A 55,593-nucleotide genomic window follows, 5' to 3' on the forward strand; every position below is an offset into this window, starting at 1 on the left:
GCCGTGGCCGCCGCCCTGATCCTCTGGCGCGCGCAGGGCGATCTCGCCGAAATCCTGGAAGTCGTGATGCATGGCTCGCGCGCTGGCCAGCGTAATCTCGGCATCGGTCGCGCCGGTGAAGAACAGGAACTGGTCGATCTGGTGCGAGGCTATATCCGTCAGGATGCCGCCATTTCGTGAAGGGTCAAAGAACCAGTCGGGCCGCGTCGCGCGGTTCAGCCGGTGCGGGCCCAGACCCACAGTCTGGATCACCCGGCCCACTGCGCCTTCGGCGACCAGCTCTGCCGCGCGGGTCACGCAAGGCACCTCGAACCGTTCCGAGAAATCCACCGACCAGATGCGCCCCGTAGCGGCCACGCAAGTCTTGATCGCGTCGAGCTGCGCCATCGTGGTGCAGCCGGGCTTGTCGGACATCACGTCCGCCCCCGCCTCCATCGCGCGGATCGCCAGCGACGCCCGGTCCGACGGGATCGCGGAAATGATCACCAGATCGGGCTGTGCGTCCAGCACCGCCTCGACCGACGGCAGGCGCGGCGCGTCGGGGAAGCGTTTCTCGAAACCCGCCAGCGTCTCGGGCGTGCCGTGGGTCCACCAGCCAACGCACTCCGCGTCCTGATCCAGCATATTTCCGAGCATCCCGTAGGCGTGGCGGTGGTCGATCCCCAAGACGCCGATTTTCAGCCTAGACATGTGGCACTTTCATCCGGCGCCCCTCGAGCGAGCTTTCCATCAGCGCCTCGATCAACGCGTGCACCTTGAGAGCCTCGCGGCCTGTGAGCCGCGGCGGGCGGTCTTCGTCCAGACTTGCGGCGAAATCCTCGATCACGCCCTGATGCCAGGCATGGGTGAAGGCCATCGGGTTGGCCCCGCCCCCGGTCGAGGCCAGGGCGCCGTGGGTCTCCCGCCCGCCATCGCGCCAGTGGATGTCGAGCTGTGCCCGCGCCAACTGGGCCGAGCCCTTGGTGCCGTGCAGCGTGATGCTTTCCGCGCCGCCCGGAAAGCTTGCGGTCGACGCTGTCAGCGTGCCGACCGCGCCGGAGGCAAAGTCGAGCCCCGCAGCCACGACATCTTCCGCCTCCATTTCGTGGAGCTTTGACGTGCGCGCCATGGCCTGCACCTGCGTCACCGGCCCCGTGACCGACAGGGCCAGATCGAGCGTATGGATCGCCTGAGTGATCAGAACACCGCCACCATCCTGCGCAATCGTGCCGCGGCCCGGTTGGTCGTAATATTCCTGCCCGCGCCACCAGGGCACGGTGATCTCGACATGGCCGATCTCGCCCAAAGCGCCGTCGGCGACCAGCGCCGTCAATCGTTCTGACACATCACGGAAGCGGTGCTGGAAGACCAGCCCAAGCGGCACGGACGCCCCTTCGCATTGCGCGACGATGGCACGCGCGGCAGCGAGGCTACGCTCGATCGGTTTTTCCATCAGGATCGGTTTGCGCGCCTGCACAAGCGCCGTGACGATCTCGGTCCGGGCGTTGGGTGGCGTGGCGAGGATGACGAAGTCGATCTCCGGGTCGGCGGCGATCTCTGGCAGGGTCGCGGCGCTCAGCCCGTGGGCCGACGCGTATTCGGTCGCGCGTTCGGGCCGTCGTGCGCAGATCGTCGTCAGTTCGACCGTTTCCGATGCCGCCAGCGCAAGGCGGTGCGTGTCCGCCACCATGCCAACCCCGATCAATGCCGCGCGTTTCATCCGCAAATCCCCCCGCAGCTACAGTTGCGGCAAGCGGGGACACGGGTCAACGCCAGAAGGCCCCGGCCCCGCATGAAATGCGGTCGAAACATGGGCTGAGGTCTCGATCTGGGATCAGGTCAGGGATGGCGGCGCCGCCAAGACGTGGCGTGTCGCTGGCACAGGGTTTTACCCCCGCATCCTGTGGACCCGGGCTCGCGCCCCGGCCGCTTCATCGCGCGATCAGATCGGATGCCCCGCATGTGCAGGATCCAGTCGTAACCACTGATTTGAGCTCAGGCGGCGTTTTACCCCGGAGCCGCTAACAGCGCGTTAACCCTGCGTGCGGTGCTCCGCCGCGCGGGTGCGCGCCCAGATCAACAGGCCAGAGCCGATGATAATCGCGGCCCCCAGCAGCGTCATCGCATCGGGGATGTGGCCCCAGATCGCGTAGCTCCAGAGCGTCAGGAAGATCAGGAAGGAATAGGTGTAAGGCATCAGCGTGTTCGCGGGCGCGAAACGGTGCGCGCGGGTCAGCACCTCATGCCCCGCCCAGCCCCAAAAACCCAACGCGATCATGATCAGCCAGTCCGTCAGGTTGGCCGGGTTGGTCCAGCTCCAGATCGCAAAAGGCAGCAGCGCGAAGGTTCCGAAAGCGCCCATGTAGAATTGCATCGTCTCGACCGCGACCACGCCCGACAGCTTGCGCGTCAGGATCGAATAGAGCGCCAGCGCCACCGCATTGTGCAGCGACAGCAGCATCGCCCAGTGGAACTCCGACCCGAACGGCCGCATCACCACCAGCACGCCGACGAAGCCCACCGCGATGCCCGCCATGCGCCACGGGCCGACCCGCTCGCCCAGCAGGGGCCATCCCAAAAGACACACCAAGATGGGCGAGGTGAACATAATCGACGCCGTCACCGTCAGTGGCAGGTACAACAGCGCGATGAAATTCAGCGCGGTCGAGGCCGCCAGAAGGTAGGCGCGCAGCAGCACCAGGACCGGACGCTCGGTCTTGAACCGCTCCAGATCCAGCCCGCCCCGTGCCACCAGCGCAGTCGAAATGAAGAAGTGCAAAAAGTAGCGCATGAAGGCCAGCTGCAGCGCAGGCAGCCCCGCCAATACCAGCCACTTCACCGAGGTGTCGATGAAGGAAAAGCACAGCCACGCCGCCAGCATCATCGCGATCCCGAGCGACGCCCGGTCCTCGAGCGCGTGAACGGCGACGCGCGACACTAGGGCGTCATCAACTTGGCGTAGTAGTCCACCATCTGGCCCACCATCTCGTCACCATGGCCGGAATCCCGCGCGCCGGTCAGACCTTCGAGCGCCGAGCGCGACATGACGCTGGTCGCGCCCGCATCGCTCGCCATCTGCGCGTAGTAGCCCACGTCCTTGGCCGCGTTCTTGATCGCGAAGGCCAGCTGGGTCGGGTCCCCATCGACCCCGTAGGCCTTGACGAAATCCATCATGCCGGAATGGAGCGGCCCCGCGCTCATCACCTCGTAGAGCTGCGCGCGCGAGACACCTTGCACGTCGGCCATCGCAAACGCCTCGGCCATCGCGTTGGCCACCGTCATGCCGAAGAAGTTGTTGATTAGCTTGATCGTATGGCCCGAGCCCAGCGCGCCCAGGTGGAAGACATTCTCGCCCAGATCATCAAGCAGCGGCTTGACCTTGGCGAACGCCGCCTCGTCCCCCGCGCACATGATGTTGAGCGCACCATCAAGGGCGTGGGACGGCGTGCGGCCCAGTGGCGCGTCGAGGTACTGTCCGCCCGCGGCAGCCACCTCGCCCCCCAGCGCGCGCGTCGAGGCGGGCAGCGACGTGCCGAAATCCAGCACAACCGCGCCGGGCCGCAGCCCCGCGATCACACCGTCGGCCCCACGCATCCGACCTTCGACCTGATCGGAGGTGCCCATGCACAGCATCACAACATCGCAGGTCTCGGCAACGGCGCGCGCACTGTCCGCCTCGACCGCCCCGCGCCCGATCGCGCGGTCCAGCGCGGTGCGGTCGCGATTGCCCAGCACGACCAGCTCGTGCCCTTTGTCCTGCAACCGCGACACCATCGCGCCGCCCATCAGGCCAAGGCCGATAAATCCCACTTTCGTCATGCGCTCACTCCAAGTCTTGTCTTTACCAATGCCGCGCCCAGGCGGCCGATCTCGTCACTGCACTTCGCCCCGGCCCCGTTGCCGCCCGCGCAGATCGCGATGCGATCCGCGACCCAGCCGATCTCCGGCAGGCGGTCCTTGGTCCAGGTCGTCACGCAGGCATCCATCGTCACCCCGCGTATGTCGAGGTCGGGCATCACCTCAAGCACCATCTTGTGCAGGTGGCCGCGTACCTCGGCATTGCCGCCGCCCTGGAACCAGTCCCGGATCGCATCGCCCCCCACCAGTGGGGCATCTTCCGGGTCCCCGCCGAGTTTGAGGTAGATCTTGCCGTCCGGATACCGGATCGGCGGCAGCAGGTAGGGGTCCTCTGGCGTGTCGTAGACCAGCGTCGGCATCGTGGCGAGGCGCGCGGCCTCCTGCTCTGACACCTCGAACAGCGCGACCGTGCGGGCATAGACATCCATCTGTGGCGCGCGGCCCAGCACGTTGTCGGAGTTGTAGCCGCAGGCGATCAGCACCTGATCAAAACGGTGGGTACCGTCGGTGGTGGCCACCTCGACCATCGCGCCGCGCGGCTCGAGCCCCGTGACTTGCCGCTCCAGCAGCTTCGCGCCATGGCGCGTCGCGGCCTTTGTCTGCGCCGCCACCAAGCGGCGCGGGCTGATATGGCCCGCCCGCGTCGGCTCGTAATACCCGGTGAAATCGCCAAGGCTGAAATAGGGGAACCGCTGCGCCAGCGCCTCCGGGCCCAGCTGCTCGCAGGGCACGTCATATTCTGCCCGGCCCTGCTCCATCCGCGCCATGAACGCTGCCCCGCCCGCCATCATCGCGCCGGTCTCGGTGTAGAAGGCGATGCCGCTCTCCGCCTCGATCTCCGCATAGCGATCAATCGCGGCGGTGGAGACGCCCACCCAATAAGGATCAAGCGCGTTCTTGCGCGTGATCCGCCCCTCGTCCCAATGGGATGCGAAGACGCCGGTATGGCTGCGCTTGGCCGCGGGCTCCCCCGGACCGATCAGCGTCACATCCACACCAGCCTTTGCCAGATGCCGGGCCGCCGCCGACCCCCACAGGCCGCGACCGATGACGGCAACGCTCACTCGGCCACCTCGAAGCTGCGGGCGCGCAGCTTCTTCTGGATCTCATAGATGGTGAAATTATCCGTCGGCAGCGGTGCCGGGATGCGCGCGCCAAGGCTCTCGACCCGAGGCTCCAGCGTGGGCGCGCCGCAAAGCATCCGTTCGTTATACTCCTCGATCCCGTTCCAGCGCGTCATCGAGCCCATCAGCGGGAAAGCATCGGCGGCCATCATCTCGTAGAACAGCAAGCGCCGGTCCCGGTCCGAGCGGTTCAGGGCCGAGCCATGCACGATCCGCCCGTGATGGATCGAAATGCTGCCCGCAGGCCCGGTCAGCGGCACCGCGTCGGCCATATCAAACCCGCAAGCGGCAAGGTCCATCGCGCCTGCGAAAACCCCGTCCACATGGTGGTCGTGAATAGGCTCCAGATGCGAGCCGGGGAAGACCATCAGCGGGCCATTCTCCATCTCCATATCATCGAGCAGTACGGCGATCGCCAGAACGTCATCATTGCTGTGGGGGTAGAAGGCGAAGTCCTGATGCCACTCCACCGCCGCGCCAAAGCCCGCGGATTTCATGTTCAGCTTCGAGGTATGCAGCCGCAAATCCGGCCCGATCAGATCGCGCGCAGGCGCAAGGATATGGTCGGAATACATCAGCTCCCGCATCACCGCATTGTGGGTGTGGGGCAGCTTGATGCGCCGCAACCGGGGGGCGTCGGGGCTGTGGGTGTCCTCCAGATCAATCTCGTCGGTGCTTTCGGTCAGCCCGCGCGCCTGCTCGTGGTACTTGGCGACCTCGGCGTGCAGCTTGGCGAGGATATCTGCCGGGATGCGCCCGGGCAGAACCAGATGGCCCTGCTCGCGGTATTGCGATTTCTGGTCGGGGGTCAGCACCTCAAGGGTCATGGTCGCAAATCCTCCAGAAGCGGCAGGAAGTCTTCGGGCTCCACCTCCAGCCCGGTATAAGCGGCGAAGCTGCGGATCGCCATGTGGCGGAACAGATCGAAGCCGGTGAAGATCTGCAGGCCCGCCGCGCTGGCGGCCTGCAGAAAGGCCGTATCCGTCGGCGTGTAGACCGCATCAAACGCCCATCCCTGCCGGTCGAGCAGCGACAGATCGAACGCCGCGCCGGGATATTCCGCCATGCCCAATGGCGTCGCGTTCACCAAGCCATCGGCGAGGCGCATCGCCTCGGCCAAGGCGTCAGACGGGATGGCGCGGGCGGGTGGGCCGAGGCTGAAAGCGAGGTCCTCCGCCCGCACGCGGTCCGTATCATAGATCGCGATATCGCGCGCGCCGCGTTTGACCAGCGCCGCCCCAAGCGCGCGCGCCACGCCCCCCGCACCCGCCATGACCACCGACCCGATCTCGTCCACCGGCTCCATCGCCGCCAGAAACCCGGTATAATCCGTGTTGAACCCCGTCACATATTCGCCAAAGACCAGCGTGTTGCACGCGCCCAGATGCTCCACCTCCGGGTGCATCCCGTCCTCGGCATAGCGCGCGGCGTTGGTCTTGAAGGGATGGGTCACCGTCACCCCGGTCCAGCCGCGATTGCGCAGCCCGTGGACCGTGGCATCGAAATCGAACTCGGATTTCTCCGCCGTGTCGATCAGGTAGAACTCCAACCCCATCCCATGCTCGTCGCACAGGATCTGCAGCGCCGCGGGCAGCCGCGTCCGCGAAATGTGCGCCCCGATTAGCCCTGCAATCAAGCTCACGCGGCAACCCTCCTTGGGGCAACGGCTGCCTCAAGCGCCAAAGTCGCTTCAAGCGACTTGCGCCCGTCCTCGGCGCTGACCAGCGGTGCAGCCCCCGCGCAGACATCGGCGAAATGCGCCAACTGCGCCACGAGCGGGATGTTGGGCGTAAAGCTCTCGCGCCGCACCCCGGGCTGTTGCGACCAGTCCGCCGCCCCCGACCAGACGGTGAGCGACGGAAAGGCAATCGCGCCCTCGGTGCCGCAGATGCGCAGGTAATCCTCGCCCGTCGTGGCGATGTTGGGGTTCTCCCCGGTGCCCGCCTCGAACCCGAAGGGCGAGGCGCAGGTGTCCGCAAAACTCACCGTTGCCGACACGCCCCCCGCAAAGCCCAGGATCGCCGCACCGCTTTCGACCCGCGCTGCGCCCCGCTGCGCGTTCGAGCCAAAGCCCGCCACCTCGACCACCTCGCCAAACAGATGCCGCAGCAGGTCCACCTCATGCACGAGGTTGATCATCACCGGCGAGCCGTCGGGTCCCGCGCGCCACGGCACCTCGAAATACGGATCGGGCTTCTTCATCGCCCAGATCATCGAGGCCAGCACCGGCGCGCCCACAACGCCTGCGTCGAGCAAGTCCTTCAGCCGCGCCACGGCTGCATGATGGCGACGATGATGACCCACCAAGGTCCGCACGCCCGCGCGATCCGCCGCGCGGATGATCCGGTCCGCGGCCTCCAGCGAATGGGCCACGGGCTTCTCGATCAGCATATGCCAGCCGCGCGCCGCCGCGGCCTCCGCATGATCGGCATGAAGATGCGAGGGCGTGGCGATCAGAACCCCATCCGCCGCCAGATCCACGTCCTCGATCGTTGCAAAATGTGGCACATGATCCTGCGACAGGCTCGGGTCCACCACGGCAACCACCTCGATCCCCGGCATCTCCAGCGCATGGGCCAGATGCCGCGCGCCGATCAGACCTATCCCCGCGATCACCAGCCTCACATCACGGCCCCGATCTGCCACGGCACGAATTCATAGTCACCTAACCCCTGCGCCTCGGATTTCGACGCCTCGCCGGAGGCCACCGCCAGGATCATCCGGTAAATCTCGCGCCCCTTCTCTTCCAGCGACACGCCGCCCGTCAGCATGTCGCCCGCGTTGATATCCATGTCGTCGGTCATGCGGTTGTACATCTCGGTGTTGGTCGAGACCTTGATCGTCGGCGCGGGTTTGGACCCGAAGGCCGAGCCCCGCCCGGTCGTGAACACCACCACCTGACAGCCGCCCGCGATCTGGCCTGTGACGCTGGCAGGGTCGTAGCCGGGGCTGTCCATGAAGGTGAAGCCTTTCGCGGTCACGGGCTCGGCGTATTTGTAGACCCCGGTCAAAGGCGAGGTGCCGCCCTTGGCCGCTGCGCCCAGCGACTTTTCAAGGATCGTCGTCAGCCCGCCCTTCTTGTTGCCGGGCGACGGGTTGTTGTCCATCGAGCCGCGGTTGCGCTCGGTGTAATCCTTCCACCACTCGATCAGCCCGATCAGCCGCTGGCCCACCTCGGGCGAGACCGCGCGGCGGGTCAGCAGATGCTCCGCGCCGTAGATTTCCGGCGTCTCGGCCAGCACGCCCGTGCCGCCCTGCGCGGCCAACAGATCGCAGGCGTAGCCCAGGGCCGGGTTCGCCGTGACCCCCGACCACGCATCCGAGCCGCCGCATTGCAAAGCCACCTTCAGCTCCGACGCCGGGCATTCTGTGCGCCGCGCCTGATTGGCAATCGGCAGCATCGCTTCGACCTTTTTGATGCCCATCTCGATGGTCTTCGCCAGCCCCGCGACCCCTTGGATATTCATCACCTGAAAGGTGTCGGACTGCTTCAAGCCATACGCCTCCAGCAGCCAGTCGATCTGGTTCATCTCGCAGCCCAGCCCCACCATCAGCACGCCCGCGTGGTTGGGATGGCGCGCGTAGCCCCACATCACCCGCTGCAGCGCCTCGAACCCGTCGCCACTGTCGGCCATGCCGCATCCGGTGCAATGCACGAAAGCGCAAACGCCGTCGACATTTGGGTAGTCCGCCAGCCGCTCCGGCGTGAAGTGATCCGCGATACGCCGCGCCGCGGTGGCCGAGCAGTTCACGGAAGTGACGATGGCGATATAGTTGCGCGTCCCGACGCTGCCGTTGTCACGCCGGTAGCCCATGAACGTGTCGCCGGTCGCGGGGGTCACGGGCCGCTGATCCGTGCCGAACTCGTAATTCTGCGCGGTTGGAACGAAGTCGCAATTATGGGTGTGAACATGATCGCCCGGGGCAATGTCGCCGGAGGCGACGCCGATCATCTGGGCGTATTTGCGCACCTGCTCGCCCGCCGCCATGGCGCGGGTGGCGATCTTGTGGCCCGAGGGGATCAGCCCGGTGGTGGCCAGGCCCTCGACCGCGCTGCCCGCCTTCAAGGCGCGGGTGGCGGTGACGACATTGTCGTCGGGATCAAGGCGGATCGTGTCTTTCATGTCCGTACTCTCATGCGCAATAGGGCGCGTCCGATTGCCAGCGGTGGATGTCGATATGCGAGGTTTCAGCCAAGCGCGCCCGCGCCTCTTCCCACATAGCACGCCAGGCGCGCCAATCGTGTAGTTCTGTCTCTGGGCGCGCGCGCGAACGGGCGACGAAATCCGGAAAATGCGACCGGCCCGTGGGCTGGCCCGTCTTGTTGAACCGCAGATCAAACGACCAGCGGATGCCGTCAGAGCGGTTGGGCAGTGACGCGTGGGGCACGAGCGGGTGGAAGATTACCGCCCCGCCAGAAGGCACCGGCAGCGGCACCGCGCCATCCTCGTCGATGAACGCGTCGGCAATCGCCGTCTGGGTCTTGGGGCAGTGCGGCAGCATCTCCGGCGTGCCTGAGAAGGGCTGTACTTTAAGGCAACCATTTTCCACCGTCGCATCCGTCACCGCCAGCCAGACGGTGATCATGTCGGTCTCGTCGGCTTCTTCCAGCGCCACGGCGCGGTCCTGATGCCAGTCGGTCGCGGTGATATGCGCGCGCACCTCGCCCGCGCGCAGATCAGGCGTGGGCGGCTTGATGCGCACATGCTGGATCGGATTGGCGGTGATCTCGCCGCCCAGCAGGTCCTCGGCCAGATCGAGCAGTCGCGTGTGCGTCGCCATCTCGAACACCGCGGGGCCGAAATGCATCGGTGTGTCCGCCGCGATCCGGTCGCCCGGCAGCGAGATGTCGAGCGGCTGGAACCAGTCGAACCCCGCGCGGTAGGCGGCGATCAGTTTCTCCTCGAACCCCGCGCCCTTGATGCCCCAGCCCTCGCAAAGCCCGTCCAGCAGCCCCGCATATTCCGTCCGAACCCGGTCAAGCGTGTCCTGCGGGACCACGTCCGGGACGACCAGATAGCCGTCCCGATGAAACGCCGATATCTGCGCGGCGCTCAGCATCTACTTCAACAGGATCGTCACGATGGGCGGCCAGATCAGCAGCACCGACAACGCGCAGAGCTGGATGCAGATGAATGGCAGGAAGCCCTTGAAGATATCCGTCAGAGAGATGTGCGCCGGGGCCACCGACTTGAGGTAGAAGGCCGCCGGGCCGAAGGGTGGTGACAGGAACGACACCTGCATGTTCATACAAAACACCACCCCGAACCAGATCGCGATGTAGCGCGGCTCGAGCTGGCCGAGAAAGCCGATCTCCTCGATCGGCAGGCGCTGCACGATGGGCAGGAAGACGGGGATGATCAAAAGCACGATACCGACCCAGTCCATGAAGGCGCCCATGAACAACAGGATCAGCATCATGATCAGGATGATGCCCATGGTCGGCAAGTCGGTGCCGAGGATCAGGTTCGCCACATAGGTCGGCCCGCCCGCGATCGTGTAGGCGCCCGCCAGCGCGGTTGCGCCGATGGTCACCCAGATGATCGTGCCGGTGGATTTCAGCGTGCGCATCAGGCTGTCCCAGACCAGATCAAAGCTCGCTTCGCCCCGGAAGATGGCGATCAGCAGCACGCTGATGGCACCCATGCCAGCGGCCTCGGTGATGCCGGTGATCCCGCCATAGATCGAGCCCAGCACGACCCCGATCACCACGATAGGCGGCACAAGGCCCTTGCCCAGCGCCCAGCCGCGGGCGGTGGTCTCGCGGCCGAAGACGAAGAAGATCAGCGCCAGTGAGATCGCAACCAGCCCCGCGAACCACGGCACATCGGCGGGCGTGCCCCAGAAGATCGGCTCGACCCCCTCGATGACGTCGTTCTGGCCGGTGACCGTGAAGAACAGCGCGCGCAGGCACAAGGCCGTGCTGAAGCCCGCTACGAGTACCGCCATGAAACCACCGAAGAGCTTTGCCTTCTCGGCCCCCACCGGCTCGCCCGGCTGCAGCTCTGGCAGCGGCGCGTCCTCTGGATGCAACCGCGTGCGGATGATGATGTAGATGATGATGAACGAGGCCAGCATGAAGCCCGGCAGGAAGGCCGCCGTGAACAGCGCCTTGATCGAGGTCTCGGTGATCAGCCCATAGATGATCAGCACGATCGAGGGCGGGATCATCGTCCCCAGCGACCCGGACGCACAGATCGTGCCGATGGCCAGGTTCTGATTGTAGCCCAGCCGCAGCATCTGCGGCAGCGCGATCAGGCCCAAAAGGACCACCTCGCCGCCGATGATGCCCGACATGGCGGCCATGATTACCGCCATGATCGAGGTGACGATGGCGATGCCCCCGCGGGTGCGGTTCAGCCAGATGTTGAGCGAGGAATACATGTCCTTGGCGATGCCGGAGCGTTCCAGCAAAGCCGCCATGAAGATGAACAAGGGTATTGATATGAGCACGTAACTCGTCATCACGTCGCCGTATATGCGTTGCGACAGAATGTTGAGCGGGCCGGAGCCCGGCCGGCCGGTCAGAATCCCCTCCCCCCACAGGGTCGGGTCCATGAGCAGCGCGGGCTCGAATTTCATCAACAGCACCACCACGGCCATGAAGGCAGAGGCGAAGCCAAGCGGCATACCAATGGCCAGCAGGACCACGAGGCCCAGCATCAGCACCAGTGAGATCGTTCCGACGTCCATCAGTTGTCGTCCTTCTTGGCTTTGGTCTGGGAGCCCTGAATGGCCCCGCGGGTGACGTCCAGATCGCCGGTGCCCTCTGCGCCGACAGCGGCGCGCAGGCGGGCGATCTCGTCCTCGTCGATGTCGTCGGCGGCGGTGTGGATCACCGGCTCGGCGTTCCAGTCGGCGATCAGGTTGACCACCGCCTGCACGGCCACAAGCGCCACGATGAACAGCACCGCGGGCTTCACGGTGGCCGGAATGGGCGGATCAAAGGCGGTACCGAAGGTTTCCCAGCGGTAGAACTTGCTGAACGCCTCGCCGTAGCCGCCATAGATCAGGAAGAAGGCAAACGCGATGATCAGCAGCGTGGAGATGCAGTCGAACAGCTTCTGCATCCACCACGGGCAGACGTCGTAGAGCAGGAAAATGCGGATATGGCTGCGCTGCTGCATGGCATAGAGCCCCGCGGTCAGGAAGATGAAGCCCGCGATCCACAGCGACAGCTCGTTGGCCCAGAGCGTCGGCGCCTCGAACACGTAGCGCAAGAGCACCTCGTAGAGCATCACCAGCACCAAAAGCACGATCAGCATCATGGTGATACGTCCGATGAAGACCGACAGGCGGTCGGCGGTGCCCCAGGCCTCGAACTCCATGGGGGCGCGTCGCACGGTCATCACGCCGAGGACCAGAAAGACCGGCAGCAGCACCAGCGCCAGCCAGTCGATCGCGTCGGCATAGCCGCCGAAGAGCCCGCCCATGTTGGGGGTCACGTCATTACGCAGGAAGATGCCCGCCAGGTTGTCGCGCGCGGACTGGTTTTCCGGCGGCGCCCAGTCGAGCGTGAAGGCCGGGATGTGCCATGTCACCCAGCCCGCGCAGATCACGAAGGCCAGCGGCACCAGCCATTCGATCGCGGTTCCGTGTTTGAGCTCTTGATCCTGCATACTCTCCCTCCCCTTGGTGTGGCGTCACGCGGCCACGGCGTAGTGTTCGATGAAGTCGCGGTCCGGCTCGACGCCGATCCCCGGTGCTGTCGGTATCGCGACGCGGCCGCCATTGGCCTTGACCTGGCCCTGGATATCCAGCGGCTCGGCCAGCAGATCGTCGCGGAATTTGTTATCGGTGGTGTCAAATTCCAGCATCGGCTCCCACGGGTGTAGCCCGCCCGGCATGGGCGGCATGGCCGCCAGCAGTTGCAGGTTGGTGGCGACCGCGATGGCGGAGCCCCAGACATGGTTCACCACAGGCGTGAAATGCGCATGACACAGCGCCAGCACCCGCAGGTATTCCGACACGCCCCCCAGCGCGCAGACCTCGGGCTGGGCGATGTCGAGCCCGCGGTTCTCGAGGATTGCCCGCCAGCCCCAGCGGCCGAACTCGGCCTCGCCGCCGGAGATGTTGGTCTTCAGGCCCGCGCGCAACTCGCGGTAGCCATCGTGGTCTTCGGGCGCGACGGGCTCTTCGAACCAATAGGCCTCAAGCTCGTCCAGCGCGCGACCCACGTAGAAGGCGTCCGACGTCGTGTAGCAGTGGTTCGCATCCACCATGAATTTGAACTCCGCGCCCACCCCGTCGCGGACGGCCTGACACAGCACCACGTCCTTGCGCGGGCCGAGGCCGGTTTTCATCTTGGTCGCCGTGAAGCCTGCGTCGCGAATCGCGGCGGCCTCGTCGGCAAAGAGCGCGGCCAGCGAGGGCGCGTCCATGTCGGGGCGCAGCATCATGCCGTAGCCGTAGACCGGCACATCCGCGCGGTGCGCGCCGCCGATCAGCTTGTGCAGCGGCATGTCCGCCACCTTGCCCGCAATGTCCCACAGCGCGATATCGACGCCGGAGAGGGACTGCATCGGCATCCCCTTCTGGCCGTGGTCGCGCATCAGGTTGTAGACCTTGTGCCAGATCACGTCGCGGTCGAGCGGGTCCAGCCCAAGGATCATCGGCGCGATGACGCCTTCGACGATACCCTTGTTGGCCAACGCAATGGCGCCGGGCCCAAAACATTCACCCCAGCCCGTCACGCCCTCATCGGTCGAGACCTCGACCAGATGCGCGGTGCGCTTGGCGTAGTATTGCTGCGAATAGCCCAAGACCTCGGGCATGTCGTATTGCAACACATGGCTGGTGATCGCGGTGATCTTCATTCTGCGCCCGTCCAGATGCAAAACGGGGCCATGGCGCATGGCCACGGCCCCGTCGATGAGCCTTCCCGTGGGAGGCTTACTCTTTCACGATACCCAGCTGCTTGAGGTAGGCGATGTGGCTGTCCACAAGCGCTTTGGCCTCGGGGGTCGTGGCGAACTCGGGCCAGGTGGCCTGCGCTGCGGCACGGAACTCGGCCAGATCCTCAGGCGCCCACTGCGAGATGGTCACGCCATCGGCGGTCAGCTTGGCCACGGCCTCTGCGTTGCGCTTCTCGAAGATCAGGGCGGATTTCAGAGCGATGTCGGAGACGGCGGTCTCCATGATCGCGCGGTGATGCGCGGGCATCGCGTCCCAGACGGCCTTGTTGCAGGCCAGGTGGTCGGACGGCATCGAGTGGAAACCCGGGTAGTTGGCGAACTTCGCGATGTCGTAGAGGCCGAGCCCGACGTTGTTGGAGATGTTCGAGGCGTCAGCACCGTCGATGATGCCGGTCTCCAGCGCGGTGAAGATCTCGGTGAAGTCCATCACGATGGGCGAGGCGCCGAGCTTTTCGAAGATCTTGGTTTCCATGCCCGGAGGCGAGCGGAATTTCCAGTCCTTCAGATCGTCAATGCCAGCGATCGGCTTGGTGGAGGCGAAGCTTTCCTGGCCGTAGACGATCCAGCCCACAAGCTGCATGTCATACTGGTTGTAGAGCGCCTGAGCCGCGTCGCGGCCACCGCCATAGTACAGCCAGCTGAGCTGCTGTGCGGGGGTCTCGTAGCCACCCATGATGTCGCCCACGAACTGGAAGGCGGGGTTCTTGCCGGTCTGGTAGCCGCCGCCTGTGGCGTCGCAATCCAGAATGCCGGAGGCTGCCGCGTCAAATGTCTCGACAGATTTGACGACGGAGGCCGAGTAGAACATCTCGATGTCGATCTCGCCGTTGGACATCAGCTCGATGTTTTCCATCAGCTCGGTCAGCAAGCCGCCGGACGTGGTTTCGGGGGCGTAGTGGGTTTGGATGCGCAGCTTGGTGGTGGCGTGGCCGTCGGCGATCGCGCCCGTGGCCAGCACAGCCAAAGCCGCAGCCGAACAAGCGGCCGTTTTCAGAAATTTCATGGTGTCCTCCCAGACGATTTTATTTCTTTGTGACTGCGAGCATCCGGGCGTCGCCCGTTAGCGCTCGCAGGCGTAATAGGACCGTAGCAACCGAATCTGGACCTGCCAATCAAAATCTAAAATTTCACAAAATTTCAAAATTTCCTCGCTTTTTCAGAAATTCCTCCACATGCTTACGGGTGAGGATGTGCCATGCCAAGACGCGAAACCCCTGATATTTATGACGATCTGCGCGCCCGCCTGATCGAGGGCGGCTTTGCGCCCGGCCGCAAGCTCAAGCCCGCAGAGCTGCAACAGGACTATGGCTGCTCGACCAATACGGTGCGCGACGTGCTGTTGCGCCTTGCCGCCGAAGGGCTGGCCGAGTTTCGCGACCAGCGGGGATTCCGGATGCCCGAACGCTCCGCGCAAAAGCAGCACGAGGTCGCGCAGATGCGCATCCTGCTGGAGCAGGAAGGCGCCTGCCTGTCACTGCAGTATGGCGGCATCGACTGGGAAGGACGGCTGACCGCCGTGCATCACAAGCTCCTGCATCTCGAGAAGCGCATCCGCCACCACGAGAACCCCGACAGTCTCGTCGCGCACTGGCTGGAGGCCGAGGAGGAGTTTCACCAGACGCTGATCTCGGCCTGCGCGTCCGACACGCTGATCGGGCTGCACCGCCAGATCTACGCGCAGTTTCGCCAGCAGCACGTCGCGGTGGACCGGGCGTTTGCCTTTATCACCGAGAACATCGCCCAGCATCAGGCCATCGTCGACGCCGCGCTCGAGGGCGACCCGGGCAAGGTCCGCAGCCGCATCCACGCCCATCTCGAGCGCAACCTGTCGCCGCAGCATCCCAAGGTCGCGGAACTCGCCCGCCGAGGGTAGGCTGACAGGCTGCGCCATCCCGTATTTTTGGAACAAAGAAAGAGCCATCTGGCCCCTATGTTATGGGCCCGGCGCGTTGAGGTCGTCTTCGAGATAGACCTCGATGATCTCCTTGAAGCTGCTCTCCGCCTTGAAGCCCAGCGCCTTGGCGCGCTCCGGTGCGAAGTCGCGCGGCCAGCCTTCGACGATCTTCTCGATCACCGGGTCGGGCTGGCGTTTGATCAGTTTGACCGGATCGTTGCCCGCGACCTCGCGCAGCGCCTCGATCTGTTCGGCCACGGTGCAGCTGATGCCCGGCAGGTTGAGCGCGCGGCGGCCGCCGAGCGTTTCTGTGTCGAGGGTCGCGGCATGGGTCAGGAAGCCCGTGGCGGAGCGTGGGCTGGCATGCCAGTGGCGCACGGTGTCTGCGACCGGCAGGATCGCCTCCTGCCCATTCAAGGGCTCGCGGATGATGCCGGAAAAGAAGCCCGAGGCGGCGGCATTCGGCGCGCCGGGACGCACGCAGATCGTGGGCAGGCGGATCGAGATGCCATCGATATAGCCCTTGCGCGAGAAGTCCGAGATCATCGTCTCGCAGATCAGCTTCTGCGCGCCGTAGCTGGTCTGCGGGGCCTGCAGGAACGTGTCGCTGATCTTGTCGGGGTACGGCCCGCCGAACACCGCGATGGACGAGGTGAAAACCAAGCGCGGGCAGTAGTCGGGATCGGCCTCGTGCTCTGCGCGCAGGGCCTCCAGCAGCGCCCATGTGGGGTGCATGTTGACCGCCCAGCCCTTGGAGAAATTCGCCTCCGCCTCGCCCGAGACGATCGAGGCGAGGTGGAAGATCACATCCGGCCTGGTGCGCGCGAGCCGCGCGGCGGTGCCCGCATCGGCGATGGAGCCCACGATCTGGTTGACGCCCGGCAACGGCTGGGGCGGGAAAGCGATATCGTGCAGCGTCAATTCGACCGGCTCGCCGCCAAGTCCGTGAACCGACAGGTGCAAGGCCAGCTTCTGGCCGACCATCCCGCCGCCGCCGAGGACGAGCGCCCTCATGCGCTCAGACCGTTGCGCGCGAGTAGCTCGAGATAGAGCCCGGAGTGGTCTTTATCCGCGCCGCCCATATTATTGGAAAACTCCGCGAAACGGTCGCGGGTCATCTGCGCGGTGGGCAGGGTCAGGCCAAGCTGGCCGCTTTCATTGAGCAGGTTGTCGAGGTCTTTCAGCTGGAATTTGGTGAGCCCGCCGGGCTCGAAATTGCCCTCCGTCATGCGCTCGCCATGCTGCTGCAGGATGGTGCTGTCGGCGAAGCCGCCCTTGAGCGCCGCGCGCACGGCAGCCGCGTCGGCGCCGCCTTGTTTGACGAGCAGCATCGCCTCGGCCACGGCGGCGATGGTGACGGCGACGATGGCCTGATTGGCGAGCTTGGAGAGCTGGCCCGCGCCCGACGGGCCAACATGGACCGGGCGGCCCATTGCTTCGAAGACAGGTTTCGCGCGGGCGAAGGCATCCGCGTCCCCGCCCACCATGATGGCGAGGCTTGCGGCCTCCGCCCCCTTGGTGCCGCCCGAGACCGGCGCGTCAAGATGGGCGAAGCCGAGCGCGCCCAGATGGGCCGATTGCGCGCGGGCTTCTTCGGGCTTGGCCGAGGACATGTCGATCCATAGGGCGCCGTCCTTCATGGCCGATGTCACAGCTTCGTCCATGACAAGGCCGCCCACCACCACGCCGTCCGCCAGCATGGTAATAATCACATCCGCACCCGCGATGGCCTCCGCCACCGTGTCGTGAACGGTGGCGCCGTGATCTGCCAGCGGCTCTGCCTTGGCGCGGGAGCGGTTCCAGACCGACAGATCGAAACCCGCCTTGCGCAGATTGCGCGCCATCGGCGCGCCCATCAGCCCGGTGCCGAGCAGCGCGATTTTCGTGTTTGCCATGGGGTCCCCGTTCCTCGTCTTCATGCTGTTTGCGCAAACACTAGGGGAAGCGCCGGGCGGTGAAAAGCATTGAAGCCCGACTAAATTGACCTTAGGCAAGGGGCGTGTCGCGAGGCTGCGCGCGACGGATACAACGAAAATATCGGGGGGATTACCTTGGCGCATCAAAGACTTGCCGGAAAACGTGCATTGGTAAGTGCGGCGGCTCAGGGCATCGGGCGCGCCTCGGCGCTGGCGATGGCCGATGAGGGCGCGCAGGTCTTTGCGACCGATGTGAACGCGGACGCCCTGGCCGAGCTGGAGCACCCCGGCATCGAGACCTTCGAGATGGACGTGCGCGACGCGGATGCAGTGGCCGAGGGCGTGGCGCGGTCAAAGCCGGACGTGTTGTTCAACTGCGCGGGCTACGTGCACGCGGGCTCAATCCTGGACGCCTCGGACGACGAGTGGGACTTCGCCTTCGATCTGAACGTGCGTTCAATGATGCGGATGATGAAGGCGGCCCTGCCCGGCATGCTGGAGCGCGGCGGTGGCTCGATCATCAACATGTCGAGCGCGTGCTCTTCGGTCATCGGCGCGCCGAACCGCTTCATCTACGGCACCACCAAGGCCGCCGTGATCGGCATGACGAAATCGGTGGCGGTGGACTACATCACGCAAGGGATTCGCTGCAATTGCATCTGCCCCGGCACGGTGGAGAGCCCCAGCTGGCACGACCGGGTGCGCGAGCTGGGCGAGAGCCTTGGCAGCTACGAGGCCGCGCTGGAGCAGTTCGTGTCCCGCCAGCCCATGGGGCGCGTCGCCAAGGCGGAAGAGATCGCGGCGCTGGTGGTGTATCTCGCCGGTGACGAGAGCGCCTTTACGACCGGGCAGGCCCATGTGATCGATGGCGGGTGGTCCGGTTAAGGCGGGTTTTTGAGTATTTTTGCCAAAACGAAGCATGAAAGCGCCCTTGCTTGGGATCGGGGCGCGTTAACCTTAATGGAAGATTGAGATGGCCGATAAGTCGAAGCTGAGATCGCAAAAGTGGTTCAACAACCCTGACAATCAGGAAATGACGGCGCTCTACCTGGAGCGCTACCTGAACTACGGCCTGACCCGCGAAGAGCTTCAGTCCGGCAAGCCGATCATCGGCATCGCCCAGACCGGATCGGACCTGTCGCCCTGCAACCGGCATCATATCGAGCTGACCAAGCGGGTGCGCGACGGGGTGATCGCGGCGGGCGGCACGGTGATCGAGATCCCCGTGCACCCGATCCAGGAGACCGGCAAGCGACCCACGGCGATGCTGGACCGCAACCTGGCCTATCTGTCGCTGGTGGAGACGCTGTTTGGCTACCCGATTGACGGCGTGGTGCTGAACATCGGCTGCGACAAGACCACCCCTGCCCTGCTGATGGCGGCGGCAACGGTGAACATTCCCGCCATTGCGCTGAGCGTCGGGCCGATGTTGAACGGCTGGTTCAAGGGCGAGCGTACCGGCTCTGGCACCATCGTGTGGAAAGCGCGCGAGATGCAGGCGGCGGGCGAGATTGACGATGACGGGTTCATGGATCTGGTCGCCTCCTCGACCCCGTCGGTCGGCTATTGCAACACGATGGGCACGGCGACGACGATGAACTCGCTGGCCGAGGCGTTGGGGATGCAGCTGCCCGGCTCGGCCGCGATCCCGGCGCCCTACCGCGAGCGCGGCCAGATCAGCTACGAGACCGGCAAGCGCATCGTGGGCATGGTCGAAGAGGATCTGCGCCCCTCCGACATCATGACCCGCGAGGCGTTCGAGAATGCCATCGTGATCAACTCCGCCATCGGCGGGTCGACCAACGCGCCGATCCACCTCAACGGCGTGGCAAAGCACCTCGATGTGGCGCTCGGCAATGACGACTGGCAGGCGCTCGGCCATCGCGTGCCGCTACTGGTGAACCTGCAACCGGCGGGCAAGTATCTGGGCGAGGATTACCACCGCGCCGGCGGCGTGCCCGCGGTAATCGGCGAGCTGATCAAAGCCAACCTGCTGCCGCACCCGGACGTGGTGACCGCCAATGGCAAGACGATGCGCGAGAATTGCGAAGGCATGCTGACGGGCAATTCGGATGTGATCTATTCCATCGACGCGCCGATTCTGAAGGATGCGGGCTTCATCAACCTCAAGGGCAACCTGTTCGATTCAGCAATCATGAAGACCAGCGTGATCTCCAAGGAATTTCGCGACCGGTACCTGTCGAACCCGGACGACCCCGACGCCTTCGAGGGGCGCGCGATTGTCTTCGACGGGCCGGAGGATTTCCACCACCGCATCGACGACGAAAGCCTCGGCATCGACGCGCATTGCATCATGATCATGCGCGGCGCGGGGCCGAAGGGCTACCCGGGCGGGGCGGAGGTCGTGAACATGCGCCCGCCGTCTTACCTGCTGAAGAAGGGCATTCATGCCCTGCCCTGCGTGGGCGACGGGCGGCAGTCGGGCACATCTGGCTCGCCGTCGATCCTGAACGCCTCGCCCGAGGCCGCCGATGGGGGCGGGCTGGCGCTGGTGCAGACCGGCGACCGGGTGCGGATCGATCTTCGCAAATGCACCGCCGATATGCTGGTGGATGATGCCGAGCTGAAGGCACGGGCTGAAAAACTGGTAAACGGCTCCATTGAGGTGCCGGACAGCCAGACGCCGTGGCAAGAGATCTTCCGCCAGCTGGTGCGGCCCTTCAGCGAGGGCATGACACTCGACGGGGCGGCAAAATACCAAGACATCTCGCGCAAATACATGCCGCGCGACAATCATTAGGGAGTTTTGACATGAAACTGGTTCGCTACGGAGACAAGGGCGCGGAGAAGCCCGGCATGATCGACGCCGACGGCCAGCTGCGCGACCTCAGCGGTCATGTGGCCGATATCGACGGCGCACATCTGGGCGACGCCGTGCTGCATTCCCTGGCCGGGATCGATCCGACCCACCTGCCCGCGGTCGGGGGCAACCCGCGGCTCGGGGCCTGCGTGGGCTCGATCGGGAAGTTCCTGTGCATTGGGCTGAACTACTCCGACCACGCCGCCGAGACCGGCGCGGATATCCCCGAGCACCCGATCCTTTTCTTCAAGGCAAACTCCGCCATCGTGGGGGCCTATGATGACGTGATCATGCCCCGCGGCTCGACCCATACCGACTGGGAGGTGGAGCTGGGCGTGGTGATCGGCAAGGAGTGCAAATACGTCTCCGAGGCCGACGCGCTGGATTACGTGGCGGGTTACTGCGTGGTCAATGACGTCTCCGAGCGGCATTTCCAGACCCAGCTGACCGGCCAGTGGACCAAGGGCAAAAGCTGCGACACGTTCGGCCCCACGGGCCCGTGGCTGGTGACCCGCGACGAGGTGCCGGACGTGCAAAACCTCGCCATGTCTCTCGACGTCAATGGCACGCGCATGCAGACCGGGAACACCAACACGATGATCTTCACCGTGGCGCAGATTATCGAGCATTTGTCGGGGCTTATGACATTGCATCCGGGTGATGTCATCACCACCGGCACGCCCCCGGGCGTAGGCATGGGCATGAAGCCGGAACCTGTCTACCTGAAGAGGGGCGACGTGATGGAGCTGACCATCGAAGGGCTCGGCACCCAGCGCCAGACCGTGGGAGAAGACGCATGAGCCAGCCGGAAGTCCTGCAGATCGGCGGCGCGACAGACGAGATGCGTGCCCGGCTCGACGCCGAGTTCAAGGTCCACGTGATGTCGGAGATCGACGATTTCGACGCCTGGGCGGCGGAGCACGGCGCGGGCGTGGAAGCGGTTATGACCAACGGCCATGACGGGGTGCCTGCGAAAGTGATGGAGGCGCTGCCAAACCTCAAGGTCGTCTCTGGCTACGGCGTGGGCTACGACGCGGTCGACACCGACGCCTGCGTGGCGCGCGGCATCAAGGTCTCGCACACCCCCGACGTACTGAATGGCGAGGTCGCCAACACGGCGCTGCTCTTGCTGCTCGCGGGCCTGCGCAACTTCCGCCATGACGAGGCCTGGGCGCGCTCGGGTGATTGGGAAACAAGCGGCAATGCGCCCTTGTCCACCTCGCCCGACGGCAAGACCATCGGCATCCTGGGGCTGGGTCGCATCGGTCAGGAAATCGCCGACCGGATGGCGATTTTCAATCCGACGATCGTCTATCACACGCGCTCGAAAAAGGACGTTCCGTACACGTATTACGGCGATCTGGTCGAAATGGCCGCCGCCTGTGACGTGCTGATCTGTATCACGCCCGGGGGCCCGTCCACGAATAAAATCGTGAACAAACAGGTGCTTGAGGCGCTTGGCCCATCGGGCATGCTAATCAATGTCTCCCGCGGCTCGGTCGTCGATGAGGCGGCGCTGATCGAGGCCCTCGACAGCGGCAAGCTGGGCCTTGCTGGCCTCGATGTGTTCGAGAAAGAACCCCACATCCCCGACGCGCTGAAGACGTCTGATCGGACTGTGCTGCTGCCCCATGTAGGCTCCGGCACGCATGAGACGCGGGCGGCGATGGGCAAATTGACGGTGGACAATCTGCTTCAGTGGAAGGCCGACGGCACGGTCAAAACCCCGGTGCCGGAATGCGCGCATCTATGAAGATCGCGTCTGTTGAGGCGCGTTTGTTCAACGTGCCTTTGGACGAGGTTCTGGTGGACGCCAAACATGGCGACCACCACTTTTTTCAGCTGGTCTGCGCGACGGTCCGGCTGGAAAATGGCACCGAGGGCGTCGGCTACACATACACGGGCGGCAAGGGCGGCACGGCCATTCTGGCGATGATCCGGGACGATCTGGGCCCGTTCCTTGTGGGTCAAAACGCTGAAAACGTTGAAGACTTATACGATGCGATGCAATGGCACGTGCATTACGTAGCGCGCGGCGGAATCGCGTCTTTCGCGATCTCCGCGGTCGATATCGCGCTGTGGGATTTGCGGGGCAAGGCATCGGGTCAGCCTTTGTACAAGATGGCCGGCGGAGCGGCGGACAGGTGCCGGGCCTATTGTGGCGGGATCGATCTGGGGTTTGACCTGCCAAAGCTTTTGGACAGTGTGCAGGGCTACCTCGACCGCGGCTTCAACGGGGTGAAGATCAAGATCGGACGCCCCGATGATCTTGAGCGTATTCAAGCGGTTAGAAAGCTCATCGGGCCGGATATCGCATTCGCCGTGGATGCCAATTATTCGCTGGATGTTGATCAGGCGATAGCACTCGCAAAAGGCTTCGCGGAGCACGATATCATGTGGTTCGAAGAGCCGATTATTCCCGATAATTATCAAGGTTTTGCGCAGATTGCGGACGCCACGGGCGTGCCGCTCGCCATGGGGGAGAACCTGCACACGGTGCATGAGTTCGAATATGCCCGCGATCAGGCGAAGTTAAGTTTTGTACAACCTGACGCGTCCAATTGCGGCGGCATCACAGGCTGGCTTCAGGCGGCTGACGTCTTTGATAACACGGGCGTTTCCGTCTGCTCCCACGGGATGCAGGAGCTGCATGTCTCGCTGGTGTCAGGCCACGATCCAAAGGGCTGGATCGAGGTGCACTCCTTCCCCATCGACCGCTACACAACCCGGCCGCTGATGGTCGAGGATCACATGGCGGTGGCGCCGGACGTGCCCGGGACGGGGGTGGAATTCCGCTGGGACATGCTCGCCCCGTTCGAGCAGCGCGCGGTCGTTTAGACGTCTAACGCGCTCGGGGCCCGGTTAGGTGCTGGGTCTTGGCGGGTTTTTCGCTTTCGCGGGGATCACAGTGCGTCCGTCAAGCAATAAAGAGCTTCAGGCAACCCCCGCCATCTTCGCCCTGAGCCGGATCAACGCCAGCACGGTGTCCACGGTGGGCGTCGGGTGGCCGGTGAGGGTGCCGAGTTCGGAGACGGCGCCGACGAGGGCCTCGATCTCCATGGGGCGGCCGGCGTCGAGGTCCTGCCACATGGATGTGCGGTGCGCGCCGACGGCGGCGCCGCCGTCGATACGGCGGTCGACATCGATGGGGAACTTCACGCCCAGCGCCTCGGCGATGGTTTGCGCCTCGACCATCATACCGCGCGCCACGGCGCGGGTGCCGGGGTCGGTGCAGAGCACATCGAGCGTCGCGTGGGTCAGCGCGGAGATCGGGTTGAACGACAGGTTGCCCCAGAGCTTCACCCAAATCTCGTCGCGGATGCGCGGGCGCACCGGGGCCTTCAGGCCCGCGGAGGACAGCGCCTTTGACAAGGCCAGAGCGCGGTCGGATTTGGAACCGTCAGGCTCGCCCAAACTAAAGCGGTTGCCCTCGATATGCTTGATCGTGCCGGGCTCTGACACCTCGGCGGCGGGGTAGACGACGCAGCCCAGGACCCTGTCGGGGCCGAAGCCGTCCCACTGGGCGTTGCCGGGGTCGACGCTTTCCAGCCTTGTGCCCTCGTAGGGGCCGTCGAGCTTGTGGAAATACCACCACGGCACCCCGTTTACACCGGAGACAATCGTGGTGTCGGGGCCGATGAGCGGCTGCATATGGGGCACCACGCCGGGGACCGAATGGGCCTTGAGCGTGACGATCACATAGTCCTGCGGGCCGAGATCAGCGGGGTTGTCGGAGGCGGTGACGGCGACGTTGGTTGTCTCGCCGCCCTCCTCGATCAGGGTCAGGCCCTTCTCCTGCATGGCGGCCAGGTGCGGGCCGCGGGCCACGAGGGACACATCGGCCCCGGCCTGCGCCAGTTTGACACCCATATAGCCGCCGATGGCCCCGGCGCCGAAGATACAGATTTTCATGGTGCGTCCCCCTCAGGCAGGCTCGACCAGACCCAGCTTCTCGGCCATGCCGATCCGCTGCATCTTGCCAGTAGCGCCCTTCGGGATCTCGTCGAGGATCACCACTTTGCGCGGCGCCTTGAAGTCGGCCATGCGGGATTTGGCGAAGTCGCGGATGGTGGCCTCGGTCGCGTCGGAACCTTCGGTCAGGACCACGGCGGCGGCGACCTCTTCGCCCAACTTCGGGTGCGGCAGGGCGAAGGTGACGACCTGCGCCACGTCGGGGCTGTCCAAGAGCACCGCGTCGACCTCCAGCGGGGACACCTTTTCGCCGCCGCGATTGATGATCTCTTTCAGGCGGCCGGTCAGCGACAGGTAGCCCTCGGCGTCAAACGAGCCCTGATCGCCGGTGCGGAACCAGCGTTTGCCCTCGGCCTCGAAGAAGTTCTTCTCGTTGGCCTCGGGGTTGCCCTCGTAGCCGGGGGTGACATTGGGACCGGAGATGCAGATTTCGCCGGTGCCGTCGATCAGGCGGTTCTCGACCTCGTGGGCGATGCGCACCTCTGGGCCTGCGGGCACGCCGACGGAGCCGGGCTTTTGCGCGCGGGGCGGCAGCGGGTTGGAGGCCATCTGGTGCGTCGCCTCGGTCATGCCGTAGCCCTCGATCACGGGGGCGTTGAAGGTCTCGACCAGCTTGGTGAAGACCGGCGGCGGCAGAGAGGCCGAGGACGAGCGCAGGAAGCGCAGCGGCACCTCGGCGATGGTGTCGGCGTTGCGGGACGCGCGTGACAAGATCGCCTGATGCATTGTGGGCACGGCGGTATACCACGTGGGCTCGGCATCCGACATCCAGCTGAAGAACTTCAGCGCATCAAAGCCCGGCGCGCACCAAACCTGCCCGCCCGCCTTGAGCGTGGCGGAGACGGCGGCGATCAGCCCGTGGATATGGAAGAGCGGCATCACGTTGAGGCAGCGATCCTCGGGCGTCAGGGCGAGGCTCTCGGCGATGTTGGCCGCCGAGGCCGCGACGTTGGATTGCAAAAGCGGCACGATCTTCGGGCGCGACGTGGTGCCGGAGGTGTGCAGGATCAGTGCGACATCATCGGGTTCGGGATCGCTCGTGTCAGCGCCCTCGTCCGCCTCGAAGGTCAGGGTGAACATGCCCGCAGGGTCCGACGCGTTGGCGCTCAGGCGCAGGATCTTCAGACCCGCCGCACGCGCCGCAAGGAAGGCCGGGCCGTCATAGCCCTCGGCCAGCACGATGGCCTTGGCCTGCAGATCGCCGAGATAGAAGGCGTATTCGTCCTCGCGGTAGGCCGGGTTCAGCGGCGCGGTGGTGCAGGTCTGCGCGATGGTCACGAAGGCCGACGCCATCTCGGGGCCGTTGGGCAGCACGATGGCCACCCGGTCGCCGCGCCCGACCCCTGCGGTGTTGAGCTGGACGCGCACGGACTGGCTGAGATCGCGCAGGGCGCCGTAATTCATCCACGGGCGATCCGGCGCACCGATTGCGTTGGCGTCCGCGGGATGGGACGCGATGAGGGAAGCGAAAGTGGTCATGGGTCTGTCCTTCTCGTCTCGCTTATTCTGCCGGGGTCATGCCGCGGCGGCGCGAAGTTCTGAGGTATTTAAATAGCGGCAGCAGGAAGAAAACCAGTGCCAAGCCGATGAAAGTGGCCGAGAGCGGGCGCTCGACGAAGGCCAGGATGTTGCCCTGCTCGCCAATCAGCGTCTGCCGGAAGCTCTTTTCCATGAGCGGGCCGAGCACCAGTGCCAGCACGAGCGGGGCCAGCGGGTAGTCCGCCTTGCGCAGCAGGTAGCCCGCCACGCCGAAGCCCGCGATCAGGTAGACGTCATGCATCTTCTGGGACGGCGCAAAGCCCCCCACGATGCACAGCACCAGCACGACCGAGCAGAGCACGGTGAACGGCATCCGCAGCGCGTAGACAAAGAGCGGGATCAGCGCGAGGTTGATCAGCACGGCGGCCACATTGGCCGTGTAGAGCGACGAGATAAGGCCCCAGACGAAATCCGGCTGCTCGATAAACAGCATCGGGCCGGGCACGAGGCCCCACATCACCATGCCGCCCAGAAGCAGGGCGGTGGTGGGCGAACCGGGAATGCCCAGCGTCAGCATCGGCAGCAGCGAGCCGGTGGAGGCGGCGTTGTTGGCCGTCTCCGGCGCGACCACGCCTTCCATGTTGCCCTTGCCGAAGCTGTCGGGATCCTTGGAGGTGGAGCGCGCCATGCCGTAAGCCATCAGGGCCGCGGGCGTGGCGCCTGCGGCGGGCAACATGCCCACGAAGAAGCCCAGGAACGAGCCAAGTGACATGGATTTCCACATCTTGTTGATCAGCTTCAGGCTTGCGCCCAGCTCGCGGAAGCTGAGCCGCGCGGGCGTGACCGAGGGGTTCGACTTGGACGTCTCGATCGTGTGCAGCACCTCGCCGATGCCGTAGACGCCGATGGCCAGCACCAGGAAGGAGATGCCCGAATAAAAGCCCGGCATGTCGCCGAAGATCAGCCGCGGCTGGCCGGAGATCAGATCAAGCCCCACCGTGGACAGCGCCAGTCCCAGCGCGATCATCACTATGGTTTTCAGCACGTCGTCACCGCCCAGGCCCACAAAGGTCGTGAACGCCAGCAGCACCAGCGCGAACTCCTCCGCCGGGCCGAATTTCAGGGCCAGATCGGCCAGCGGGGCCGCGAACAGCGTGAACAGGATCACCGCGATGGTGCCCCCGATGAACGACGCCGTCGCGGCAGCAATCAGCGCCAGCCCGGCCTTGCCTTGTTGAGCCATGGGACGGCCATCAAAGGTGGTGGCCACCGCCGTAGACGCGCCGGGAATGCCAAGCAAGATCGAGCTGACGGCCCCGCCATACATCGCGCCGTAATAGATTGCGGCGAGCAAGATGATGGCAGAGGACGGGGGGACGATGAATGTCAGCGGCAGCACGATGGCCACCCCGTTGACCGAGCCCAGGCCCGGCATCGCCCCAATGAAAAGTCCCGCGGTCACCCCGATGACCACGATGAAGATATTGAACCACGACAGCGATGTGGCAAAGCCGTCGGCGAGAAGTGCGAGGGTTTCCATGTCTCAGCCCCTCCCTAAAAGAATGCCGCGTAGAGCGGGAAGAACCACGGCTCCGTCCAGCCCTTGGGCAGCAGGATCTTGAGCGTGACCTCGAAAAAGAAGAACAGGAAGACCGGCGTCGTGAGGCACAGGCTCAGGGTCAGCACCCAGCCGTGGCCGCCGAACATCTTGAGATACCAGAACATGAACAGCGGCAGCGCGATGTAGGCGCCCAGGTAGGGCATGGCGACGATGCACGCGATCAGCGCGCCCGCCACCGAAGCCACCGAGGTGATGGTGGTGCGGTCAAAGAAGCGGCCGTCCTCGGACGTCATCTGATGGTCGGCCTGGAAAGAGCGGATGAAGATGCCTCCCGCGGCGAGCAGCATGATGGCCGACAGCCAGAACGGGAAGGCCCCGCCGCCGGGGCCCTCGCCCTCGACCCAGCCGATGGGCAGGACGGTGGCGTGCCACATGAAATAGATGGATAGCGCCATGATCGACGCCGCAATTGTGCGGTCTGCGGTCAGCATAGCTGGCCCCCCAAGAGATAGATGAAACAAGGTCGGGCAAGGCGACGTCGCGCCTTGCCCTATCGTGTCAGAAGTCTCTCCCGAGCGTCCTTACGATCCGGCGTTCTCGCCCATCGAGGTCAGGATATCGCTGTGCAGGGCGCGCTCTTGCAGGAAGTAGGCCTGCAGATCATCGCCGGTCAGGAAGTCGGGCATCAGCGCCTTCTCGGACGTGTAAGTCTGCCACTCTTCCGTCTCGCTCAGCTTCTGGAACATGTCGGTGTAATAGGCCACGGCCTCTGCCGGCATGTCCTTGGGGGCCACGAAGCTGCGCTGCATGGTGTAGACCAACTCGTGGCCCAGCTCGCCCATGGTGGGGACATCGGGGAAGGCTTCGATCCGCTCGGCGGTGAAGGCCGCGATCGGACGCGACTTGCCGGCCTGGTAGAAGCCCATCTGCTCGGACGGGTTGTTCACGGTGCTGTCGATGTGACCGCCCACGAGGTTCTTGGCCACGGTGCCGCCGCCTTTGAAGGGCACGTAGGTGTGCTTGATGCCGAACTCTTTCTCCAGCATCGCGGTCACGAGGCTGTCTTCCGCGCCGGTGCCGGTGCCACCCATCTTCCAGCTTCCGCCAGCGGCCTTCACGGCGGCGACGTAGTCATCAAGCGTCTGGATGTCGCTGTCGGCATTCACCCACAGCACGAACGTGTCGAGCGCCATGCGCGCGATCGGGGTGTATTCCTCGATATCGACGCCAATGTCGGTGCGCAGCGGCGTGGTGTAGTAGCTGTTGAGCGTCGCCATGATCGTGTGGGCGTCGCCTTCCTTGTCTTTGAGGTATCGCAGGGCCTCCGCGCCGGAGCCGCCGCCCTTGTTGATCGGCAGGACGGGCATCTGCGCGAGGTTCTCTTTCTGGATGATCGACTGGAACAGGCGCGCCAGACGGTCTGCGCCACCCCCGGTGCCGGCCATGATGACCATCTCGATGGGCTTGTTGGGCTTCCAGCCCTCGGCGGCTGCCGGGACGGCTGTGGCAAGCGCCGCGGTGGCGGCGAGCGCGATCATTGCGCGGCGGGTCAGTGAGTAAGTCATGTAAAGTCCTCCCATGGCGCTCGTTCATGCACTGGCGTCTTCAGACTGACCATTTTCCCGGCACGAGCAGTTTCGATGCGCATTTACCTACCCATACGAAATTAAATTACACGAAAAAGCGCGTTTCTGTGTTATGTGGAAAGATAACAGATGAATAATCTGTAAACTTGTAAACAAACTGCATACCAAGGCATGCCTATGGACACGACCCGCAAGACCCTCGTCGGCCCCTCCCTGAGACAGCTGCGCCGCGACAATCGCGAAACGCAGGCCCAGATGGCCAAGCGGCTGGGGATAAGTGCGGCCTATGTGAACCTGTTGGAAAACAACCAGCGCGCCCTGTCGGTGCAAGTCCTTATGGCCATTACGGAAACCTATGGCGTGGATTGGCGCGACCTGATCGCCGACAATGACGCGGCCCGGCTGGCCGATCTGCGCGCGGCGCTGCGCGACCCGGTTTTTGGCCCCGAGATCCCCGACCTGCAGGAGCTGCGCGCCGCGCTTGATCACGCGCCCCGGCTGGTGGAGAAGTTCCTGTCCCTGCATCGCTCGCACCGCATGACGATGGACCGGGTGATGGCGCTTGGCAGCGATGAAGGCGCATCCGGGCTGATCGCGACCTCGCCCGAGACCGCGATCCACGACTACTTCCGCAACCACGGGAATCACTTCGACACGCTGGAACGCCGCGCCGAGGCGATCCGGGGGGAGATCGGCGGCGGACCCGATGATCTTTACGCCGGGCTGAAAGCGCGGCTGGGCGCGCGGCACGGGGTCGTCGTGCAGATCGGGCGCATCCATGACATAGGCGCGCGGCTGCGCGACTACGATCAGGCGGCGGGCAAGGTCATCCTGTCGGAAGCGCTCGATCACCCCAACCGGGTCTTTCAACTCTGCCACGTGCTGGCGCTGCTCGAGGTCTCGGGCGAGATCGACCTGCTGCTCGAAGACGCAGCCATCGCCGACGAGGCGGGCGCGGCGCGCTGCCGGGTGGAGCTGGCCAACTACGCCGCCGCGGCGATCCTGATGCCTTATATGGAGGTGCTGGAGCTGGCCGAAAGCACGCGCTACGACCTCGACCGGATCGCCGCGGGCTTCGGCGTGAGCTTCGAGCAGGTCTGCCACCGGCTGACCACCTTGCAGCGCGATGGCGCGCGCGGTGTGCCGTTCTTCTTCCTGCGCACCGACAAGGCGGGCAATGTCACCAAGCGGTTCAACTCGACCTCCTTCACCCTCGCCGAGCAGGGCGGCGCCTGCCCGGTCTGGAACATCCACGGGGCCTTCCGGACACCCGGGGTGATCCTGCCGCAATTCGTCGAGTTGCCCGAGGGCGGGCAGTTCTTCACCCTCTCGCGCACCTCCGACCGCCCGGTCTTTTCGCGCGCCACGCAGGACCGGCGGCTGGTGGTCACGCTGGGCTGCGAACGCACCCACGCAGAACGGATCGGCTATGCGGCGCCCTTCAACATAAGCGAGCGCGACCTGTTCGACCCCATCGGGATCAACTGCCATCTGTGCCCGCGCCAGGCCTGCTCCCAGCGCGCCCACCGCCCGCTTCATGTCAATCTTCCGCTCGATGCCAACCGGCGCGGATCGACCCGCTACGAGAGCTGAACCCATTAAAATTGTACGATAATTCGCAACGCTCTGTTTCCAAAGCGGAGACTTGATGCCCCAGAATCGCCCCAATGTTCGGTCATTAACCTTTGCATATTATTGGGCGATCCCCCCGCTCAGAGCTGTAACACGTAAGGAGCATTCTTATGCGTAAATTTGCGATCATGACCGCTTGTGCGGTTGCCATGACTTCCGGCGCCGCTTTGGCCGTCGACACTGAAGACGAAGAACTCAATGGCATCGGCGATCCGCTGACCACGTCCCGGATCGACATCCGCGGCGGCGTGTTCTTCCCGCCCATGGTGATGGCGGAAGTCGGCAAGACCTACTTCATCCGCAACAACGAAGAGATCGTGCACAATGCGACCGCCATCGATGGCAGCTGGTCCACCGGCGACATCCAGCCCGGCGGCCAGGCGGTTGTGCATCTGACGGCCAGCATGACGCGCTGCTTCGAGTCCACCGTGAACCCGGAATACAAGGGCGCCTTCGGCGATGCCCTGTCCGGCGAAGCGCCTGAGTGCTTCGAGCTGTCCGGCGCAGGCGAGACCGACGCGGCCAACAACCAGTAAGCCATTCCGCTTGACTGACTGCGACAGGCCCTGCCGGATCCGGCGGGGCCTTTTGCTGTGGGATTGCTACACCTCGATCGGCGTGATCAGCTCCGGCCCCGCGGCCCGGTTCGAATTTACCGCTGTGCCGACGCGGTGAAACGCCAGCCGGTCCTCAGGGGCGTGGGTCATCAGCTTCGCCGCCCCCTTACCCGCCTCCCCCAGCCAGAGCGGCCAGTCTTGCGGCGCGAGCGTCACGGGCTCACGGTGATGGATCGCCTGCATCTTGGGCGAGGCCTCCGTCGTGACAATGGCGCAGGTCACATGCTCGACCTCCGCGCCTTTCTCCTGCCCCTTCCAATGCTGATAGATGCCCGCGAAGGCGAGCGTGCCGCCGTCATCGGGGTGGATGTACCACGGCAAGCGGTTGCCATCCGCATCCTTGGTCCATTCGTAAAAGCCCGTCGCCGGGATCAGGCAGCGCTGGTGGCGCACGGCGGCGCGGAAAGCGGGCTTCTCGGCCACCGTCTCGCCCCGCGCGTTGATCAGGAGCGGGCCGTCACCGGGCGTCTTGTACCAATACGGGATGAAGCCCCAGCGCAGCGACACGATCCGCCGATGCCCCTGCTCCGAGGTCACGGCGCAGACCTGATTGGTCGGGCAGATGTTGTAATTGGGCAGGTTCGGCAGATCATTGCCCGGCGCCGCATCAAACAGCGCCGCCATCGCTTCCGCCGGGGTGGTCATGGAAAATCGTCCGCACATGGGGGCAAAGATTAGGGCCCCTCGCCCGGCTGCGCCAGTTCGAACCGCCCCGGCGACGCCGAGTACGCAAAGGTAGACCGCCCGAGGTCTCCCCCCGGGCGGTCCCATCTTTCAGTCGCGGAGCCGGACGATGTCGTTCATCAGCCCATCCGTCCCGCTGTGCACGGTCAGGCGCTCCACTTTGCCCGCGATGGCTTCCAGAGCTTCCAGCTCTTTCAGCCGCAGCATCACGGGGTTCTCGGCCATCACCTTGGCGGTGTTCAGAAGCGAACGGGTTGCGTTCGTTTCTTCCCGACGCCGGATGACGTTGGCCTCGGCCGCTTTCTCGGCAGCGACAACACCCGTCAGGATGTCACGCATCTCGCCGGGCAGGATCACGTCTTTCAACGTGATGGCCCCCACCTCGACCCCGAGCTCGGCCATCTCGGCGCGGACCGCATCTGCGGCCTCGGCATCGACGGCCAGTTTGTCGGCGAGCAACGCATCCAGGGTCAGCGCCCCCAGCGTTTTGCGGAAGGCGAGGCCCAGGGCACGGTGCAGCGCGTCCTCGAAGTCGCGGACGGCGGTGACCGCCCGGACGGGGTCGACCACCCGGAAGTCAGCGGCAAGGTTCACCCGCAGCGACACCCGGTCCCGGGTCAGGATTTCGTGGCCGGTCACGTCATGGGCCCGCCAGCGCAGATCCACCCGCTTGACCACGATGGTCCGGCCAGCGGTCCAGAACCGGTGCACGCCCGCCTCCAGCACCTCGGCCAAGGCCCCGTCGACGAACATCAGCGCGACATCCGCCTCAGCCACCTCGACCACGGTCATGGCGTGGGTCATGCGTGCCCGGGTCAGCCGATCGCCCAAGGCCCGGTCCACGGCGAACCCGTCAGACAGGTCCACCCGCGTCACGGCCCAGGGCCCCGCATCGGTCCAGAGCAGGCGCCGGGTCTCGGGCGCGAGCACCTCGAAGAGCCGCCCGTCCCGCTCGATCACCGCGATCTCGCCCGCATCGGTCCGCATCTCGGTGAGATGCGCCCACGCCAGCTCCGCGTGCCCCCGCATCAAAGCCTCCGCCAGAGGAGAGGTGAAGACGGGGTCGCCCAGATCGTGCCGCTCCAGCACGTCGCGCGCCCAGATGCGGTGCTCGCCCGCGCCCAGGATCGCATGGATCCGACCTTTGCGCAGCACGATGGCCCGCTCGGTCTCGGACACGGTCACTTTCCGCATCCCGGTCAAAATATTCAGCAACCACATTGTCTTATCTCCTTTTCTGTCGGTGCTTGTCGTCGTCGCAAGGGCGACCTCCTTGGGGTTGGGGGGCCATGGATGGCCCGGTTGAAAACGCGTGTGGGTGGAGACCCAGAGCGCACGCCCTGTCCTGCCCGGCGCGGACCCTTGAAGAGCGGCGTGGCGCACCCCCCCCCGCGGGGCGGTGCGCGATCGAAACCCCGCACCCCCGGCCGGGGTGGCGCCACATCGCGGCCCCAAGGGCCGGCCCCGGACGGGGCGGTTGGCATGTCACTCGCGCAGGAGCGCACGCGCCCCCGGTCCAGAACGCGCCGCGCGCGGGCGGGCCCTGGGCCTCCGTTGAGATGGTTGAAACCGTGTTAATGACGGCGGGGAGTCGAACCCCAGGCATCCCTGCCTGACCCATTGTGATGGCAGGAGTCGAACCTGCTCCTTTGGATTAATCGTCCAATGCTTTACCGATCAGCTACATCAAATACGTTCCAAAAACGTACCCCTTCAGCCTGTGCGCCCTTGGCATACATACGCGGCAGCGCCGCGATGTACCGGGGCAGTTGATCACCTGCCACCGCTATGGTGCGCCCTTGCATTCGGGAGGTGCGGTGTAGCCGCAGGGGGTGATTCCGATCTACCGGAGAAAATTCGGGGGGATTGGGCCTGTGGCGCGGGCGCAACAAAATTGCGCACTTGGGTAATATTTGAAAAGGCTGTGGCGAATTGAACGGCCATTCACTGATTGCCAAAGCGATTTGACCTTGCGGAAAGTTTCACACCAGCCGGTCGCCCATCAGGTCCTCGACGAACAGGCTGAGCAGCTGCGCCCGCCCGCTAACCCCGGCCTTGCGGTAAATGGCGTTGGTCTGCGCCTTCACGGTGCCCTCGCTGGTCTCGCGCAGGGTGGCGATTTCCTGCAGCGACAGCCCCTTGATCGAAAACAGCGCCACATCACGTTCGGCGGGGGTCAGGGCCCATTCCTCGAACCGCTCATTGAGCAGCTCGGCAAAGGCGCCTGAGGCCAGCCGCAGCTGGCCTTCGACGTGATCTGCACGGGCGCGGATGGCGCGCAGGGCGACTGCCCCCATGACCACGCCCAGGATCAGCCCGACCGAGGCGCCGATCTCGATCAGCTCGCGCAGCTGCCAGTTGATCGGGTTGACGGACAGCCCCAGGACGGAAATTGCGATCTCCGAGACGAAGAAGATCGCACAAAACAACTGCAGCGCCAGAATGGCAAAGAACGCCGCCCGCGATTTCAGCATGGGGGCTTAGTCGTCATCGTCGTCATCCCCGCCGCCGCCGCTGCCGCTGTTACCACTCCCGCTATTTCCGCTGCCGCTGTTGTCGTCATCATCATCGTCGTCGTCGTCGTCATCATCATCGTCGTCGTCATCGTCGTCATCGTCGTCATCATCGTCGGAGCTTCCACGCCCGGAGTTGCCGCTCGATCCACCAAGAAGCTCGGGGCCGGACGCCCCATTGCCGAGCCGCTGCGTGAAATCGCGCAAGATGACGCCGGTCGATGGGTTAACGACGATTTCACGGCTGAGATCACCGCGCTGCGCCGTGATCCGCACGCGGCCCAGCAGCGTGCGCGCGCTAGAGGTCACCTTGAAGCCCTGACGGGCGAGCTGGCGCTCCACCGAGGCTTCAACGCTCTGTGCTACCGCCAGCCCTGGCAAAGCTGTGGCCAGCGCGAGACTGGCCAGTCCAAGTGCGACGCGGCGTCGGGTTACTCGTGTCATCGGGTCCTCACGTGACCTCTTGCCCGGCACGCGGGCAAGAGGTGTTGGTGTGTACAGCGATCAGTCGTCATCCTCGTCGTCGTCGTCGTCGTCATCATCGTCATCGTCATCGTCGCTGTCATCATCGTCATCATCATCGTCGTCGTCATCGTCGTCGCTGTCGTTGTCATCATCGTCGCGATCGTCATTGTCATCATCGTCATCGTCACGATCGTCACGATCGTCGTCATCATCGTCGTCGTCCTCATCATCGTCGAGGAAATTCTCGTTGCGCGCCTGGATCTCGACGCCCGCGCGCCCGATCTCGTCGGCCTCGGCCCGTTCCTGTTCCTGCTTCAGGATCTGCCCGGTGGCATTGTCGTAGATCAGTTCCAGCTTTTGCGCGCCGTTGATGGCCTCGACCTTGGTTTGGCTCGGGCCGTTCTTGATCTCGATGAATCCAAAGCCGCGCGATTGCAGGGTCTCGACGATCTGCTCGTTCATCGTCGCCGCCATCGCAGCGCCAGTGAGGGAGGTGGATGCCAGCAGGGCAAGGGTGATGCGTTTCATGATCAGGTCTCCTTTCGATCCGCTCGAACCGCAGGGTGCGGTCGATGCGGTGAAGGATCGGGGGCCCGCGCGCCGATGCCCATGAGCTAAAGGTTTAGGCGCGCTCGCGTAAACCGGGGCAAGATAGGAATAAACCCCAGTTTATGGGGGTGTCAGGGTCCAGACGAAAAAAGAGCGCCGATCCGGCGCTCTTTTGACGTGTGGTCCTGTCTTGGAACGTGACTAGGCGAACTCGCCCATCTCGAAATCGAGCGCGCGCGCCACGGTGAAGATGTCCTTGTCGCCGCGGCCGCACATGTTCATGCAGATGATGTGATCTTCCGGCAGCTCCGGCGCAATCTTCATCACATGGGCCAGCGCATGGGACGGCTCGAGCGCGGGGATAATCCCTTCGAGCTTGCAGCACAGCTGGAACGCCTCCAGCGCCTCGACATCGGTGATGGCCACGTATTTGGCCCGCCCAATCTCGTGCAGCCAGCTGTGCTCCGGCCCGATGCCGGGATAGTCGAGCCCGGCGGAAATCGAGAAGCCCTCGAGGATCTGGCCGTAATCGTCCTGCAGAAGGTAGGTGCGGTTCCCGTGGAGCACGCCGGGACGCCCGCCGGTGAGCGAGGCGCAATGCTCCATCTTGGCGTTGACTCCCTTGCCGCCCGCCTCGACCCCGATGATGTTGACCTCCTTGTCGTCGAGGAACGGGAAGAACAGCCCCATCGCGTTGGAGCCGCCGCCGATAGCCGCTATGATCGTGTCGGGCAGGCGGCCCTCGGCCTCTTGCATCTGTTCTTTCGTCTCTTTGCCGATGATGGCCTGGAAATCGCGGACCATGGCCGGGTACGGATGCGGGCCCGCGACCGTGCCGATGCAGTAGAACGTGTCGCGCACATTGGTAACCCAGTCGCGCAGGGCGTCGTTCATTGCGTCCTTGAGCGTGCCACGGCCCGACGTGACGGGCACCACTTCCGCGCCCAGCAGGCGCATGCGGAAGACGTTGGGGGCCTGACGCTCCACGTCATGGGCGCCCATGTAGACGACGCATTTCAGCCCGAACTTGGCGCAGACAGTGGCAGTGGCCACGCCGTGCTGGCCCGCACCAGTTTCCGCGATGATACGGGTCTTGCCCATGCGGCGCGCAAGGATGATCTGGCCCAGCACATTGTTGATCTTGTGCGCGCCGGTGTGGTTCAGCTCGTCGCGCTTCATGTAAATCTTCGCGCCACCCAGATGCTCGGTCAGACGCTCGGCGTGATAAAGCGGGCTGGGGCGGCCGACATAGTGCTTCCAGAGGAAATCCATCTCGTCCCAAAAGCTCTGGTCGGTCTTGGCGTGCTCGTACTGAGCCTCGAGCTCGAGGATCAGCGGCATCAGGGTCTCGGACACGAACCGCCCACCGAAATCGCCAAACCGGCCATTCTCGTCCGGGCCGGTCATGAAGGAATTCAGAAGATCGTCAGGCATAGTGGTGCTCCCTTGGCGTGCGAGGGAGAGGAATATCAACGTGCTGCGCGTGGGACAAGCGAAAGGCGGATTGATCCGCCTTTATGACGCAGCCGCGCGGCAGCGTTGAAAGCCGCGTCGACGCGGCTTTTTCAAAGGGCCTTCGAAGGCCCTTTTACCGCACCCGGCGGATCGGCAGCTGATTGCAGAACACAACGAAATGCCGGCCATTCTCGACCGCCTGAAAGCCACGCGCCTCCAACGCGGCATAGAACAACGCGCGCCCCGCCAGCCGTTCCACATCGCGCACCTGGCGCTTCACGATCCCGCCGCGGCGCGCTTCGGTCGATGAGAAGATTTGATCAAGCCAGAGTTCGGGCGTCAAGTATTCGGGTAAGGTCGCCATTGGGCGAGTGTCGCCCCGCTGGGTTAAAAGTCGCTTAACCAGCCGCGGCCGCGATAAAATCCGCAATGAGCGCCGCATCCTTGACGCCGGGCGCACGTTCGACGCCGGACGAGACATCGACCTGATCCGCCCCGGTGAGCTTGATTGCCTCGGCGACATTCGCCGCCGTCAATCCGCCCGCCAGCATCCAAGGCACCGACCAGCGGCGACCCGCAATCAGGCGCCAGTCGAAGGACAGCCCGTTGCCGCCCGGCAGATTGCCGCCCGTCGGCGGCTTGGCATCGACGAGAAGCTGATCTGACACCGCGGCATAATCCGCGAGCGCGGGCAGATCCTCTTCGCCAGCGACCCCCACCGCCTTCATCACGGGCAGCCCGAAGCGGGCGCGGATCTCGGACACGCGGTCGGGGCTTTCCTTGCCGTGGAGCTGCAGCATGTCGAGCGGAACCCGGTCAACCAGCCCGTCCAGCATCTCGTCGGACGCATCCACCGTCAGCGCGACCTTGGCGATGCCCAGCGGCACGTCCAAGGCCAGCGTCCGCGCCGTCTCGAAGCTGACATTGCGCGGAGATTTCTCAAAAAACACGAAGCCGACATATCCGGCCCCCGCTTGCGCGCAGGCGGCCACATCCTCAGGGCGGCTCAGGCCGCAAATTTTTACCCGAACGGACATGGGAGGATCAGCGCGCGGGCGCGCTGTCGTCGAGCAGGGCGAGGACCTCGTCCTTGCCCTCGTTGTTCTTGCGCTTGAGGCCTTTGACCTCGCGGGCGAGCTGCTCTTTCTCGCGGCGCTGCGCGCGGGCCTCGGCACGGTGCTTGTGCTCGCGGAACCACTCCCAGACGAAGCCGATGAGCAAGCCAATGACGATGGCCGCGAAGATGATCACGAAAAGCGGCAATTCATAGGACAGGGGCTGGCCCAAATAGGCGGCCATCTCGGACGGCAGCACCTTGATGGTGACCATGCCGCGATTGGCCAGCGCCACGAGGATCAGGCAGATGCCCACGAGGGCCAAAAACAGGTAGCGCAGGTATTTCATCAGCTCTCGAGCCTCAAGGTTGGACGTCTCGGTCTCAGTCGTGCCCGTTCAGTCGGTCGCGCAGCAGCTTGCCGGTCTTGAAAAAGGGCACATGTTTCTCTTCGACATGAACGCTCTCGCCGGTGCGGGGGTTCCGGCCAACGCGCGCATCGCGCTTCTTGACGGAAAAGGCCCCGAAGCCGCGCAGCTCGACCCGGTTGCCGGAGGCGACGGCGTCGATGATCTCTTCGAAGATGGTGTTCACGATACGCTCGACATCACGTTGGTACAAATGCGGGTTCTCATCGGCGATCTTCTGGATCAGCTCGGAGCGTATCATCAATCATCCTCCCCAGGACTTTGCGTTTGGCAGCGACCCTTGTCCGAGCCGTCTGTCCGGGGACTATAGGCCGAATAATCGAGCGGCGGAAGGCGTTTAGAGCCTCCCTGCCCCCCCATCATCGGGGAAAAGAGCGTGAAAAAATCGCATCTCGACGCGGGTGGCCCAAGAATAAGGCAGCGCAAAGGACGCCCGACCCCGCCACCCGGGATGCGATTCGGCGCGCGCGGACGGCATGCGGTCCGTATTGCGCTCACCCGCGTGCAAGCGCGGCGTAGAGCCGGGTCAACACCCGCCGAACCTCCGGCAGATGACGGTCATCGTGGTGAGTGACGACCCATTGATCATGGGCCAGCTCCGGCACCGTGTCGCCCACGCGGACGAGCCCGGGTTCGCGATCGCCGATGAAGGTCGGCAGCAGTGCCTTGCCTCGGCCCGCGCGCACGATATCGAGAGAGTTGCGCGGGGCGGTCACCTCGAAAATGGCGTCGCGCCCCACTCTGGCGTCCAACCATCGGGCCGACGGCGTGTCGGCCAGCACCTTGACCCAAGGGCGGTCCTCGGCGCCCTTCAAGGCGTAGGGCGCGAATTCGTTGCGAGCGGTCTTGCGCCCGGCGAGGCTGGCCTCGCGCGGACGCTGATTGCGGATACCGATCACCACTTCGCGGTGGGCAATATCCAGCGCGGCCTCGGCGGCGGCGAAGCGCAGACGCAGGTCCGGCGGGGTGCCGGTGAGGGCATCAAGCAAGTCCAATAGGTGCAGCACCGTCCAGCTTCCGGCGGAGATCTTGACCAGCGGCAGCGTCTCTGCCGCCGGGCGCGCGGTGATTTGGGTGATGCGGGTTTCGACCTCGGCCAGCTCATCGCGCATCGCGCGGCCCTCGTCCGTCAGGGCGTAGCCGCGGTCATGGCGGGCGAACAGCTCGCGGCCCAACGCGCGTTCCAGCGCGAGCATCCGGCGGCCCAACGTCGCCGGGCTGCGTCCGGTGGCGCGCGCGGCCGGCGACAGCCCGCCATCGCGGGCGACGGCGAGGAACAGGTTCAGGTCATCCCAGGATACATCCTTTTCATTCATGAAATGATCACTTCATTTCCGCTCATTTCGTTGCACCCCCAACTGGCGGTATCACCGAAGCGAAGTCAAGCACCCCTAATGATGGAGAGCCCTATGCCCGAGCATCTGAAGACGGACCAATCTTTCCCGAACCCGCGCCCAAGTGCGGCGGCACAAAAGGCGCAGGCCTTCTACGAGCTGCATGGCGGCCATGGGCCTGTGTTGATCTTCTGGCTGGTGGATCGGCTCTATCGCGCGATCCGGCGCATTGAGACGCCCCCGCCCGAGACGACACTGCCGTGGGACCGCGTGCGTGCCGCCAAGGCAGGCGCGCCAGACTTTTTGGAAAAGTCTGGGGGCAAATCCTTCTAAAGGATTTGGTCGCAATTTCTTTTCAAGAAATTGCCCCCTCAAAAAGAAAAAGGCCCCGCTGTCTCCAGCAGGGCCTCCAGACTTCATATCGCGACAGGCGCTTAGTCGTCGTCGGATTTCAGCGCTGCACCCAGGATATCGCCGAGCGATGCACCGGAGTCGGAGGAGCCATACTGCTCGACCGCCTCTTTCTCTTCGGCGATCTCGCGGGCCTTGATCGACAGGCCCAGACGGCGGGTCTTGGCGTCAACATTGGTCACGCGCACGTCGACCTTGTCGCCCACCTGGAAGCGCTCGGGGCGCTGCTCTGCCCGGTCACGCGACAGGTCGGAGCGGCGGATGAAGGACTTGGCGCCCTCGTATTCCACCTCGATGCCGCCATCCTCGATCGAGGTGACCTCGACGGTGATGATAGAGCCGCGCTTCACGCCCTCGGTTGCCGTGTCGAAGGAGCCGTCCAGCGCCTTGATCGACAGGGAGATGCGCTCCTTCTCGACATCCACCTCGGTGACCACGGCCTTGACCATGTCGCCTTTGCGGAAGTCCTGCAGGGCGTCTTCGCCCCGGCCTTCCCAGGTGATGTCGGACAGGTGCACCATGCCGTCGATGTCGTTGTCGAGACCCACGAACAGACCGAACTCGGTGATGTTCTTGACCTCGCCTTCGATCTCGGTGCCGACGGGGTTGTTCTCGGCGAAGACTTCCCACGGGTTGCGCATGGTCTGCTTGAGACCAAGGGAGACGCGGCGCTTGGCGCTGTCGATCTCCAGGACCATGACTTCCACTTCCTGCGAGGTGGACACGATCTTGCCGGGGTGCACGTTCTTCTTGGTCCAGGACATCTCGGAGACGTGGACCAGACCTTCGACACCGGGCTCCAGCTCCACGAATGCACCGTAATCGGTGATGTTGGTGACGCGGCCCTGATGCGTGCTGTCGAGCGCGTATTTGGCGGCTACGGCCTCCCACGGATCGTCCTGCAGCTGCTTCATGCCAAGGCTGATGCGGTGGGTCTCCTTGTTGATCTTGATGACCTGCACCTTGACCGTCTCGCCGATCGACAGGATCTCGCGCGGGTCGTTGACCCGGCGCCATGCCATGTCAGTGACGTGCAGCAGGCCGTCCACACCGCCCAGGTCGACGAAAGCGCCGTACTCGGTGATATTCTTGACCACGCCGTCGACCGCCTGGCCTTCAGTGAGGTTGCCGATGACCTCGGCCCGCTGCTCGGCGCGGGACTCTTCGAGGATCGCGCGACGCGACACCACGATGTTGCCGCGGCGGCGGTCCATCTTGAGGATCTGGAAGGGCTGCTTCATGCCCATCAGGGGGCCCGCGTCGCGCACGGGGCGCACGTCAACCTGGGAGCCGGGCAGGAAGGCCACGGCGCCGCCAAGATCGACGGTAAAGCCGCCTTTGACGCGGCCGAAGATGGCGCCATCGACGCGCTCTTCGTCGGCATAGGCCTTCTCGAGACGGTCCCAGGCTTCCTCGCGGCGGGCCTTGTCACGGCTGATCGAGGCCTCGCCCCGGGCGTTCTCGACACGGTCAAGGAACACCTCGACCTCGTCGCCCACGGACAGATCGGCGCTCTCGCCGGGTTCTGCGAATTCTTTGAGATCGACGCGGCCTTCCATTTTGTAGCCGATGTCGATGATGGCCTGACCGGCCTCGACCGCGATGACGCGGCCTTTGACAACCGAACCTTCGTCCGGGGTGTCCATTTCGAAGCTTTCGTTCAGGAGGGCTTCGAATTCCTCCATGGATGCGTTTTGAGCCAAGTTTTTAGTGTCCTAACTTAGGGTTTATGCGGGCCGAGCGGTTGTCTCCGCCGGTCTTTGGGTTTCGGTTGGTCCGGGTGGCGTTTTCAAAACAAAGAGGGCCGGTGTGACCGACCCTGCTCGCCTTGCTGCTTATACCGCTGCCTAGACAGGCGCGCGTATAGCGTGGGCTGGCGGAAAGGGCAAGCCTTGCACGCCCTTCATCCAAGATCAGACAGCGCGCATACGCAACCACCAGTCAGCTTTCGCCACAGGAGATATAGTCGCCGGTTTCCTGCAGCACCTGTCCCTTGCACCAGATCTGGGTCGCGCGCACGTAGATGCCCTTCTGGCGCGAGGCGCGCTCGAGCCCCGGCAAGGCCAGATTGGCCGCATCCGCACTGTCGAAATAGACCACCGTGCGGTACCAGCCGTCGCGGCGCAGAATATCGGTAGAGGTGCCGGGCAGCCGGTCTTCGATGAATTGCTGCTCGTCCTGCGCGGCCTCCAGCGTGCGGTCCGCGCCCAGGACCACCAGCCAGTCCGGAATCACGACGGGGGCGTTGCCGGGCACGGCCGCGACGGACACCTCGCCATCCTCGGTCGTGGTCACGCTAAGCTGATCCTCGGATCTGAGGTAGCCGGTGACATTCTCGATCTCCAGCAGCGCGGCCAGCTGCTCCATCTCCTCGGCGTCGCAGTTGGCATCGCTCAGACACCCGCCGCTGATCTTCACCTCATCAAGGACCGAGCTCTGATCCGTCAGCTCCTTGACCTCCTGCGGGGAGATGTTGAAGCCAAGGGCCGCGATCTTGATGTTGATATTGTGGTCCTGAAAGGCCTTGAAGAACGCCCCTGCCCGCTCTGCGGTCAGGTCGGGCCGCACGAAGAGCGAGACGATCAGCACCAGGATCGCCGCATAGACCAGGGTTTGCAGACCAAGCTTGATGGCTTCGAACGTCTCTTTCATGGGGGCCTCTTTCGCGCTGTCTTTGCAGGCAGCTTAGCGCAAATGCCCCGGAAGCCGGGCGTGAAATGGCATTGGGGCCGCGGGCGGGAACGAACCCCGCCCGCGGCCAGCGCCCAGAAATCAGAGCAGCAGGTCGTTGGCTGCCAGTTCGTTGACCCATTTCAGCTCGACGCCCATATCCGCCGTGCCGTCGCCGGTCTCGTCGATCCACAAGATGTCGCCATCAAACATCACCTCGCCCGCGCCGCCGCCCGACAGGGCGTCGACCAGGGTGAGACCGCCGAAGCTCGTCAGATCGATGCGGTCCTCGCGACTCTCGAAGCCGTAGACCACGTCCATCTCGCCCGCGACCGTGCCGCTGTCGCCGGAGCGGAAGACGAAGGTGTCGCGCGCGTCGTCCTTGTCCCATCCCTTGATCTCGTCGACCCCGGCCCCGCCGATCAGGATGTCGCGCCCGTTGCCGCCGGTGACCTCGTCATTGCCCGCGCCGCCATCGACCGTATCATTGCCGTCGCCGCCATGAACCGCGTCATTGCCAAGGCCACCTTGGACCGTGTCGGCATGATCCCCGGCCCAGACCGTGTCGTCGCCGTCGCCCGCGTCGATCGTGTCACGGCCGGCATCACCGCCGATCGTGTCGTTGCCCGCGCCGCCCTGCACGGTGTCTGAACCCTTGCCGGCCCAGATGGTATCGTCGCCCGCGCCGCCGTCGAGCGTGTCACCGCCATCGCCGCCACCCAGCGTGTCATTTCCTGCGTCGCCGCTGATCTGGTCCGCGCCCTTGCCGCCCCACAGCTTGTCGGAACCATCTCCGCCCGACATCACGTCGCGCCCGGTGTCGCCGCCCATCTCGTCGTCGCCCGCGCCGCCATCCATGGTGTCATGGCCCGCGCCGCCCCAGAGCTTGTCCGCACCGTCGCCGCCCGACATCAGATCGTCGCCCCTGTGGCCGCCGAGCGTGTCGTCATCGGCCCCGCCATCGAGCGTGTCCGCGCCGTTGCCGCCCCAAAGCGCGTCGGCCCCCTCGCCGCCGGTCAGGCTGTCGGCGCCATTGCCGCCACCGAGCTCGTCATTGCCCGCGCCGCCCTCGATCGCGTCATCGCCGTTGCCGCCCCAGAGCTTGTCGGCGCCTTCACCGCCGCGCAAGGTGTCGGCCCCATTGCCGCCGCCAAGCTCATCATCACCCGTGCCGCCCTCGATCTCGTCATCGCCCTGGTTGCCCCAAAGCTTGTCATTGCCGTCGCCGCCCGACAGGGCGTCATTGCCCCGGCCACCGCCCAGCGTGTCGTTGCCATCACCGCCGTCGAGCGTGTCGTCGCCAATCTCGCCCCACAGCTTGTCATTGCCGGCCTCGCCCATCAGCGTGTCGTTGCCGCGGCCCCCGCCGGAGGTGTCGTCGCCTTCGCCGCCATAGACCGTATCATCACCGTCCCCGGCCCAGATCTTGTCATTGCCCGCGCCCGCCTCGAAAACCTCATTGGCAGCGGCGGACAGGCTGTCGGAGTATTTGCCGGAATGCAGCGTCTCTCCCGCGTCGGTGCCGAAGACCACATTCTCGCCGTTCACGTAGTAGTTCAGCCAGCCCGCGATGTCGTCGACCCGCTCGTTCTGGTTGCCGTCCTCGTTGACGAAGCGGCCGTCGCGGTATTCGAACCCGATGTGGTAGATCGCGTCGGCCACGGTGTTGATGAAGGCGCGGCCCTGGAATTTCAGCGTACCGCCATCGCCCTGGACAAGGTGGAAGCCGGTCTCCTCATTGCCATCGTCGTCGCCGTGGCCTTCGACGAATTTCGCGTAGAGATCGGGGTCGGCGCGGATGTAGTCGGAGATCGCGCGCACATCATCGGGGCTGAGCCGCCCGTCGGTGTTGACCCCGGTGGCGGCCATCGCCTCGGCGATGACCTCGTTCATCAGGCGGGCCGCGGCCACACCACCGGCGATATCCTCATCGCTGGTGCGTCGCTGCAGACCGGGGTCCGAAGCCGTGTCGAGGGCGATCTGGTCGAGGGTTGGAATTGTCTGCATGGGATTGGCTCCTCCGCCATTCTTGGGTCCTAGAGTGAGTCCGATCTGCCTGCGCCCCCTCTAGCAAAGCGCGCGGCGGCGCGGCTAGGACCCCCGCGCGGCTCGGCAGGAACCCGAGCATGGCGCGCCCGGGTGGCGGCAAAATCCCGCCCGCCGCTCACCAAGTCGTTGGGTGCACGTGAGGATCGGCTGGTCCATGCTCAGCGCAGTGCGAAACACCGCCGCCTTTCCGGAGCCGCCCATGACCCTGTCCCGCCGCCAATTTGGAACCTCGCTTGCCGCCGCCGCGGCGCTCGCCCCCGCCGCGTTGCGCGCGCAGGGCAAAACCCTTGCCGCGTTGCAAAGGGACCTGCTCTCGGGCGACGGGGACATCTTCTACCCCGCGGTGCACGCGCTGGAAGATCGCGGCAATCCGGACATGGCCGCTTCGCTGATCGTGGCGCTGCGCTTCTCCAACGGTGCGAAGGGCGAGATCGTGAAGGCGCTGCGCACCGTCACCGGAGCCAATCCCGGGCGCGACTGGTTCGACTGGATGCTCTGGCAGGAGGCCAACCCGCAGATCAAGCCGCATCCGAGCTTCATTGCCTTCAAGCGCGACACGTTGATCCGCATCGATCCCAACTTCGCCGACTTCCTGAAGCCGCGATACCTGAAGCCAGAGCGCATGGGCATCCGGCTGGAAGAGATCACCTGGGGCGGGGTGCGCAAGGACGGCATCCCCAGCCTCGACAACCCGCGCCTGATCCCCGCGGCGGACGCGATCTACATGCGCGACGATGACCTGATCTTCGGGGTCGCGATCAATGGCGATGTGCGCGCCTACCCGCTGCGCATCATGGGCTGGCACGAGATGTTCAATGAGACCATCGGCGGCGTTCCCGTGGCGCTGGCCTATTGCACGCTGTGCGGCTCCGGCATCCTGTTCGAGACGAAGGTGCGCGGGCGGGCGCGGCCGCTGGTCTTCGGCTCCAGCGGGTTTCTCTACCGCTCCAACAAGCTGATGTTCGACCGGCAGACCAATTCGCTGTGGAACCAGTTCACCGGCAGGCCCGTGGTCGGGCGGCTGGCCTCGTCGGGCCTTGAGCTGAAGCAGCGCCCGGTGGTGATCACGTCCTGGGCGGAATGGCGGCGCGACAACCCGAGGACCAAGATCCTGTCGCTCGATACCGGGCACAGGCGGGACTACGGCTCGGGCGTGGTCTACGCGGAATATTTCGGCTCCAACGAGCTGATGTTTCCCACCAATGTGGACCAGCGCAGGCACCGCCAGAAGGACTACGTCTTCGGCATCCGCAAGTTTGGCGGCGCGAAGGCGTGGCCGCTGACGGCCTTCCGGCGCAAGAAGGTGATCAATGACGGGATGCTCGACACCCCGCTGGTGCTGGTGGGCGACACGACCACCCGCACCGTGCGCGCCTATGAGCGCGGCACTCTCACCTTCCGCCAGAAGGGTGGCGGGTTGGTGTCCAATGACGGGCGCAGCTGGCAGGTCAGCGAGGACGGTCTGGTGTCCGGCACCACCGTGCTGCCGCGCGTGGCGGGGCATGTGGCGTATTGGTTTGCGTGGGACGGGTATCTTGGGGCGCGCAGCGAGCTGTACAAGGGCTAGGCGCTTTCGGCTGGTTTTGGGATTTTGAGTATTTTTTGCCAAAACGAAGCCAAGGCGATTTGCTGGCGGCGGGCGCGTTAACCTTAATGTCGGGTTAAAGCTTGGCCTTGATGTGAGCGACCGCCTCGGCCACGGCATCCTCGATGCTCAAGTCTGACGTGTCGATCAGGACGGCATCGTCTGCGGCCGTCATCGGGGCAGCATCACGCTGGCTGTCGCGCGCGTCGCGTTCCTGCAGATCGCGCAAGACGCCCTCGCGGCTGACGTCCTGGCCCTTGCCGCTGAGTTCCAGATAGCGCCGCTCGGCCCGCACGGCGTCCGAGGCGGTGACGAACAGCTTAACCTCCGCATCGGGGCAGATCACCGTTCCGATATCGCGCCCGTCGAGCACCGCGCCGCCCTCGCGCCGTGCGAAGTCGCGCTGAAACTGAACGAGCGCCGCGCGCACCTCCGCGATGGCGGCGACGCGGGAGGCGGCTTGGGCCACCTGCGACGTGCGCAGATCCTCGCGGGCGGTGTCCTCTGGCGCGAGCGCGCGGGCGGCGGCGACCGGATCGGCCCCCTCCAAAACCTTCGCGCCCGTGGCGCGGTAAAGCAGCCCGGTGTCGAGATGGGCGAAGCCGAACGCCTCTGCCACGCGCTTGGACAGCGTGCCCTTGCCCGCCGCCGCCGGGCCGTCGATTGCCACCGTGAATTTCATAGCACCTGCGTCGTCATGTTCGGATCATCCGCGGGGGCCTGCGGCGTGCCATCGGCGATCTCGTAATAATCGCCCTTGTCGGCGCAAAAGATATGCCCCGCCAGCGCCAGCCCCGATGCGTCATCGAGCGTGCCCGCGAAGATCGACAGGTTCACGCCCGGGCCATCCCAAAACAGCTGGCTGCCGCAGGTCCCGCAAAAGCCCCGCCGCGCGGCGGGCGACGAGGCGTACCATGTGGGGGTTCCGGTGATCGTGACGTCCTCCCGACGGGCGGAGGTCGCGGCGACGTGGTGCCCGCTGGTCTTGCGGCACTGCTGGCAGTGGCAGGCAATCACCGGGCGCAGGGGGCCTCGCACCTCGTAGGTGATCGCGCCGCACACGCAACTTCCGTTAGGCATGGGCTCTTCGTCCTTTCAACCCGCCAAGACATAGCGCCGGCCCGGCCACGGCAAGGCTCGCGAATTTCGCCTGCGTGGCCCAGCGAAACCCGTCGATGAACTCGGCATATCCGGTCTCGACGCGGGGCACCATCAGCGCTGTGACCGCTTGGTTTTCGATCAGATCGAACGCGGCGTAGGCCAGCGCCGCGCCCGCCGCGACAAGGCCCACCACGCCGCGCACTCTGCTGGCCGCGCCGAGGATCAAAAGCGCAAGCGCGATCAGAAACACCGTGTCGAGTGGCTTGAGCCAATTGGTGTAGTAGAGCCGGCCTGCGGGCGTCAGGGCGTCGAGATACGCGACCCCCTCGGCCCCGCCCATGCCCAACGGGCGCATGTCGAAGCCAAGCATCCCGCCCGCGTGTGAGGGCAGAGTCACGTAAGAGCCATAGGCCAACACCGCGTAGAGCGCCGCGGTCAACGCCGCCCACGTCCACAGCAGCGGCTTAGGCGCCGTAGGCAATCGGCTCACTCATCGCGACGGTCTCGCCGCCTGCGACCCGTGCGGCGAGCGCGCTTGGCTTGGCCTCGAAATCATAGGCGTCGTCTGCATGCAGCGCCGCGTCCATCAGCCCTTCGACCGCATTCAGCGTGGCCCCGCCCCGCTCGGCGTCGCTCAGGATCACCCGCATCGCGTGGATCGCGTTGTCGGCCTTCACACCCACCAACGCCACCTCGCCGCCGCCAGACGCCACCGCCATGTCCACCAGCGCCATCTTGCAGCCGGTCTCGGGCAGCGCATTGGGCAGCTCGCCCGGGTAGGGGTCGCCCGCGATCAGGCGGCCGGGCTGGATGTCCATCGCCTTGACCGGGCCAAGGTTGATGGGCGCATCGAAGTCGCCCTCCTCGAAGGCGTCAAGCAGCGCCGCGCGGCGCAGCAGCAGTAGGGTCTGGTCGTCCTGCTCCAGCGCCAGCATCAGCCCCATCAGGAACTGGTTGTTGCTCTCCGCATGGCCCACAAAGATGCGGGAGTTGGCGTCGAGATCCCCCTCGCCCTTCAGCACGACGCTGGCAAAATACTTCTGCATAATCCCCTAATCCCTCGAAATATGTGCGCCCAAGCCGCGCATCAGGTCCTCAAAAATCGGGAAGGACGTGGCAATCGGCCCCCCGTCGTCAATCCGCACCGGGCGCTGCGCGGCAAAGCCCAGCACCATGAAGGACATGGCGATCCGGTGGTCCAGATGGGTCGCGCAGGTGCCGCCCCCCGGCACGCCGCCCGCGCCCATCCCGTGCACGATGAACGTATCCTCGTCTTCCTCGACTGTCACCCCGCAGGCCTCCAGCCCGCGCGCCATCGCGTCGATGCGGTCGCTTTCTTTCACGCGCAGCTCCTTGACGCCGCGCATCACCGTCTTGCCGGTGGCGCAGGCGGCCACGACGCTGAGCACCGGGTATTCGTCGATCATCGAGGCCGCGCGCTCGGGCGGCACCTCAATCCCTTTCATGGTGTCGGAAAAGCGCGCGCGCAGATCGGCAACCGGCTCGCCGCCTTCCTCGCGCATATTCTCGAATGTCAGGTCCGCGCCCATCTCCTGCAGCGTGGTGAACAGCCCCGCGCGGGTCGGGTTCAGGCCAATGCCCGGCACCAGCACGTCGGAGCCTTCGGCGACCAGCCCCGCACAGACCGGGAAGGCGGCGGAGCTGGGGTCGCGCGGCACAGTGATGGTCTGCGGCTTAAGCTCCGGCTGGCCGGACAGGGTGATGACGCGGCCCTCGCGGGTCTCGTCCAGCGTGACGGTCGCGCCGAAGCCCGCAAGCATGCGTTCAGAATGATCGCGGGTCGCCTCTTTCTCGATCACCACGGTATCGCCCGGGGCGTTCAGCCCCGCCAGCAGCACCGCGGATTTCACCTGTGCAGACGGCATCGGCACGGTGTAGCGCACGGGCACGGGGGATTTCGCGCCGACCAGCGTCATGGGCAGGCGGCCCCCTTTTCGCCCGTAGCTCTGCGTGCCAAACAGCGCCAGCGGGTCGGTGACCCGCCCCATGGGGCGGCCATTGAGCGACGCGTCGCCAGTGAAGGTAGCGGTGATGGGCGAGGTCGCCATCGCGCCCATGATCAGGCGCACGCCAGTGCCGGAATTGCCGCAATCGATGACCTGGGACGGCTCGGCAAAGCCGCCGACGCCGACGCCGTGCACAGACCAATTGCCGCCGCCATGGTTGACCACTTCGGCACCGAAAGCCTGCATCGCGCGGCCGGTGTCGAGCACGTCCTGGCCCTCCAGCAAACCGGAGACCCTGGTCTCGCCTACCGCCATCGCGCCCAGGATCAGTGAGCGATGCGAGATCGACTTGTCGCCGGGCACATGGGCCTCCCCTGTCAGCGGTCCGCCTTTGGCGGAGGTCATCGGGATGGGCTCACCGTGGGCGGACATGGGCGTGATCTCTTCGTTAGCAGTGACGTCGGGATGGTGTAGACGAGCCAGCCGGGGGCGTCCATTGGACTTCGCATATTGGCTTCGTTTTGGCCCAAATACTCAATCTCTGCGCCTGTAACATGTGACGGACTTTGAGTATTTTTGCCAAAACGAAGCTTGAGGCGCCAAATAAAGAATAGCGGGCGGCGACAGCCGCTCAATCGGGTCAGTCCCGCGTAAAGGTCAGGTAATGGGGCGTGCGGCCCTCGCGCAGGGCCTTCTGCTCGTAACGCGTCGACAGCCAGTCGGTCCAGGGCTGCCGCCAATCCTGCGCCCGCTCCGCGGTCCAGGTGAAGCCCGCGCGCGGAACCTCTTCGAGCGTCTGGCGCACGTAATCCTCGATATCGGTCGCCACACGGAACGTCGTGCCGGGCTTCATCTTCTTGGCCAGTGGCCCCAGATGTTCCTCGGTCACGAAGCGGCGGCGGTGGTGGCGGGCCTTGGGCCACGGATCGGGATAGAGCAGAAAGGCCCGGTCAAGGCAGGCGGGCGGCAGTACGTCGAACAGGTCGCGCGCGTCGCCGGGGTGGACGAGGATGTTCTCGACCCCTTGACGCCGGATCTTGCCCAGCAGCGCCGCGGTGCCATTGATATAGGGCTCGCAGCCGATGAAGAGCGTGTCCGGGTTCGCCTGTGCCTGATGCACGATATGCTCGCCCGCGCCAAAGCCCACCTCCAGCCAGAGCGGGCGGCCTTGGGTCAGCGCGGCAATGTCCAGCAGCGTGCGGTCGGGGTTCTCCTCCCACGTCACATTGGCCAGGCGGACCTTCGGCAGGACCTCTTCAAGGTCCTTTTCCTGACGCGGGTGCAGCGCCTTGCCCTTCATGCGACCGTAGAAGTTGCGCCACGTGCGAGTGTCGGGGGCGTTGGGGTCTTTGGGTGTGCTCATGGGCCGCGCTTTACCCGCCCTGCCCGGCCAACTCAACCGACGAACAGCGCCGCGCGCGTCTTGCAATGGGCCACCAGCATCGAGCGGAAGGCCGCAAGCTTCGCCCCCGGCCACACATCGGGATGCCCCACGACCCAGATATCGGGGTAGGGCTGCGGCTCCAGCACCGGCACCTGCTGCAATCCTTCGGTGGTGCGGCCCAGAAACATCGGCATGCGGATCACTCCCAACCCCGCCTTCGCCGCGCCGATCATCGCCACCATGTCGTCGAGCCTGAGCCGTACCCGATGGTTGGGATAGCGCGCCGAGCGCGCCTGCGGCGGGTCCGGGTAGGCATCATAGACGACCCAGTCGATCATCGCCTGCGGCTCCGCCTCGATCCGCGCGGCCCATGCGGGGCTGGCAAAGCTCGCGCTGTCCTGGGCCAGCAGGCGCAGCCCCGTGAGCGTGTCGCCGGGGTCGCGGCTGATGCGCACGGCGAGGTCCGCCTCCCGCCGGGCGAGGTCCAGCCGCTGGTTGGTCGCACGCACGGTCAGCTCAACCTCCGGGTGGGCGCTGGTGAACTGATCAATGACGGGCGCCAGCAGCGAGGCGATCAGCAATTGCGGCGCGGTGATCGTCAGCGGCCCCGACAACGCGGTCTCCGCCCCGCGCAACTGCCGCATCAGCCCGTGCTCGGCAGCCTCCATCTGCTCGGCCTTGGCCGCGATGAGATGGGCGGTATCCGTGGGGTGGTAGCCGTCGGGCAAGCGCTCGAAGATCGGCTGGCCAAGCGCGTCTTCCGCGCGGCGCACCCGGCGCGCCACGGTGGTGTAGTTCACCCCCAGCGCCTGCGCCGCCCCCGCCAGCGAGCCGTGGCGCACCAGCACCATCACCGTGCGCAGATCGTCCCATGCCATATCCATGATATGCATTTTTGCACGCCATACCTGCAAATACACGCGTTTTCGCAGATATCTCCCTGCCGTAAGTTCATCGCATCATTCAAATATGGAGACCCCAGATGATCTACGCTTACGCCGCCCTTACCGTCACCAACCCCGAAGCGCTTGCCGCGTACCGCGATGTCGCGGGTGCTGCGCTGGCCAAGCACGGCGGCAAGGTCGAGACGGCCACGCCCGATTTCACCGTGCTCGACGGCGCGCCTGACGCGCCGAATGTGGCAGCGCTGTTGAGTTTTCCCGACAAGGACTCGGCGCTCGCATGGGCCCATGACGCGGAGCTGGAGGACGTGCACGCCCTGCGCCGCTCCGCCGGGGCGTCGGACATTCTGCTCCTCGGCTAGGGCCACGCCGACACCGCACACCATTGACCCCACCGCAATCCTGCGCGATTGCGGGGGATGCAGCCCAAATCCCATATCGACGCCTTCGGCGCGGCTTGCCTGATCGGCTTCTCGCTGTTGCTGGCCTTCAATCAGGTGGTGATCAAGTTCTCCGGCGAGGGCTTCGGCCCGGTCTTCATGGCCGGGCTGCGCTCGGCGGGGGCGACGGTCTGCATCGTGGCATGGATGATGGCCCGCGGCATCCCGCTTGCCCTGCCCCGCGCCGTGCTGCCATCGGCGATCCTGGTCGGTCTGGTGTTCTGCGCCGAGTTCATCTTCCTGTTCACCGCGCTCGATCTCACGACGGTTTCCCGCGCCTCCGTCATCTTCTATTCCATGCCTTTATGGCTGGCCCTGATGGCCCATGTCTTCCTGCCCGGCGACCATCTGACCGCGCGCAAGAGCGTGGGGTTACTGGTGGCCTTTGCCGGGGTCGCCTGGGCCATTCTTGACCGCTCCGGCGGGGGCGAGGCATCCCTGATCGGCGATCTGTGCGCCCTGGGCGCGGCCATCGGCTGGGCCGCGACGGCATTGCTGGTCAAGGCCACGCCGCTCAAGACCGTCCCCCCCGAGGTGCAGCTGTTGTGGCAGGTGCTGATCTCCGCCCCGATCCTGCTGCTGGCCGCGCCGCTCTTTGGCGATCTGATGCGCGCGCCGGAGCCCATTCACTACGCCGCGCTGGCCTTCCAGACGGTCGTGGTGGTGAGCATGGGCTTCGTGTTCTGGCTGTGGCTGATGACGCTCTACCCCGCCTCGGGCGTGGCGAGCTTCAGCTTCCTGTCGCCGGTCTTCTCGGTGCTTCTGGGCTGGCTGCTGCTGGGCGAGCAGGTCGGCCTGTCGATCTGGGGCGCGCTGGCACTGGTGGCCATCGGCATCGTGCTGATCAACCGTCCCGCCAAATCGCCGGGCCCTCAGGTCCCACAGAAGGTCTGACGCACGATCTGCTGCTCGGTGGGCGCCGCTTCCAGCGCGGCATGCTCCGGCTGATCCTCATAGGGCCGCTGCAAGACCTCCACCAGCCGCTCGAACGACGCGAAGTCACCGCGATTGCCCGCCTGAATGGCCTCTTCCACGCGGTGGTTGCGCGGGATGAAGGCCGGGTTCGCCGCCCGCATCACGGCCTCGTCCCCCTGCCAACCCTTGGCCCACGCATCAAAGGCGGTCGGGTCCACGAACTGTTCCCGCGCGCCCGCGCCGCGCGCCATGGCGCGGAAGGTCAGGGTAAAGTCAGCCTGGTTCTCGGCCATCCGGGTCAGCAGGTCCTGCACCAGCGCCACTTCGTCATCGCCGCCCTCGGACAGCCCGATCTTGGCGAAGAACACCCGCTTCCAGGCCTCGGTATAAAGCTCCCCGAAGCCGCCCAGCACCTCTTGCGCATCCTCGATGGCCTGCTCTGCATCCTCGCCCATCAACGGCAGAAGGCAGGACGCCAGCTGCGCCAGGTTCCACACGAGGATCTGCGGCTGCGCCTGATAGGCATAGCGCCCCATCTGGTCGATGGACGAAAACACCTGCGCCGGGTGGTAGGCATCCATGAAGGCGCAGGGCCCGTAATCAATCGTCAGCCCGCCCACATGAGTGTTGTCGGTGTTCATCACGCCGTGGATAAAGCCCAGCCCCATCCAGCGCGCCACCAGATCCGCCTGTGCGGCGACCACCGCCTGCAGGAACCCCAGCGCGTCGCCTTCCGCCAGCTCCGGGTAATGCCGGCCTCGCGCCTCCTCCATCAGCAGCGCCAACGCCTCGACATCCTGCCGCGCGGCGAAATATTGGAATGTGCCTACCCGGATATGCGAGCGTGCCGCCCGCGTCAAAACCGCCCCCGGCAGGCGCGCCTCGCGCAGCACCTCTTCGCCGGTGCTGACCGCGGCCAGCGCCCGCGTGGTCGGCACGCCCAGCGCGTGCATCGCTTCCGAGACGATGTATTCCCGCAAAACCGGCCCCAAAGCCGCCCGCCCGTCCCCCATCCGAGAATAGGGCGTCGGGCCAGAGCCCTTCAATTGCACGTCCCACCGTCCAGAAGGCCCGATCACTTCACCCAAAACATTCGCGCGCCCATCGCCCAGTTGCGGTGACCAGCCCCCGAACTGATGCCCGGCATAGGCCTGCGCCAGCGGCTGCGCGCCATCGGGCATCACGTTCCCAGCCAACATCGCAATCCCCGCCTCCGAGCGCAGCCAACCCGCATCCAGCCCCATCTCGGCCGCCAGCCCATCATTCAAGGCGATCAACGCGGGCGCTACCACGGGGGCCGGGTCCAGCCGCGTGTAGAACCGCTCCGGCAGGCGGGCATAGGCATTGTCAAAGACCGGCGCAGACAGCTCGCTCATGGTAAATTTTATTCCCCATTAAGGTTAACGCGGCCCCACAAAGTGCACCGCCCCACCCTTTCTTTGTTCCAAAAATACGGACATCCCGACCGAAGCCGCAAGCGTCAGATCTCACAGGCGCGCCAACCGCTCCACCAGCAGCGCAAAAAAACCATCCGCATCCACATCGCCCATGAACATCGCATTGGGCGCCCGCCCGCTCACCCGCCACCAGTCGGCAACGGTCATGCCCAGCGTCAGCTCCGACCCGCACTCGATCTCGACATTCACAAACCGGCCAGAGAACAGCTCCGGCCGCAGCAGGTAGGCGATCACGCACGGGTCATGCAGTGGTGCCCCGGCAGAGCCGTATTTCTCCTTGTCGAACCGCTCGAAGAAATTCGTCCATTCCGCCACCATGCGCCCGACCTCGGTACCCATGTCGCGGAATGCGTCGACCCTGGCTTGCGTCGTCAGCGCCTTATGGGTCACGTCCAGCGGCATCACGGTGATCTTGACGCCAGAGCCAAAGACAATCCGCGCCGCCTCCGGGTCCACATAGATGTTGAACTCCGCCGCGGGGGTGATGTTGCCCACCTGAAAATACGCGCCGCCCATCAGCACGATCTCTTCGACCCGCTCGACGATATCCGGCGCTCGCTCGAAGGCCGTTGCGATATTGGTCAGCGGCCCCAGCGGGCACAGCGTCACGCCATCCTGCGCGCGCACCGTCTCGATGATGAAATCCACCCCGTGCTGTTCCTGCAGCGCCATGGTCGGCTCCGGCAGCTGCGGGCCGTCCAGCCCGGTCTTGCCATGCACATGCTCGGCCGTGACCAGCTTGCGCACCATCGGCGCGTCGCAGCCCGCGAAGACGCGCATATCCGGCCGCCCCGCCAGCTCGCAGACGATGCGGGCATTCTTCTCGGTCAGCGGCAGCGGCACATTACCCGCCACGGCCACCACGCCCAGAACGTC

The 55,593-nt window shown here is 65.2% G+C and carries 56 protein-coding genes and 1 tRNA gene (2 of these 57 cut by a window edge); 12 read left to right on the forward strand and 45 right to left on the reverse strand.

The genetic code is table 11. From position 1 onward, the window contains the following. The 14 genes from C8N43_RS14960 to C8N43_RS15025 form a co-directional block, all read right to left on the reverse strand. A protein-coding gene (locus C8N43_RS14960; protein WP_107846571.1) for a Gfo/Idh/MocA family protein crosses the window boundary here: on the reverse strand, positions 1-690 show its 5' portion. 315 nt of this gene lie to the left of the window's left edge; the window shows 690 of its 1,005 coding nt (coding positions 1-690); its start codon is at positions 688-690; the stop codon falls past the left edge of the window. Beyond that, positions 683-1,699, reverse strand: a complete 1,017-nt coding sequence (locus tag C8N43_RS14965; RefSeq protein ID WP_107846572.1) for a Gfo/Idh/MocA family protein — start codon at positions 1,697-1,699, stop codon at positions 683-685. Before C8N43_RS14965 ends, C8N43_RS14960 begins: the two co-directional genes overlap by 8 nt. Before the next feature lie 312 nt (positions 1,700-2,011). Next, the gene (locus tag C8N43_RS14970; RefSeq protein WP_245913047.1) at positions 2,012-2,917 is read right to left on the reverse strand and encodes a DMT family transporter; all 906 of its coding nucleotides are present in this window, start codon (positions 2,915-2,917) and stop codon (positions 2,012-2,014) included. Beyond that, positions 2,917-3,798, reverse strand: coding sequence for an NAD(P)-dependent oxidoreductase (locus tag C8N43_RS14975; protein WP_107846573.1), 882 nt, complete (start codon positions 3,796-3,798; stop codon positions 2,917-2,919). Before C8N43_RS14975 ends, C8N43_RS14970 begins: the two co-directional genes overlap by 1 nt. Next, positions 3,795-4,901 carry an NAD(P)/FAD-dependent oxidoreductase gene (locus C8N43_RS14980; protein WP_107846574.1) on the reverse strand — a complete coding sequence of 369 codons (1,107 nt, stop codon included), beginning with the start codon at positions 4,899-4,901 and terminating at the stop codon, positions 3,795-3,797. Before C8N43_RS14980 ends, C8N43_RS14975 begins: the two co-directional genes overlap by 4 nt. After that, the gene (locus C8N43_RS14985) at positions 4,898-5,788 is read right to left on the reverse strand and encodes a phytanoyl-CoA dioxygenase family protein (protein WP_107846575.1); all 891 of its coding nucleotides are present in this window, start codon (positions 5,786-5,788) and stop codon (positions 4,898-4,900) included. Before C8N43_RS14985 ends, C8N43_RS14980 begins: the two co-directional genes overlap by 4 nt. Next, positions 5,785-6,603, reverse strand: coding sequence for a shikimate dehydrogenase family protein (locus tag C8N43_RS14990; protein ID WP_107846576.1), 819 nt, complete (start codon positions 6,601-6,603; stop codon positions 5,785-5,787). Before C8N43_RS14990 ends, C8N43_RS14985 begins: the two co-directional genes overlap by 4 nt. Further along, positions 6,600-7,586, reverse strand: coding sequence for a Gfo/Idh/MocA family protein (locus C8N43_RS14995; RefSeq protein ID WP_245913049.1), 987 nt, complete (start codon positions 7,584-7,586; stop codon positions 6,600-6,602). Before C8N43_RS14995 ends, C8N43_RS14990 begins: the two co-directional genes overlap by 4 nt. After that, positions 7,583-9,085 (reverse strand): UxaA family hydrolase, encoded by a 1,503-nt coding sequence (locus tag C8N43_RS15000; protein WP_107846577.1) that lies wholly within the window; start codon positions 9,083-9,085, stop codon positions 7,583-7,585. Before C8N43_RS15000 ends, C8N43_RS14995 begins: the two co-directional genes overlap by 4 nt. Before the next feature lie 10 nt (positions 9,086-9,095). Then, entirely contained in the window at positions 9,096-10,022 is a 927-nt protein-coding gene (locus tag C8N43_RS15005; protein WP_107846578.1) for a phytanoyl-CoA dioxygenase family protein, read from the reverse strand. Beyond that, the gene (locus C8N43_RS15010; RefSeq protein ID WP_107846579.1) at positions 10,023-11,654 is read right to left on the reverse strand and encodes a TRAP transporter large permease; all 1,632 of its coding nucleotides are present in this window, start codon (positions 11,652-11,654) and stop codon (positions 10,023-10,025) included. Further along, on the reverse strand, positions 11,654-12,580 hold the full coding sequence (locus C8N43_RS15015) for a TRAP transporter small permease subunit (protein ID WP_107846580.1): 927 nt from the start codon (positions 12,578-12,580) through the stop codon (positions 11,654-11,656). Before C8N43_RS15015 ends, C8N43_RS15010 begins: the two co-directional genes overlap by 1 nt. Before the next feature lie 24 nt (positions 12,581-12,604). Further along, positions 12,605-13,777: a mandelate racemase/muconate lactonizing enzyme family protein gene (locus tag C8N43_RS15020; RefSeq protein WP_107847275.1), complete on the reverse strand. Its 1,173-nt coding sequence runs from the start codon at positions 13,775-13,777 to the stop codon at positions 12,605-12,607. A 76-nt stretch (positions 13,778-13,853) separates the two neighbouring features. Further along, positions 13,854-14,879: a TRAP transporter substrate-binding protein gene (locus tag C8N43_RS15025; RefSeq protein WP_107846581.1), complete on the reverse strand. Its 1,026-nt coding sequence runs from the start codon at positions 14,877-14,879 to the stop codon at positions 13,854-13,856. A 192-nt stretch (positions 14,880-15,071) separates the two neighbouring features. Between C8N43_RS15025 and C8N43_RS15030 the strand changes: the two genes are divergently transcribed. After that, positions 15,072-15,749, forward strand: a complete 678-nt coding sequence (locus tag C8N43_RS15030; RefSeq protein ID WP_107846582.1) for a GntR family transcriptional regulator — start codon at positions 15,072-15,074, stop codon at positions 15,747-15,749. A 60-nt stretch (positions 15,750-15,809) separates the two neighbouring features. Here the strand turns inward: C8N43_RS15030 and denD are convergent, their stop codons facing one another. Then, entirely contained in the window at positions 15,810-16,784 is a 975-nt protein-coding gene (gene denD, locus C8N43_RS15035; RefSeq protein ID WP_107846583.1) for a D-erythronate dehydrogenase, read from the reverse strand. After that, positions 16,781-17,830 (reverse strand): NAD(P)-dependent oxidoreductase, encoded by a 1,050-nt coding sequence (locus tag C8N43_RS15040; RefSeq protein ID WP_342748729.1) that lies wholly within the window; start codon positions 17,828-17,830, stop codon positions 16,781-16,783. The genes denD and C8N43_RS15040 overlap by 4 nt, the downstream gene beginning before the upstream one ends. On the opposite strand from C8N43_RS15040, the gene C8N43_RS15045 reads away from it, so the two are divergent. From C8N43_RS15045 to C8N43_RS15065, 5 genes are all read left to right on the forward strand, one after another. Continuing rightward, on the forward strand, positions 17,822-18,571 hold the full coding sequence (locus C8N43_RS15045; RefSeq protein WP_107846585.1) for an SDR family oxidoreductase: 750 nt from the start codon (positions 17,822-17,824) through the stop codon (positions 18,569-18,571). The two genes, C8N43_RS15040 and C8N43_RS15045, sit on opposite strands and share 9 nt — an antisense overlap. Before the next feature lie 88 nt (positions 18,572-18,659). Then, on the forward strand, positions 18,660-20,447 hold the full coding sequence (locus C8N43_RS15050; protein ID WP_107846586.1) for an IlvD/Edd family dehydratase: 1,788 nt from the start codon (positions 18,660-18,662) through the stop codon (positions 20,445-20,447). Between the two features lie 11 nt (positions 20,448-20,458). Then, a complete protein-coding gene (locus C8N43_RS15055; protein WP_107846587.1) occupies positions 20,459-21,307 on the forward strand; it encodes a fumarylacetoacetate hydrolase family protein in 849 nt (282 codons plus the stop codon). After that, on the forward strand, positions 21,304-22,260 hold the full coding sequence (locus C8N43_RS15060; protein WP_107846588.1) for a 2-hydroxyacid dehydrogenase: 957 nt from the start codon (positions 21,304-21,306) through the stop codon (positions 22,258-22,260). Before C8N43_RS15055 ends, C8N43_RS15060 begins: the two co-directional genes overlap by 4 nt. Beyond that, a complete protein-coding gene (locus C8N43_RS15065; RefSeq protein WP_107846589.1) occupies positions 22,257-23,345 on the forward strand; it encodes a mandelate racemase/muconate lactonizing enzyme family protein in 1,089 nt (362 codons plus the stop codon). The genes C8N43_RS15060 and C8N43_RS15065 overlap by 4 nt, the downstream gene beginning before the upstream one ends. 96 nt (positions 23,346-23,441) lie before the next feature. Here the strand turns inward: C8N43_RS15065 and C8N43_RS15070 are convergent, their stop codons facing one another. The 5 genes from C8N43_RS15070 to C8N43_RS15090 form a co-directional block, all read right to left on the reverse strand. Continuing rightward, positions 23,442-24,419 carry a 2-dehydropantoate 2-reductase gene (locus C8N43_RS15070; protein ID WP_107846590.1) on the reverse strand — a complete coding sequence of 326 codons (978 nt, stop codon included), beginning with the start codon at positions 24,417-24,419 and terminating at the stop codon, positions 23,442-23,444. Positions 24,420-24,431: 12 nt separating this feature from the next. Further along, a complete protein-coding gene (locus C8N43_RS15075) occupies positions 24,432-25,958 on the reverse strand; it encodes an acyl--CoA ligase (RefSeq protein WP_107846591.1) in 1,527 nt (508 codons plus the stop codon). 22 nt (positions 25,959-25,980) lie between these two features. Beyond that, positions 25,981-27,498 carry a tripartite tricarboxylate transporter permease gene (locus tag C8N43_RS15080; protein ID WP_107846592.1) on the reverse strand — a complete coding sequence of 506 codons (1,518 nt, stop codon included), beginning with the start codon at positions 27,496-27,498 and terminating at the stop codon, positions 25,981-25,983. 14 nt (positions 27,499-27,512) lie between these two features. After that, positions 27,513-28,010 (reverse strand): tripartite tricarboxylate transporter TctB family protein, encoded by a 498-nt coding sequence (locus tag C8N43_RS15085; RefSeq protein ID WP_107846593.1) that lies wholly within the window; start codon positions 28,008-28,010, stop codon positions 27,513-27,515. A 90-nt stretch (positions 28,011-28,100) separates the two neighbouring features. After that, positions 28,101-29,084: a tripartite tricarboxylate transporter substrate binding protein gene (locus C8N43_RS15090; RefSeq protein WP_107846594.1), complete on the reverse strand. Its 984-nt coding sequence runs from the start codon at positions 29,082-29,084 to the stop codon at positions 28,101-28,103. Positions 29,085-29,282: 198 nt separating this feature from the next. On the opposite strand from C8N43_RS15090, the gene C8N43_RS15095 reads away from it, so the two are divergent. After that, positions 29,283-30,698, forward strand: a complete 1,416-nt coding sequence (locus C8N43_RS15095) for a helix-turn-helix domain-containing protein (protein ID WP_107846595.1) — start codon at positions 29,283-29,285, stop codon at positions 30,696-30,698. 149 nt (positions 30,699-30,847) lie between these two features. After that, positions 30,848-31,273, forward strand: a complete 426-nt coding sequence (locus C8N43_RS15100) for a cupredoxin domain-containing protein (RefSeq protein ID WP_107846596.1) — start codon at positions 30,848-30,850, stop codon at positions 31,271-31,273. A gap of 66 nt (positions 31,274-31,339) precedes the next feature. Here C8N43_RS15100 and C8N43_RS15105 read toward each other — a convergent pair whose 3' ends face one another. The 12 genes from C8N43_RS15105 to C8N43_RS15160 all read right to left on the reverse strand — a co-directional run bounded on the left by C8N43_RS15105 (position 31,340) and on the right by C8N43_RS15160 (position 39,818). Continuing rightward, the gene (locus C8N43_RS15105; RefSeq protein WP_107846597.1) at positions 31,340-32,017 is read right to left on the reverse strand and encodes an SOS response-associated peptidase; all 678 of its coding nucleotides are present in this window, start codon (positions 32,015-32,017) and stop codon (positions 31,340-31,342) included. A gap of 111 nt (positions 32,018-32,128) precedes the next feature. Continuing rightward, positions 32,129-33,259 (reverse strand): slipin family protein, encoded by a 1,131-nt coding sequence (locus C8N43_RS15110; RefSeq protein ID WP_107846598.1) that lies wholly within the window; start codon positions 33,257-33,259, stop codon positions 32,129-32,131. 399 nt (positions 33,260-33,658) lie between these two features. Next, positions 33,659-33,729 (reverse strand) — tRNA-Asn (locus C8N43_RS15115). Between the two features lie 291 nt (positions 33,730-34,020). After that, complete coding sequence (locus C8N43_RS15120; protein ID WP_107846599.1) at positions 34,021-34,512, reverse strand: helix-turn-helix transcriptional regulator; 492 nt, start codon at positions 34,510-34,512, stop codon at positions 34,021-34,023. Between the two features lie 6 nt (positions 34,513-34,518). Further along, on the reverse strand, positions 34,519-34,995 hold the full coding sequence (locus tag C8N43_RS19750; RefSeq protein WP_211308609.1) for a hypothetical protein: 477 nt from the start codon (positions 34,993-34,995) through the stop codon (positions 34,519-34,521). Positions 34,996-35,055: 60 nt separating this feature from the next. Further along, the gene (locus C8N43_RS19755; protein WP_211308610.1) at positions 35,056-35,544 is read right to left on the reverse strand and encodes a PepSY domain-containing protein; all 489 of its coding nucleotides are present in this window, start codon (positions 35,542-35,544) and stop codon (positions 35,056-35,058) included. Between the two features lie 222 nt (positions 35,545-35,766). Continuing rightward, complete coding sequence (gene trpB, locus C8N43_RS15135; RefSeq protein WP_107846601.1) at positions 35,767-36,999, reverse strand: tryptophan synthase subunit beta; 1,233 nt, start codon at positions 36,997-36,999, stop codon at positions 35,767-35,769. Positions 37,000-37,153: 154 nt separating this feature from the next. Beyond that, a complete protein-coding gene (locus tag C8N43_RS15140; RefSeq protein ID WP_107846602.1) occupies positions 37,154-37,384 on the reverse strand; it encodes an N-(5'-phosphoribosyl)anthranilate isomerase in 231 nt (76 codons plus the stop codon). 34 nt (positions 37,385-37,418) lie between these two features. Beyond that, on the reverse strand, positions 37,419-38,057 hold the full coding sequence (locus C8N43_RS15145; RefSeq protein ID WP_107846603.1) for a phosphoribosylanthranilate isomerase: 639 nt from the start codon (positions 38,055-38,057) through the stop codon (positions 37,419-37,421). 7 nt (positions 38,058-38,064) lie between these two features. Next, the gene (locus C8N43_RS15150; protein WP_107846604.1) at positions 38,065-38,424 is read right to left on the reverse strand and encodes a LapA family protein; all 360 of its coding nucleotides are present in this window, start codon (positions 38,422-38,424) and stop codon (positions 38,065-38,067) included. 34 nt (positions 38,425-38,458) lie between these two features. After that, the gene (gene ihfB / locus C8N43_RS15155) at positions 38,459-38,743 is read right to left on the reverse strand and encodes an integration host factor subunit beta (RefSeq protein ID WP_107846605.1); all 285 of its coding nucleotides are present in this window, start codon (positions 38,741-38,743) and stop codon (positions 38,459-38,461) included. Between the two features lie 253 nt (positions 38,744-38,996). Then, the gene (locus tag C8N43_RS15160; protein ID WP_107846606.1) at positions 38,997-39,818 is read right to left on the reverse strand and encodes a LysR family transcriptional regulator; all 822 of its coding nucleotides are present in this window, start codon (positions 39,816-39,818) and stop codon (positions 38,997-38,999) included. 93 nt (positions 39,819-39,911) lie between these two features. Here C8N43_RS15160 and C8N43_RS15165 point away from each other — a divergent pair, with 93 nt between their 5' ends. Next, positions 39,912-40,169, forward strand: coding sequence for a hypothetical protein (locus tag C8N43_RS15165; RefSeq protein ID WP_107846607.1), 258 nt, complete (start codon positions 39,912-39,914; stop codon positions 40,167-40,169). Between the two features lie 101 nt (positions 40,170-40,270). On the opposite strand, the gene rpsA is transcribed toward C8N43_RS15165, so the two are convergent. From rpsA to C8N43_RS15180, 3 genes are all read right to left on the reverse strand, one after another. Next, positions 40,271-41,950: a 30S ribosomal protein S1 gene (rpsA, locus tag C8N43_RS15170; protein ID WP_211308611.1), complete on the reverse strand. Its 1,680-nt coding sequence runs from the start codon at positions 41,948-41,950 to the stop codon at positions 40,271-40,273. 238 nt (positions 41,951-42,188) lie between these two features. Beyond that, complete coding sequence (locus C8N43_RS15175; protein WP_107846609.1) at positions 42,189-42,899, reverse strand: hypothetical protein; 711 nt, start codon at positions 42,897-42,899, stop codon at positions 42,189-42,191. Between the two features lie 120 nt (positions 42,900-43,019). Then, positions 43,020-44,924, reverse strand: coding sequence for a calcium-binding protein (locus C8N43_RS15180; RefSeq protein ID WP_107846610.1), 1,905 nt, complete (start codon positions 44,922-44,924; stop codon positions 43,020-43,022). Positions 44,925-45,120: 196 nt separating this feature from the next. Here C8N43_RS15180 and C8N43_RS15185 point away from each other — a divergent pair, with 196 nt between their 5' ends. After that, complete coding sequence (locus C8N43_RS15185; RefSeq protein WP_245913053.1) at positions 45,121-46,533, forward strand: DUF3179 domain-containing protein; 1,413 nt, start codon at positions 45,121-45,123, stop codon at positions 46,531-46,533. Between the two features lie 94 nt (positions 46,534-46,627). On the opposite strand, the gene C8N43_RS15190 is transcribed toward C8N43_RS15185, so the two are convergent. The 7 genes from C8N43_RS15190 to C8N43_RS15220 form a co-directional block, all read right to left on the reverse strand. Further along, positions 46,628-47,233, reverse strand: a complete 606-nt coding sequence (locus C8N43_RS15190; protein ID WP_107846611.1) for a (d)CMP kinase — start codon at positions 47,231-47,233, stop codon at positions 46,628-46,630. Further along, positions 47,230-47,631, reverse strand: a complete 402-nt coding sequence (locus tag C8N43_RS15195; protein ID WP_107846612.1) for a GFA family protein — start codon at positions 47,629-47,631, stop codon at positions 47,230-47,232. The genes C8N43_RS15190 and C8N43_RS15195 overlap by 4 nt, the downstream gene beginning before the upstream one ends. Continuing rightward, positions 47,624-48,133 carry a hypothetical protein gene (locus C8N43_RS15200; RefSeq protein WP_146174234.1) on the reverse strand — a complete coding sequence of 170 codons (510 nt, stop codon included), beginning with the start codon at positions 48,131-48,133 and terminating at the stop codon, positions 47,624-47,626. The genes C8N43_RS15195 and C8N43_RS15200 overlap by 8 nt, the downstream gene beginning before the upstream one ends. Then, positions 48,117-48,698 carry a hypothetical protein gene (locus tag C8N43_RS15205; protein WP_107846614.1) on the reverse strand — a complete coding sequence of 194 codons (582 nt, stop codon included), beginning with the start codon at positions 48,696-48,698 and terminating at the stop codon, positions 48,117-48,119. The genes C8N43_RS15200 and C8N43_RS15205 overlap by 17 nt, the downstream gene beginning before the upstream one ends. A 6-nt stretch (positions 48,699-48,704) precedes the next feature. Then, on the reverse strand, positions 48,705-50,051 hold the full coding sequence (gene aroA / locus C8N43_RS15210) for a 3-phosphoshikimate 1-carboxyvinyltransferase (RefSeq protein ID WP_107846615.1): 1,347 nt from the start codon (positions 50,049-50,051) through the stop codon (positions 48,705-48,707). A 208-nt stretch (positions 50,052-50,259) separates the two neighbouring features. After that, positions 50,260-50,982: a tRNA (guanosine(46)-N7)-methyltransferase TrmB gene (gene trmB, locus C8N43_RS15215; protein ID WP_107846616.1), complete on the reverse strand. Its 723-nt coding sequence runs from the start codon at positions 50,980-50,982 to the stop codon at positions 50,260-50,262. Positions 50,983-51,014: 32 nt separating this feature from the next. Next, positions 51,015-51,887 carry a LysR family transcriptional regulator gene (locus tag C8N43_RS15220; protein ID WP_170114428.1) on the reverse strand — a complete coding sequence of 291 codons (873 nt, stop codon included), beginning with the start codon at positions 51,885-51,887 and terminating at the stop codon, positions 51,015-51,017. Between the two features lie 98 nt (positions 51,888-51,985). Between C8N43_RS15220 and C8N43_RS15225 the strand changes: the two genes are divergently transcribed. Next, a complete protein-coding gene (locus C8N43_RS15225) occupies positions 51,986-52,267 on the forward strand; it encodes a DUF1330 domain-containing protein (RefSeq protein WP_107846617.1) in 282 nt (93 codons plus the stop codon). 57 nt (positions 52,268-52,324) lie between these two features. Further along, a complete protein-coding gene (locus tag C8N43_RS15230) occupies positions 52,325-53,239 on the forward strand; it encodes a DMT family transporter (protein ID WP_107846618.1) in 915 nt (304 codons plus the stop codon). Here C8N43_RS15230 and C8N43_RS15235 read toward each other — a convergent pair. Together C8N43_RS15235 and C8N43_RS15240 are read right to left on the reverse strand one after the other, a co-directional pair. Next, positions 53,218-54,636, reverse strand: coding sequence for a protein adenylyltransferase SelO (locus C8N43_RS15235; protein ID WP_107846619.1), 1,419 nt, complete (start codon positions 54,634-54,636; stop codon positions 53,218-53,220). The genes C8N43_RS15230 and C8N43_RS15235 overlap by 22 nt on opposite strands. A 111-nt stretch (positions 54,637-54,747) precedes the next feature. Then, on the reverse strand, positions 54,748-55,593 hold the 3' portion of the coding sequence (locus tag C8N43_RS15240; RefSeq protein WP_107846620.1) for a nucleoside hydrolase. The gene runs 87 nt beyond the window's last position; only the last 846 of its 933 coding nucleotides appear in the window; its start codon lies beyond the right edge, outside the window — the gene reads right to left on this strand; it ends in the stop codon at positions 54,748-54,750.

This window comes from Litoreibacter ponti (assembly GCF_003054285.1).
GTDB classification, from domain to species: domain Bacteria; phylum Pseudomonadota; class Alphaproteobacteria; order Rhodobacterales; family Rhodobacteraceae; genus Litoreibacter; species Litoreibacter ponti.

What these genes read in the sequence shown, in the direction of transcription:
- C8N43_RS15110 (WP_107846598.1), bottom strand. Translation starts at nt 33,259, where the DNA reads ATGTGGTTGCTGAATATTTTGACCGGGATGCGGAAAGTGACCGTGTCC.
- C8N43_RS15010 (WP_107846579.1), bottom strand. Translation starts at nt 11,654, where the DNA reads ATGGACGTCGGAACGATCTCACTGGTGCTGATGCTGGGCCTCGTGGTC.
- C8N43_RS15205 (WP_107846614.1), bottom strand. Translation starts at nt 48,698, where the DNA reads ATGCAGAAGTATTTTGCCAGCGTCGTGCTGAAGGGCGAGGGGGATCTC.
- C8N43_RS15105 (WP_107846597.1), bottom strand. Translation starts at nt 32,017, where the DNA reads ATGTGCGGACGATTTTCCATGACCACCCCGGCGGAAGCGATGGCGGCG.
- aroA (WP_107846615.1), bottom strand. Translation starts at nt 50,051, where the DNA reads ATGTCCGCCCACGGTGAGCCCATCCCGATGACCTCCGCCAAAGGCGGA.
- C8N43_RS15055 (WP_107846587.1), top strand. Translation starts at nt 20,459, where the DNA reads ATGAAACTGGTTCGCTACGGAGACAAGGGCGCGGAGAAGCCCGGCATG.
- C8N43_RS15095 (WP_107846595.1), top strand. Translation starts at nt 29,283, where the DNA reads ATGGACACGACCCGCAAGACCCTCGTCGGCCCCTCCCTGAGACAGCTG.
- ihfB (WP_107846605.1), bottom strand. Translation starts at nt 38,743, where the DNA reads ATGATACGCTCCGAGCTGATCCAGAAGATCGCCGATGAGAACCCGCAT.
- C8N43_RS15195 (WP_107846612.1), bottom strand. Translation starts at nt 47,631, where the DNA reads ATGCCTAACGGAAGTTGCGTGTGCGGCGCGATCACCTACGAGGTGCGA.
- C8N43_RS15025 (WP_107846581.1), bottom strand. Translation starts at nt 14,879, where the DNA reads ATGAAATTTCTGAAAACGGCCGCTTGTTCGGCTGCGGCTTTGGCTGTG.
- C8N43_RS15070 (WP_107846590.1), bottom strand. Translation starts at nt 24,419, where the DNA reads ATGAAAATCTGTATCTTCGGCGCCGGGGCCATCGGCGGCTATATGGGT.
- C8N43_RS15140 (WP_107846602.1), bottom strand. Translation starts at nt 37,384, where the DNA reads ATGGCGACCTTACCCGAATACTTGACGCCCGAACTCTGGCTTGATCAA.
- C8N43_RS15230 (WP_107846618.1), top strand. Translation starts at nt 52,325, where the DNA reads ATGCAGCCCAAATCCCATATCGACGCCTTCGGCGCGGCTTGCCTGATC.
- C8N43_RS15180 (WP_107846610.1), bottom strand. Translation starts at nt 44,924, where the DNA reads ATGCAGACAATTCCAACCCTCGACCAGATCGCCCTCGACACGGCTTCG.
- C8N43_RS19755 (WP_211308610.1), bottom strand. Translation starts at nt 35,544, where the DNA reads ATGAAACGCATCACCCTTGCCCTGCTGGCATCCACCTCCCTCACTGGC.
- C8N43_RS14965 (WP_107846572.1), bottom strand. Translation starts at nt 1,699, where the DNA reads ATGAAACGCGCGGCATTGATCGGGGTTGGCATGGTGGCGGACACGCAC.
- C8N43_RS15145 (WP_107846603.1), bottom strand. Translation starts at nt 38,057, where the DNA reads ATGTCCGTTCGGGTAAAAATTTGCGGCCTGAGCCGCCCTGAGGATGTG.
- C8N43_RS14985 (WP_107846575.1), bottom strand. Translation starts at nt 5,788, where the DNA reads ATGACCCTTGAGGTGCTGACCCCCGACCAGAAATCGCAATACCGCGAG.
- C8N43_RS15120 (WP_107846599.1), bottom strand. Translation starts at nt 34,512, where the DNA reads ATGCTGAAATCGCGGGCGGCGTTCTTTGCCATTCTGGCGCTGCAGTTG.
- C8N43_RS15065 (WP_107846589.1), top strand. Translation starts at nt 22,257, where the DNA reads ATGAAGATCGCGTCTGTTGAGGCGCGTTTGTTCAACGTGCCTTTGGAC.
- C8N43_RS15085 (WP_107846593.1), bottom strand. Translation starts at nt 28,010, where the DNA reads ATGCTGACCGCAGACCGCACAATTGCGGCGTCGATCATGGCGCTATCC.
- C8N43_RS15060 (WP_107846588.1), top strand. Translation starts at nt 21,304, where the DNA reads ATGAGCCAGCCGGAAGTCCTGCAGATCGGCGGCGCGACAGACGAGATG.
- C8N43_RS15050 (WP_107846586.1), top strand. Translation starts at nt 18,660, where the DNA reads ATGGCCGATAAGTCGAAGCTGAGATCGCAAAAGTGGTTCAACAACCCT.
- C8N43_RS15030 (WP_107846582.1), top strand. Translation starts at nt 15,072, where the DNA reads ATGCCAAGACGCGAAACCCCTGATATTTATGACGATCTGCGCGCCCGC.
- C8N43_RS15165 (WP_107846607.1), top strand. Translation starts at nt 39,912, where the DNA reads ATGCCCGAGCATCTGAAGACGGACCAATCTTTCCCGAACCCGCGCCCA.
- C8N43_RS19750 (WP_211308609.1), bottom strand. Translation starts at nt 34,995, where the DNA reads ATGACACGAGTAACCCGACGCCGCGTCGCACTTGGACTGGCCAGTCTC.
- C8N43_RS15080 (WP_107846592.1), bottom strand. Translation starts at nt 27,498, where the DNA reads ATGGAAACCCTCGCACTTCTCGCCGACGGCTTTGCCACATCGCTGTCG.
- C8N43_RS15000 (WP_107846577.1), bottom strand. Translation starts at nt 9,085, where the DNA reads ATGAAAGACACGATCCGCCTTGATCCCGACGACAATGTCGTCACCGCC.
- C8N43_RS15015 (WP_107846580.1), bottom strand. Translation starts at nt 12,580, where the DNA reads ATGCAGGATCAAGAGCTCAAACACGGAACCGCGATCGAATGGCTGGTG.
- C8N43_RS15160 (WP_107846606.1), bottom strand. Translation starts at nt 39,818, where the DNA reads ATGAATGAAAAGGATGTATCCTGGGATGACCTGAACCTGTTCCTCGCC.
- C8N43_RS15005 (WP_107846578.1), bottom strand. Translation starts at nt 10,022, where the DNA reads ATGCTGAGCGCCGCGCAGATATCGGCGTTTCATCGGGACGGCTATCTG.
- C8N43_RS15225 (WP_107846617.1), top strand. Translation starts at nt 51,986, where the DNA reads ATGATCTACGCTTACGCCGCCCTTACCGTCACCAACCCCGAAGCGCTT.
- C8N43_RS15220 (WP_170114428.1), bottom strand. Translation starts at nt 51,887, where the DNA reads ATGGATATGGCATGGGACGATCTGCGCACGGTGATGGTGCTGGTGCGC.
- C8N43_RS15190 (WP_107846611.1), bottom strand. Translation starts at nt 47,233, where the DNA reads ATGAAATTCACGGTGGCAATCGACGGCCCGGCGGCGGCGGGCAAGGGC.
- C8N43_RS15040 (WP_342748729.1), bottom strand. Translation starts at nt 17,830, where the DNA reads ATGCGCCAAGGTAATCCCCCCGATATTTTCGTTGTATCCGTCGCGCGC.
- C8N43_RS15075 (WP_107846591.1), bottom strand. Translation starts at nt 25,958, where the DNA reads ATGACCACTTTCGCTTCCCTCATCGCGTCCCATCCCGCGGACGCCAAC.
- C8N43_RS14975 (WP_107846573.1), bottom strand. Translation starts at nt 3,798, where the DNA reads ATGACGAAAGTGGGATTTATCGGCCTTGGCCTGATGGGCGGCGCGATG.
- C8N43_RS15020 (WP_107847275.1), bottom strand. Translation starts at nt 13,777, where the DNA reads ATGAAGATCACCGCGATCACCAGCCATGTGTTGCAATACGACATGCCC.
- C8N43_RS15235 (WP_107846619.1), bottom strand. Translation starts at nt 54,636, where the DNA reads ATGAGCGAGCTGTCTGCGCCGGTCTTTGACAATGCCTATGCCCGCCTG.
- C8N43_RS15185 (WP_245913053.1), top strand. Translation starts at nt 45,121, where the DNA reads ATGCTCAGCGCAGTGCGAAACACCGCCGCCTTTCCGGAGCCGCCCATG.
- C8N43_RS15150 (WP_107846604.1), bottom strand. Translation starts at nt 38,424, where the DNA reads ATGAAATACCTGCGCTACCTGTTTTTGGCCCTCGTGGGCATCTGCCTG.
- denD (WP_107846583.1), bottom strand. Translation starts at nt 16,784, where the DNA reads ATGAGGGCGCTCGTCCTCGGCGGCGGCGGGATGGTCGGCCAGAAGCTG.
- trmB (WP_107846616.1), bottom strand. Translation starts at nt 50,982, where the DNA reads ATGAGCACACCCAAAGACCCCAACGCCCCCGACACTCGCACGTGGCGC.
- C8N43_RS15100 (WP_107846596.1), top strand. Translation starts at nt 30,848, where the DNA reads ATGCGTAAATTTGCGATCATGACCGCTTGTGCGGTTGCCATGACTTCC.
- C8N43_RS15090 (WP_107846594.1), bottom strand. Translation starts at nt 29,084, where the DNA reads ATGACTTACTCACTGACCCGCCGCGCAATGATCGCGCTCGCCGCCACC.
- C8N43_RS15175 (WP_107846609.1), bottom strand. Translation starts at nt 42,899, where the DNA reads ATGAAAGAGACGTTCGAAGCCATCAAGCTTGGTCTGCAAACCCTGGTC.
- trpB (WP_107846601.1), bottom strand. Translation starts at nt 36,999, where the DNA reads ATGCCTGACGATCTTCTGAATTCCTTCATGACCGGCCCGGACGAGAAT.